Source organism: Candidatus Melainabacteria bacterium (assembly GCA_003963305.1).
GTDB lineage: Bacteria > Cyanobacteriota > Vampirovibrionia > Obscuribacterales > Obscuribacteraceae > PALSA-1081.
In genome coordinates, this window is the sequence record RXJR01000032.1 from 1 (window position 1) to 57,671 (window position 57,671).

Below are 57,671 nucleotides of genomic sequence, written 5' to 3' on the forward strand. Positions count from 1 at the left end.
TGGTCCGGTGCCAGCTGCGCCAACAACTGCTTCGAGCTTCCGGTCGAAGTGGCTGACAGCACTGGTGCTGGTTCGTTCGATTCTGCTGCTACTGGTGCTGCCGACGGTGCTTCCGCCTCAGTCACTACAGCTGGTGCTACTTCTTTGGTTGCAGGAGCTGGTGCAGCTTCTGGAAGAAGGTTAGCCATCGCAGGATGTATGGTCAGGGCGGCTGCAGGCGCTGCACCGATCGATGCAGCATCCTTGGCTTTGCTGCCGAGGAAGAGCATCGCGTGACCCGCAGAGGTCGAAGGAGCAGAGTGAGCAGGTCGCACTGGACCAGTTGACTTCTTGGCCTTCACGCCATTCGCTTGTGGAGCATTGACCCCAGACATCTTCTGCCAGATGCTGGCATCAGGTGCGGAGTGTGCCGCTAGTAAATTTGCCTGCATCAGCGTTAGCGAAACGCTCAAGGACAAGCACAGTTGGGGCTTATTCATTCAACTCTCCCTCTTCTAGCTCTCATTCTTGCCACCATAGTACGTTGAGAGCCACATCCGTGTTAGCCGATCTTACCGGCTCGTCCAGAAGCTTAACATGACTTTCCGCTGTCTGCACGAATCTTTTTTCATTGCCAGACGGCAACTTAAAGTTCCTCATTATTTTTTCAGACACTAATTTTCTCCACTTCTACAAAGGCGCATGGGAAGAGGCATTCAGCCCTGCCACAATACTTACAGAAGCCTTACAAGTCAAACAATTGACAACCGCATTTGGTGCCAGATGAAATTAACAAGCATGTCAAGGGAGTCTTCAAAGTTTCAATTGCGGTTCTCTGGCAGTTATCAGAAGCAATAATCGAGGAATTCTAAATGTCAGGTGCAAATCCGGAAGTCAATTCATCCTTGCACTCTGGGTGCCATTAATAAGAATGGTATATACTCAGTTCTGCTACGACGTAAACACACGTGCGTCAGTGCTGGGCGAATCTAATTGACAAATAAAATCAGTCAAATCTACTTGAGCCAGGGCTCAGCCGAACGGCATCCATTACCAAGCGAGAGACACAAATAGTGGTTGAAAACAGTAACGAGCAAGAGAAAGTTCTTGTTGTTGACGATGAAGCTTCGATCAGAAGAATTCTCGAAACGCGATTGAAGTTGGCTGGCTACAACGTGGCCACCGCAGCTGATGGGCAGGAAGCGCTGGAGCAATTCAACGCATTCCAACCCGATCTGGTAATCCTAGACGTCATGTTGCCCAGAATGGACGGGTACGAGGTCTGCCGAGAGATCAGAAAGACTTCCGATACGCCCATCATCATGCTGACAGCAGTTGCAGACGTATCAAACCGCATTCAAGGGTTGGAAATAGGTGCCGATGACTACGTAGTCAAGCCCTTCAGCCCGAGCGAACTGGAAGCCAGAATCAAAGCAGTCTTGCGACGTACGGTTGAACGACATCAAGAAGCCGGACAAAGTAAAAGTACTAACGTTATTACGATCGGCAATCTGAAAATTGATTTAAATAAGCGGCAAGTAACGCGTAAAAACGAGCGCATTCGCCTGACGGGAATGGAGTTCAGCTTGCTCGAACTGCTTGTCACCAATTCTGGCAAACCTTACTCGCGCGGAGAAATTTTGCAGCAAGTTTGGGCTTACCCGCCGGATCACAGAATCGATACCCGAGTCGTTGATGTTCACATCAGCCGCTTGAGATCGAAGCTGGAAGAGGATTCATCCAACCCAGACTTGATTTTGACTGCCCGTGGCATCGGCTACATGTTCCAGAAAATCAACTAAGAATCAAATGATCTAGTCGGCAGATTATTCGAAAGAAATCTTAATGACGAAATCAAACTGACAGATAACAAAAGGATGCGGTTCAAAACCGCATCCTTTATTTTCAAGAGCGTGATACCAGAGGTGGTTCTACCTAGTAGCGATAGTGCTCCGGCTTGTACGGTCCTTCGACAGGCACGCCAATGTATTTCGCCTGGTCGTCGCTTAGCTTGGTCAGCTCAGCATCGAGTTTGGCAAGTTGCAGCCTGGCCACTCTTTCGTCGAGGTGCTTAGGCAGTACGTAAACGCCAGGTGCGTATTCACCTTGCTTGGTGAACAATTCAATCTGGGCGAGAACCTGGTTGGCAAAACTGCTCGACATAACAAATGAGGGGTGACCAGTTCCGCAGCCGAGGTTCACGAGCCTGCCCTTAGCCAACAAGATGATGCGGCGACCATCCGGGAAGATGATGTGATCGACTTGCGGCTTGATCTCTTCCCATTTGTACTGGGAGAGCGAGGCAACATCTATTTCACTGTCGAAGTGACCGATGTTGCAGACGATGGCATTGTTCTTCATTTTGAACATGTGATCATGCTTGATGACACCAAAGTTGCCGGTGCAGGTAACAAAGATGTCGGCCTTGTCTGCAGCGTAGTCCATGGTGACAACTTTGTAGCCTTCCATGGCGGCTTGCAATGCGCAAATCGGATCGATTTCGGTAACCCAAACATTGGCGCTCAAAGCACGAAGAGCCTGGGCACTGCCTTTGCCTACATCACCATAACCGCAAACGACGGCGATTTTGCCGGCGATCATAACGTCGGTGGCACGCTTGATACCATCGACGAGGCTTTCGCGGCAACCGTACAAGTTGTCGAACTTCGACTTGGTGACGGAATCATTGACATTGAAGCAGGGGAACGGCAGATCGCCTTTCTTCTGCATCTCGTACAAGCGGTGCACGCCTGTTGTGGTTTCTTCGCTCACGCCTTTGATATTGGCGCGAATGCGGCTGTAAAAGGTTGGATCGGTAGCCAATTTCTTCTTGATCGAAGCATAGAGAACTTCCTCTTCTTCGCTCGTGGGCTTGGCCAAAACCGATTGATCTTTTTCAGCTTTGCTGCCGAGAAGAACCAGCAACGTGGCATCGCCACCGTCATCGAGAATCATGTTGGGCGTTCCACCGTCATGCCATTCCATGATGCGGTGCGTGAATTCCCAGTAGTCTTCGAGCGATTCGCCCTTAACTGCAAAAACCGGGGTGCCGCTGTCAGCAATCGCAGCCGCGGCGTGATCTTGTGTCGAAAAGATATTGCAGCTGGCCCAACGCACTTCGGCGCCGAGTTCAACCAGGGTTTGGATGAGCACTGCGGTCTGAATGGTCATGTGCAAAGAACCAGCGATGCGAGCGCCTTTGAGCGGACGGCTGCCGGCATGTTCTTTGCGGATAGACATCAAACCGGGCATCTCTGTCTCAGCGATGGCGATTTCCCGGTGTCCCCATGGCGCCAATTTGATATCGGCGACTGCATAGTCCACTTTAGGTGGATTCTTCACTGTCATTCGTACCTCCTTAGCTCAAACGCAAAATGCGCCCGTGAGCCGAATCCTCACGAGCGCCGTTAACTTGGGATATCTCCCCGCACCGAGCCTGGTCTCAAAGATCGCAGCGCTCCTCAGTGCTGGCAACATTATCTCATGACTAACCAGCCTGGCCAAAACCGGTACAGAAACACTAATAATTTGCTGAAACGCGCACCGGTCGCAATTGCTGAGACACAACAGCAAAGGTTCAAAACAGAGACGATCTTATCTATCCGAGCGGAAAAGCCAGCGGCAAGGGGCAGAAGCATAAGGGACTCCTCTCTCTGCCGAATCATATATAGGAAGCACTTCACCGATTGACTCTGCGCCGGTTGCCAACAGGAATAATTAAGAATTGTGATCTAGTTTCCAGCGCGGATAATTCCTTTGATTTCAAGGGAACATTAGTAGCAGAGAGAGCGACGGTATTGATATGGAAACCCTAAGTCACAAGAAGATTGCTGTTTTAAGTGCCGCTTTGATGGCCAGCATCACGCTTCTGCCGGCTCAATCAAATGTTCTTCACGGCTACCTCGAGCACAAAGCCGAGCAAACTGCACCAGCCGCGACACCAAATCAGGCATCCAGCCCTGCACCAAATCCGGCACCATCTACTGACTCTATATCTGGTGCAGTCGAAGCACTTATACCGGAAAGCTATCCACCCGGTTATCAAGGGTCATGGCATTGCGTCACCACGGTCGTCGACTCCGGAGTGCCAGCCATTCCAACCGGTCAGGTCATGCTCAGCGACGTCACCTTCGCCCGACAGGCTGACGGTCGAATCACAGCCGCGTGGACTCAGCCAGGTTGGACAGAGAGCACGTCGTCGGTGACGGCTTTCAGCAGCACTGAAGCACGGGTAGACAGGACCAACTATTTTGTCTCCAAGGATCTGGACCAGTCCTGGGCTGCACGTTCACGAGATCAGTTCACCCAGAACAGCAGACAATCCATAACGGCCAAAAGCTACGTCGATCAATATATTGATGGGCAATTCGTCGGCCGCTATCGAACCACTTCACTGCTGCAAAAATCACCTGGATCAGATATCGCTTTCGCTCAGTAGGTCCAAGAGACACAGGCAAGATACGGATAGTCGGCTGAGCCTAAATCCGTTCCCCGGTCAGGTAAGGCTTTAGCTAAGGCTGCTATCTGGCGTTAGTTATGTGGTGCCCCAGACCGTGGTGGCTATATGGTGCCCCAGACCGTGGTGGCTATATGGTGCCAAAACCCTGGTGGCTATATGGTGCCAGACCCTGGTGGCTATATGGTGCCAGACCCCGGTGGCTATATGGTGCCAGACCCTGGTGGCTATATGGTGCCAGAACCGTGGTGGCGATATGGTGCCAGACCCCGGTAGCTATATGGTGCCAGATCCGGGTAGCTATATGAAGCCGCAGGTTCCGGCTTAAAGCATTACTGACGGCATCGCGACAGTGCCCACCAAATATATGCCGAACTTTTGAACCGGCAGAATACCTATATATGATGGTGGCAATGTGGTGGCTATATATAGATGGTGGCATTATAGTGGCAGCCGTCAGCAGATATGATCAACACCAGATGTGGTGCCAAGAGATCTATAGCCGAGAAACGACACCATATATAGCGGGCACCGATGGACAGATACGCCATCGGCAAAACAGCCACCGGCGGGGCTAATCGCCACCTGCCGGCATAGCATCTGCGAACCGAAGCAATCCTCAATCAATCATTCATGCAAAACAAACATCCCAGCAGCAAGAGCCACTGGGATGTCGGAATTAGTTTGTGCCGAAAAGGCAGTTTTATTTCTTTCCGGAAACCGGTTGTTTAGCCTCGGTTCTCTTCTGAGCAAATGACTCTGCACCGCGGTAAACCGCACTGCGTCCAAGGTCACGCTCGATGCGAAGCAGCTGATTATACTTGGCTGTGCGTTCGGCACGGCATGGTGCCCCAGTTTTGATCTGTCCGCAGTTGGTAGCAACGGCAAGATCGGCAATGGTGGCGTCCTCGGTTTCACCGGAGCGATGACTCAACATACTTGAATACCCGTTTTCTTTAGCCAGGTTGATAGCTTCAAGCGTTTCGGTCAATGTTCCGATCTGGTTCGGCTTGATCAAAATGGCGTTGGCAACACCACTATCGATACCACGTTGTAATCGAGTCGTATTAGTGACGAATAGATCATCGCCCACCAATTGCACCCGTGAACCTATCGTATCGGTGAGCAGCTTCCAGCCGTCCCAGTCGTCTTCTGCAAGCCCATCCTCTATGCTGATGATTGGGTATTTATCAGTCAATTTCTCATAGTACTTGACCATATCCTTGCTAGATAGAACCAAGTTTTCAGTGGCCAGTTTGTACTTGCCGTCCTCGTAAAATTCGGTCGAGGCAGGGTCGAGAGCCAGCGCTATCTGGCTTCCGGGCTTGAAGCCGGCCTTGTCAATTGCCACCATAATCAACTCCAGCGCTTCCTCATTTGTCTTCAGTGACGGAGCAAAACCACCTTCGTCACCAACCCCGGTGCTCAAACCTTTCTTATGCAGCACTGCCTTTAGTGCATGATAGACTTCCGCTCCCCAGCGCAAAGCATCAGCAAATGTGGGTGCACCTACAGGAGCAATCATAAATTCCTGGAAGTCAACACCGTCAGCAGCGTGCTTGCCACCGTTGAGGATATTCATCATAGGCACCGGCAATACGCAGGCTGATACTCCGCCTACATAGCGGAATAGTGGCATTCCCAGGTAGTTAGCTGCAGCTTTGGCAACTGCCAGACTGACACCAAGGGTGGCATTAGCTCCAAGATGAGCTTTATTTTCAGTACCATCGATTCTTTGCAATTCGCTGTCGATAAGCGACTGTTCAACGGCATTTAAACCAATCAGACCTTTTGCAATCACCTCATGGATATGATTGACTGCCACCAAAACACCTTTGCCACCATAGCGATTTGGATCATTGTCGCGCAACTCAACGGCCTCAAAACTACCCGTCGATGCACCAGACGGAACCGCGGCTCGACCCGCAGCCCCATTGGCTAAAACGACCGTCACTTCGACTGTCGGATTGCCTCGCGAATCCAGTATTTCCATCGCCGATATTTCTTCAATATGAGTCATCGCATCAAAATCTCCTATCGTGTTGAGCAATTATTTTCACCAGAAAAATCATTTCTGATGGTGCAACATTTAGTTGTTCAAGTATAATCCTTTTCACTGGGGTTCTTAATTTCCGGTTGGCGCAGGGAATATCCAGTAACTTGGTGTGGTATCAGTGACATTTCATTCAAAACCTAGAAGTGGTGGTCCAGCATGGGCAAATTCCATGGCGGAGGTTTCCAGGCTATCCAGGAATACTTCCAGCAGAAGAGTTGCCGATTTTGCGATAATCCGTTTTCTTCCGAAGGCATTCAACTGCTTAGAGAAGAGCCCGGTGTTCTTGTGGTGCGTGTAACTTGCAGTTCTTGCGGACATCCGCTGGGTGTGGCAATAGTGGGAACTAACAATCGCGGTCAAAAAGAAAGACCCAATTGTCCTGCTGATTGGACTAAGAAAGACATCGAACGTCTTTCCAAAAATCCTGCTATTACCTACGATGACGTTTTGAACGCACATGAGTTCTTTACCAAATTGGGCTCCGATTGGGCCCAGCACATCCCCCGGCTGCGCAGAGCTGCACAAAGTCAATAAGTCTAGCAGGCCAAGCCGCCCAGACTGAAAATCTGCCAAAATAAAGGCATGCAGCGTAACGAAGTATGCCTTGTCACCAGACAAGCCAAAGAGAATCCTCTCTTTGGCGTCTCTTGGTATTTTCCCAACACATACGCCGTGGGCATGTCAGGGCTTGGCTATCAGCTAGTCTGGTCACTCATAGACAAGGACCCAGAAGTCGTTGTCAATCGGGGATTTTCCGACATGGAGGAGTCTGGAGCCGCCTCGAATGAACTCTTTGGCTTCACTGTATCGTGGGAACTTGACTTCATCAACATACTTGCCATCCTCGAAAAACATGGAATCGCCTATTGTTCGACAGACCGCAGCGATGATTCACCTCTTGTCTTCGGTGGCGGCCCGGTACTGAGTGCCAATCCCGAGCCATTTGCTGATTTTTTCGACGTCGTATTGCTGGGCGACGCTGAAGCTATCGTTCCGAACTTCATCAACGCCTGGAAAACCGCCAGAGAGCTTCCAGGCAGGCAAGCCAAACTGCAACAACTTGCCACCATACCTGGGGTCTATGTTCCATCACTCTACAGTCATACATATTCGTCGAACGACGGGCCCATTGAAAGCATACAAACACTATCGGTGGTGCCGACGAAAATCACCAAGCAACTATATGTGCCACCACCAGACTACATGGCACATACCCAAATCCTCAGCCCAGACACGGCGTGGGGAGACACTTTCCTCGCAGAAATCGTGCGCTCGTGTCCTCAAGAATGCAGGTTTTGCCTGGCTAGCTTTTTAACAAGACCGTTTCGTCCTATAAATGTCGATACGATAATGAACAAGATCGATATAGGACTGCAGCATACAAACAAAATTGGTCTGCTCGGCCCGAGTGTCACTGAACATCCGCATTTCGACGAGTTAGCAGCCAGACTTTCTCAGCGTGACAACATTCAAATATCAGTCGCTTCAATACGCGCTGATACCATCAGCGATACTGTCTTGCAAATGCTGCGGAAGCTCAATCAGAAATCCGTGACAATCGCAATTGAATCCGGCTCGGAACGATTGCGAGCGATCATGAAAAAGAATCTGAGCGAAGAGGAAATTTGCCACGCGGTAGACCTGATTGAAGCCAGCGGTCTGGAAAGCGTCAAATTTTACGGCATTGTTGGTCTGCCGCACGAGACGCAAGACGACTTGAACGAAACAGTCAGGTTGATGCAGTCCCTCAAAAAGAAACATCGCCGGCTCCGCTTCGTATTTGGTGTCAGCTCTTTCGTGCCTAAAGCGCAGACTCCCTATCAATGGAACGGTCGCAGCAAAGATTGCAAAGCTCGCCTCGAGTACATTCGCAAGCATCTGGCTAAAGTGGGAATCGAAGTGCGCCCGGAGAGCCATAACTGGAGCGATATCCAGGCCGTCATCTCTCGCGGTGACAGGCGATTGACCGAGCCCTTGATTGAGGTTGCCAAAGAAGGTGGCAGCCTGGGAGCATGGAAAAAAATCTTTCGGCAGCAAAAAGAATTTCCGATGCTTGACTTTTATGCCTTCAGACAAATTCCAGAAACAGAAATTTTGCCCTGGGAGCATCTGACGGAAAACACCAGAACGGAATACCTGCAAAAACATCAAGTCGCAGCAGCCCAACTTGCTCTAACGCTAAATCCATAAACCTCGCCTGGTTCTGGCTAGGCCTGCGCGCAATTAGACAAAATCAAAAACAAGCGAATTAAAAAGCACTGCCTGCGTTGAAAAGCCTATAAACTAGGGACAAGATCCACCGTTAAGTTTGCACGGAGATCCTCTACAGGAGTTGTTTATGGACAAGTCTGACCAAACCATCGACGTTGTAAAGCCAATTCGCGACGACCTGATGTCGGGTGCCGCTGAGCTAGCTTTGCGGGCAATCACGATTTTCCAGGCAGAATTAACCGGACCGGCGGCAGACTCGCCAGCCAGGCTCAAGCAGCGCTTGACCGACACGGCTCGAGCTCTGATTGACGCTCAGCCCGCTATGGCGCCAGTGTTCCACCTGTGCAATACGGTTCTTCAGGCAGTCAAACAATCCGATTCAGTTGATGCAATCAGACAAGACTGTCAGGTCGCCCTCGACAAGTTCGAAAAGACCCTCTGTGACAGCGCTGCGGTCATTGCCGAAGAGGTTTTCGACCTGATTCCTCCCGGCGAACTCATCTTTGCCTACTCGTTCAGCTCGACAGTTGTCAGCGCTCTTTTGCATGCCCGCGCCAAGGGACGCTACTTCCGCGTCGCCTGCACCGAGGCTCGACCGAGCATGGAAGGCAGAAAGTTTGCCTCAGTTCTGGCATCAGGCGGTATCGAGGTGATCCACACCTTTGACAACGCTATGGGCCTGGTCCTCCCCAACTGCAGCACCGCCTTCATGGGCTGTGATTGTGTAGGTAGCCCGGGAGTCGTCAACAAAGTCGGCTCATGGGTTCTGGCAGTGGCCTGCCGAGAACTGGGTATTCCTCTTTACGCACTCTCCGGCACGGAAAAAATCGTCAATGACGATCGCCTCTTCGAGTTCGAGAAGCACGAGCGACCATCTGACGAAGTCTGGGACTTTACAACCAAAGGAATTCGCGTCCTCAACCATCAGTTCGACCTGGTTCCATTTAATCTTTTAAGCGGGCTGGTCACTGAGCGCGGTATCCTTAAAGAGCCAGACATCGAGCAATATGTATCAAAGCTCGAGGTTCACGAGGCGCTGAGACTACAACCGGCAACCTTCTAAAAAATCTCGGATTGACGAAAGTTTGACTCAAGTCACCAAAATCCTAGCCGCAACAACGATTTCACTCACGTTGACGCTGCTGCAAAGCAGTACGGCCGAAGCGCGGTTAGGCGAGCCATTTGCTACCTTCAAAGTTAAAGCTGCAAAAGGATTTAAGTTCAAAAGCGAATCAAAAAGAGACAACCGCACCTACTACATGTATTCCATGTCGCTGGACGCCCCTACAATGCAAGCTGCGCCTGGTTTTGCGGGCGGACTGACCGTAACGGTTGTGAACGGGCATGTCACCGGACAATCAATGGTCATGCGCTTCGGCGACAACTACGAAGCAGGCAAAGCGCTGGCAGTGGCTCACGCTCTCGATTTCGTCTACGAATCACTGGGAAAACCCAGCCCAAAATCGAAAGATTCGACCGAAAGAGAGTTCCAGCAATATACAAATGCTATCGATTTGGTCATGGCCGGAAATCCCCAGAACTTGCGTTATCCTGGATTCAATGGTGTCATTACATTGTCACTGTCGTCTGACCAGGGAGTGATTATCGCGGCCACCCCTGATGCCGCCCCCCCGCCTGGCGGACCCGAGCCAGTCAACAAGGCCAACAAGTAATGGTTGATCACGAAACTCGAAAACAGCAATCTCTATCGAAGTTCTGCATCAAGTGCGGCGACAAGTTTGCCAGCGGCATGACAAAGTGCCCGAAAGACGGCGGCGAGCTGATGGAATTGCGTCAGGACATGATCGGCACGACATTTGCCAAGAAATACCAGATTACTTCCATCCTGGGCGAAGGCGGCATGAGCGTCGTCTATAAAGCCAAACACAAATATATGGAACGCGTCGTCGCCGTAAAGGTGTTGCACAAACATCTAATTGCAGATGCAGTAGCGCTGCAGCGCTTTCAGCAAGAGTCGCAGGCAGCAAGTTCACTTTCACATCCCAACATCGTCACCGTTTATGACTTCGGGATCGAAGAAGGTCAGGCGTTCTTCGTTATGGACTGCCTGGAAGGTCCGACTCTGCAGGATGTACTTGAAAAACAAGAACGCATCGCCCCCAAAGAAGCAATCAGTATTTTGGTGCAACTTTGCGATGGGCTCGAACATGCACATCGCAAAGGTATCGTGCATCGTGACTTGAAGCCCAGCAACCTTGTATTGATGCCGCAAGACGACGGCAGTCAGTTGCTGAAAATAGTTGATTTTGGAATCGCGAAATTGATGCCGAGTGAAGACGGCAAAACCAGACAAGCGCTCACTCAAACCGGCGAAGTATTTGGCAGCCCACTTTTCATGAGCCCGGAACAATGCATGGGACGAGCTCCAGACCTGCGTTCCGATATCTACTCGGTCGGCTGTTTGATGTACGAAGCGCTGACCGGAGTGCCACCACTTATGGGTGACACATCCTTCGAAACGATGACCAAACATGTCAACGAGATGCCCCTCGCCTTCAAACAAGTCAATCCCGAATCGAATATCCCACCGGCTCTCGAAGCCGTTGTCTTCCGCTGTCTGCAAAAAGATCCAGAAGATCGCTACCAGAGCGCCGCTGAAATCATCAACGATCTTCCTGCTACGGAAAGACCGGCGATTCGCAACATTACAATTCATCCGCTGGCTCACATGAAGCCGGCGCAAAAGAAACCGACATTCGTCTTTCCAACTACTATCGTGCTGGCCCTGACGATTACAGCAGTTTCGTCGTACTATCTATTTTTCTGGAAAGGCCCGCTGTCAGACAGCGGCACACCTTATCACAAGTTCCGCTGGAATGTTTACATGACCCTGGCAGACACGGCAGCGCGCTCTGATCACAATCAAGATGCGGCCAAATATCTGCTTGAAGCTGAGCGAGAAACTAAGTTTCTCAGCGATCGCCAGGAGAAGTATTTAAAGACACTGTCGCAACAAGCGGAAATCTATGGACGCCTGGCTGACACTGAAAAAGTTCAGCTGGTGACGCAAAAAATTGCAGAAGTGAAGAAAGAACGAGCACTCGGTGACTTCGAAAGGCTTCTGAAAATTTTGACTTCAGCCAAAACAGCATCGGCGATGAACAAAAATATGAATGATGCTGTGGTCAATTACAACAATGTCAAAGAATTAGCAGCAACATTGCACGAAGACGGAATGTTCTCGCAAGAAGAAGATTTGCTGACCGCTGCAACTGAAGTCTACAAGCGAGCTTTACCACCCAATGATGCGCAGCTGGGAGACATAATCAGCGCCCTGGCAAGGTGCTATGAATCAGAGCAGAAAATGGATCTGGCAGGCTCATGTTTCAGAGAAGCGAACGACATCTATAAAAAATCAGCACCAGGTTCAGTCAAATCGACAAAAGGTTTGCTCGAACTGGGTATTTTCGAAAAAGATCAAAGCAACTTCGACACGTCCAAACAATATCTTTCTACGGCTCTCGATCAAGCTCGAAAACTGCCTGATAAACAGCTTCTTACTCAATGTTTAAATGCCTACGGTGACTGGTTCAGACAGCAAAACAACAGCAAGGAAGCCAAAGCTTTATTTGATGAAGCGAAAGCAGTAGCCAGAAAGTAATTCACACCCGAAGGCAGAGTCAAAGCAGTTCGGCAGTTAGTGGTGACCTGGTGCAGTAAATGGATGAGCCTCAATCGCTAGAAAGAGAGAGAGAGCCGGACGACCTGCAATCTGGTCGCGTTTTTGGCCCCGAGCAAATAGTCAAAATGAATGAGCACTTGCTTGACTCTGCAATCACGCTCTACTTGAAAGACGGCTATGACAAAAGACTTTTACCAATCAAAGCAAAGCATCACCGCAACTGGTGGGAAGTAGACAGCAAAACCCGCATGCACGCCCGTTTTTGTTTGCCACTGACGATGGCGAGCGGACTGGGCTTCTACATTCTGTCGCCGGCTACATTCACAGTTGAATGGGATGGTGACAATCGCCATGACGCGAAAGTGGAAATCCTCGATGCCGCATCTCACGCAGTGGTAGACAATCACAGTGCCTACGGCAGCTTTACTGTGCAAAGTTCCTTTATTGCTCGCACCAAAAATATTGGCGATTTCGTTTATATCAAAGGCATCGCCAATTCAGCAAGATTACCTTACAGTGTCCTGGAAGCGATGATTGAATCATGGTGGACCCCTTCCGAATTCGGAATAGTCTGTCTGGTCAATCAGCCTGGCAAATTCAAAATCAACAAAGGCGAACCTCTGGCTCAGATGATTGTCGTAAACCAGACGCACGCTATGTACAACCTGGCAGTGACCGACGGATACCCGCCAATCTATCCAGAGTGGAAAGTCAAGCAAGCCAATCCCGAGAAAAATCTGGACTATTTCAGAGGGCTCTTGCCAGACGGAACACCCGTCTGCCCTCACTTCAAATCATGGTCGGAAGCAGTTGCACTCGACCAACCAGACGAAAATGTAAGTGTCGATGACTTCATAAATTCCGCCGTCGAAGCGCAAGAGAACGACAGTTACGAGGAAGCTCAAAGACATCTGGAACGGGCAATATACCTGGCGGAAGCAAGGAATCAAGTCAGTGAAAGACTGATTGACGTAATGCGCATCTTCGCCCTGAACAGACTGGAAATTTTTCAGTACGAATTGAGTCTCAAGTTTCTCCTCAAATGCGTCACACTGAACCAGCACTATTTCGACTCAAAGCTGGCATCAACCGCTCTTCTATACAATCATCTGGCCTATGTTTATTCGATGCTCGATGATGCAGTGGCCGCTTCCACACATTACGAAAATGCTTTACGTGTCAAACGAGAGAACAAAACAGACGCGCTGGATCTGGCAGCCACACTGGTAGATTTTGGAGCTCTATGCAACTACAAAGACGACTATGAGCGAGCCGCAGAATTATTCGATGAAGCAAAAGAACTACTGAAGAAACTGCCACCTGAAGACTCTCGAAACTTGTTTTTGAAAAACGCCACAGCCATCTTACTGACCAATCAAAAGAAATTCGAAGAAGCAGCCAAACTCTACGAAGAGCTGCTAGAGACGCGGTCCAGGCACTTTGGAGCAGAATCAGCTGAATTGGCCTCGACACTGAACGACTACGCCTTTCACTTCAAGTTGAGAGGACAACTGGAAAAAGCTGAGGAGCTATTCAAAAAATGCATTGCCATGCGCAGCAAATTACTCGGACCGGATCACCTGCAATTGTCTGAAGCACATGCTCATCTGCACTGGGTTTACAGAGACCGCGATGACTTAAAGAGTGCCACCGGAGAACTCAAGCAAGCAATTGAAATACGCTTGAAGACACTGCCACCAAACGACCAGGTCATCAAGGAATATTATCAATTGCTGGCTGACCTGTATTTTCGACAGGGCGAAAAAGAACTCGGCAACGAAGCTCTCATCAACGCGAAGCGTTAACCCGCTACTGGTCGGTTACGGATAAAGTCCGCGCAATCTGCGCGCTTCCATGACCCGTTCGAGAGCCAGTCGCATCGCGGCTGTTCTCAGAGTAGATTTGTGAGTGGCCGCGCTTTCGAATACACGCTCGCATGATTTTTCAATCAACTGATCGAGCTTGTCGTAAACTTCAGCTTCGGTCCACAACAAACGAATCAACCCCTGCACCCATTCGAAATAACCGACGGTCACACCGGCAGCGTTTGCCAGCATATCCGGAACGAGTGTAATACCGCGAGATTCGAGAATGTCTTCAGCTTCAGGTGTTGTCGGTGAATTGGCGCCTTCAACAACGATTTTGCAACGCAGCTTCGATGCATTGCCCTTGTGAATTTGATTAGCAACCGCGCAAGGTGCAAGAATGTCGCATTCTAATTCGAGCAACTCTTCATTGGTGACACTGGAAGCATCAGGGAAACCGTGCATCGAGCCTTTCTTGGCCACATACTCGTTTACCTTTTTGATATTCAATCCGTCTTTATTGTACAAACCACCTTCGACGTCAGACACACCGACGATAGTGAAGCCGGCCTTATCGAGAATAGTGGCGACTTCAGAACCAACAGCGCCAAGACCCTGCACGACAACCGTAGGAGACTTGCTGCTCAACTTAAGGTGCTTGACGATGTGTTTAGTACACATTGCCACACCATATCCAGTGGCTTCATATTGACTGAGAGATCCGCCGATAGACTTTGGTTTGCCTGTGACAATCGAAGGAATGGTGTATCCCTTGTTGACGCTGTAGGTATCCATCATCCAGGCCATCGTCTGTTCATTTGTATTCAAGTCGGGTCCGGCGATGTCCTGGTCCGGTCCGATCACATCGATAATTTCTGAAGTGTAGCGGCGTGTAATGCGCTCCAGCTCACCCTGACTGTGCAGGCTGGGGTCGATCTTGATGCCGCCCTGAGCGCCGCCAAACGGCAGATTCATCAAGGCGCACTTCCAGGTCATCACCATAGCCATGGCAGTTACTTCGCCGAGCGTCACATCGGTATGATAACGAACGCCGCCTTTACCGGGTCCTAAAGCCAAATCGTGATGCACTCTATAACCGATATAGGTGCGGACGGTGCCATCGTCCATGCGAGCAGGAATGATCACTGAAAGAGAACGCTTCGGATGCTTGAGTGGTTCCACCACGTTATCATCCAATTTCATGATGCGAGCGACCTTCATCAGTCGCTGCTGAGCCATGAGGAAATCGGGGGTCTCCCATTCATTTAGCAAAATCTTCTTCGACCCCTTGTTTTCTGATGCCGTAGTCATCGTTATTCAACCTCTACTGATTGCTCGCTGCGACTTTTGCGAATTCGGTGATTCGCCCTACAAATAAACTGCGTATATTATAGGCGGGAGAGTACCTTCGATCGTATATACTCCGCCTTTTTCCTCACTTCTTCGATTAACTCGTCGGCTTGTTTGCGAGTAGAAGCGCAGAAATCGGCGGCTTCAGCGGTAGATGAAAGTCCACCAATGTTGATCAGGACATTGAAGAAAGCCCCCTCGGCTGCTGCCAGAGCAGTCAGAGCGGCCACACCGGAATCACTCAATGAATTAGGATTGCCCTTCTCGACAACCGTATCGGCAAACTCCAATAAAGGAACGGTTTTTCGGAGCACATTGAGAGGAACCGTGGTCGCCAATTTGTTTGCTTCCAGTATCGCGGCGTCACGAGCTTTTGCCTCTTCCGGCGAAGCTTTAGGCAACCGACGAGCATCAATGATTTTATTGAATGCTTGCATATCCTCATCGATGGCCAGCATGAATTCGTGCTTGAGCCGCTGAGACTGCTCAGCCAGATCGTTCATCAATCCTTTGTGGCTTTCAAAACCCTTCTTTTCGAAAGTCAAATTAGCAACCATTGATGATAATGAAGCAGAGAGAGAGCCACATAAAGCAGCAACGCTCCCGCCACCCGGCGCAGCCGACTCCGATGCCAGCTCATCGAGAAAATCGGTGACCTTTTGCTCACTTAAAAGCTTTGCCGGTTTATCGACGCGAAACTCAATTATCTTTTGCTGGGGATCGAAAGGCGCCAGATCAGCAAGCCCCAGTGATTGAATAGCAACGCTGAGAAGTTCCTTGCGAGAAACGCCAGTCGACCGTCCCTGCTTTTGCAAGTAATGACGCCCGGCGTTCAACATCGGTTCGAGAGGCACAAGCCCAACTATTTCGCTGCCGGTGACACGAATTCCTAACTTCTCAGCCTCCTTACAACAGGCATCGAACGCATCTTCCAGGGATGTCTGGTGATAATCAACCAGATTGATCGAAACTTGAGCCCGCTCGTACTCATCCACATACCAGCCCACAGCTCGGCACGCTTTCAAAAGTCCGGGCACTTTCACAGGCGAGCCGTCGGCATTGCGCTCGGTTTCGCCCTTGGCGTTTTTCTTGGTGCGGCCAGCCTCACGGATATTGAGGGCAATTTCGTTGGCAAGCTTTTTAGATCTGGTATTGAGATTGACATTGTAAGCAATCAGAAACGGTCTTGCACCAATTACGGTGGCACCACTGGTTGCGTTAAAACTCTCAGGACCGAAATCAGGGCGGAAGTCAGCACCTGTCATCTTTGCTGCCAGTCCCTCGTACTCGCCCTTGCGAATGTCAGCTAAACTGCGGCGGTCCTCGCGCTTAGCAGCTTCGGCGTACAGATAAATGGGAATCTTCAGCTCATCACCGACTCGCTTTCCGAGTTGCTCTGCTAAAGCGGCGCACTCTTCCATAGTGATGCCGCTTACAGGTATGAACGGACACACGTCAGTGGCGCCCATGCGTGGATGCTCCCCAGTGTGTCGTCGCATGTCGATTAAGGTGGAAGCCGCAGCAATCGACTGAAAAGCAGCTTCAACAGCAGCTTCCGGATCACCGACAAATGTGATTACTGTGCGATTGGTGCTCCATCCCGGATCGACGTCGAGCAAATTGACTCCACTGACAGAGCGAATAGCATCAGCAATCGCATTGATCACCTTTTCATTTCGCCCTTCGCTAAAATTCGGAACGCATTCAACCAGGCGCATTGCAACCCCGCTTCGCATCTCAATGTCGGTAAGAAGCAAATAGTACAGCAAGGGAAAGGATAAGTGGTTAATATCGATTCAAAAAATTTGCTGCAAATTAGAGCCGTCCGAACCGCTCCATTTGATTGAATACAAGTTTTTTGACAAGGCTATTGCGATTGACTGAACTGAACCAGTATTCCACCCAGGACGACAAGCACGACTCCTGCAAAGCGAATGCCGTTGAACTTTTCTTTCAGAAAGAACAGAGCAAACAGATACATCAAAAGCGGATAGCAACCTGTAATCACAACCACATACGAAGCAGTGGAAAGCGACATGGCTTTCAAATAGCAGAGATAACCAACCGCCAGGCAAGCTGCTGAAAAACCGGCGAACATCCAGGTGCGCCTGGACTTGAGCGAGACAGGAGCCCGCGTCAATTTCAAAACTGTTGCGAAAACAAGCAAAGTGAGAGCATCGAACAAACTGCGCGCGAAAAATACAACCAGAGGATCCGCCAGTTCAACAGCTTTCTTGTCGAACAATCCATGCAATCCCCAGCCAGTGGTAGCAAAAATAATACACAGCAAGACGATGATGCGGTCTTTCCTGGTCTGAGACTTGTGTGATTTGGCTGATTGCCCGACTGCAGCTACTCCGACTCCAATCAGAGCACCGCCTATCAAGCGGTTCAAAACGAGTGGTTCACCAAGAAATGCAAATGCCAGAAATTGCATAATCAATGGATAACTGGCAGTTATACCAAGCACGTAGCTTGCTTCCGCCCGACTCATGGCAAATAAGTAAGCAAACATCGACATAGACGAAGTGAAAGAACCCAGCCCCGACCAGAAGGCAACTGGTGCGGTTAAATGCCAGCCGGGCATTGTCGCGTTCAAATACAGAAAAACAGACGGAATCTCGGGCAGCGCGAGCAGATAAAGAATCAGCAAAACATCGCGGTCGCTAGAGGTCTCGAGCGCTTTCTTGTCAAAGATTCCCCAGGCGCCCCAGCAGACAATTGTTGCTGCGACAACCAAATTCAAAATCATGCGCCTTTATCCGCCGCCAGCTGGCCGTCTGCCGAATAGTATTATGGAAATGATTGGATTTCCAGCGACACTTGCAGGGCTGCTGTATAAACGTAATAGAGAGTTGCAGGAAGCAGCGATGAAGGAACCGAAACCGACAGCCTCAAAACAAAAATCCAAGCAAAAGTTGGTCGAAGATCCAACTCCTTTGAGCGCTGCCGAAAAACTGGCGCTGCTCAGTGCTGAGGTAGAGCAGGAAGCTGCCGCAGTAGAGAAATCCAGAAGCATCGCGCCCGTCACTGGCAGTAGCAGTGGCCTTACTCAGACAAGCGCAGCCAGCGACAGGCAGGAAATTACAGAGTCGGAGAAATCAAACGCCTGGGCATTTTGGTTAATCACAATTCTCAGCTTGTTTCTCTATAATGCACCGATTGTCGGTCTGCTGCTCTCGCCGATCAGCACGTTTGCAACCATGGTGCATGAGATGTCTCACGCGCTCGTGTGTATTTTCACAGGCGGTTACGTCAGCGGAATGACGATTGTTTCCGATGGCAGTGGGCATGGCGGGCTCACATTCTGCCGAGGCGGACTGCCATTCTTCTATACACAAGCAGGTTATTTGGGAACTGCGGTGTTCGGTTGCTTGCTTATATTCCTCGGGCAATTCAAAAAGATATCCAAGGGAATTTTGATGTTCATGGGCGGAACAATAGGTTTAGCGAGCATTTTTCTCGTCGGACTAAATGTTCTGAATACTGGCTGGCAGGGCTTCTTGAGCATGATAGCCGGGCTCATGTTGTCTGGGTTCCTGGTCTGGGCGGGAGTAAAATGGCGTTCACATTATGCCAACTTGCTGCTCCTGTTTCTGGCAGTGCAAACGGCGCTCAATAGCGTTACAAGCATCGTTTATCTGGCCCAGGTTTCTCTGGGATTGACACCATTTGCATCGTTCTCAGACGCCACCAGCATGCAAGACATGACCGGGCTCCCTGCTGGTTTCTGGAGCATCATCTGGGTACTGATGTCAGTAGCGATGCTCGGTGCAACACTCTACTACACGTATGGTCGCAACCTGATCAAGAAGTCGCAATAAATTCGTACAATAGCGGCACTTGAAGGAACGACTGAGTAGGAATTATCTTGTCATTGAAGCTCTCTGCTGCGCTTGAACAGCGCCTACGCCTCACTAATACAGCGATATCAAACCGCCTGATATTGCCCATAATGGCACTCGCAATAGCTGGTTCACTACTGCTTCCCACAGTTGCTTCAGCGGAGACCGCGCCTGAATCAACGGCTTCAGCATCAACTTCAATTGCATCAACTAGCCAAACAGCATCCACCACAGAAACAACAACAACAACAACAACAACAACAACAGCAGCAACAACAACAAGAGAATCAAACCAGACGAGACGTCCTAAAATCGGACTCGCTCTCGGCGGAGGCGGGGCTCGGGGAGCGGCACACGTCGGTGTGTTGCGTATCCTTGAGCGCGAAGGCATTCATGTCGATATGATCGCCGGCACCAGTGTTGGTGCCATCGTCGGTGGTATGTATTGCGCGGGACTTTCAGTTGACGAGATCGAAAAGCAATTCACCAGACCTCACCTGATGCGAAGTTACATGACCGCACCGATCTGGATGAGCGTGGTAGCCCAACCAATTTTCCTCATCCCGCGCATAGTTGGCTGGCGTCCCTATGATGGTTTCTACTTCGGCAACAAATTTCGCAACTATTATCGTCGTTGCCTGCCCAAAGATCGCCACAACATAGAGGATCTGAACATTCCATTCAGAGCCATGACCACCAATCTTGTCGACGGACAGCAGTTTGTCGTCGACCACGGAGACCTGCCCCGAGCAATCCAGGCCAGTTCGGCAATCCCCGTGCTCCGAAGAGCAGTCGGACTGAGTGAAGATCAAGTTTTAGTGGACGGTGCCGTGCTGGTCAACGTGCCCGTGGACGAAGTAAGAAAAATGGGCGCGGACATTGTTATTGCAGTCTCGGTCAGCGAACACCTCGAAACTGTGCCCGGAAAGAATTTCAAAAAAATCGGCAGTGTAGGACGCCGCCTGGAGCAGATATTTTTGTCGCACACAGACACTGCTCAGATGGCGCACTCAGACTTGATCATTCATCCACGCACGGACAACATCGGCATCCTTTCAACTGACGCCAGAGACGCCAAACGAGGCATCAAAGCAGGAGAAGAGGCAGCCACTGAAACGATTCCGGCAATCAGGCAGAAGATAGAATCTTTCAAAGGCAACAACCCTTGAAAAACCACCATGATGGCGACCCGGATAACTAAAAAAATTCGGAGAGGGAGGGATTCGAACCCTCGATACAGCTTTTGACCGTATAACTTCTTAGCAGGAAGCCGCTTTCGACCACTCAGCCACCTCTCCATGAGGCAAGTTTGCAATATATCATAACTGACCCACAGCTTGCATGACTACAGGATCTTCAAAACTACAAGACTGATCAGATAGTATGCGACGGCGCCGCCAAAAAGCATGCTGTCGCCGCGATCGAGAAATCCGCCATGCCCGGGCAGTGTGTTACCGGAGTCCTTAACACCAGCGTCACGCTTGAGCATCGATTCGCATAAATCGCCGAGCTGAGCCGCTATCGAGATTGCCGCTCCCATCAAGGCGGCAAGCCAGAAACTGTGCTGGAACGGAACGGTGTTGGTAAAGATGACGTTGTCAGCGAGATGCACAACGATAACAGACCATACTATTGAAGCAAGAAAGCCACCCACTGCGCCTTCTACCGTCTTCTTAGGGCTTATTAGCGGATAAAGCAGATGTTTGCCCCACTTCTTACCGATAAAGTAGGCAAAAACGTCGGTTGCCCAGACTATGAAGAGTGTCGCCCAGACATAGGCTAATCCCGGTTGTTGCAAAGGATTGGCAATCGGCTCGACATTGGGCGGATACAAATTTCTCAGCAAAACCAGATGGCTGGGCAGAAAGCCGACGTAGATGAACCCCAGAATCGTTGTAGCAATGTCGGCAATCGTGGCCGGCGGCAGGTTACGCCGAAAAAGAAGACGAAAGAAGGAGGCGCAAATTCCAATTGTCAACAAAATTGGAAAGTGAGCCAGTGCTGACTGCGTCGTCGTGTATTGCGCCGGAATGCCAGGAATACAGGGAATGGCAGCGACGGCGAAAAAAGCCACGATCATCCCAAGAATAATTCTTGGTGAGGGGTTCATGCCCTTGGCTCGAGCCATGGCAATAAATTCGGTACCACCTTGATAACAAGCACCGCCAAGTATGAGCGGCATGACAAGTCCGCCAAACAAAATGCTGGCTATGGCTGCGAAAAATAGGAGGAAGCCCCAGAGGATACGCATGGACTGTGGTTAACCAACTCCTGATACTTCTTCCGCCTTTGCTTCCTTCTTAGCCATCAGTCTTGCCGCTGCCAGTGCCGTCAGAGGTATCGTACAAACGAGACCGAGACTGCCGCTCAAAGCCGAAGCAATTTCTGTTGCCACCAGGTCGAGGTTGAGCAATTTGATGCTTGGCACTTGAGCTGCCAATAGCAAGAGGGGCAAAGCGCTTCCGGTATAAGCCAGAATCAAAGTATTCGTCATTGTACCCATGATGTCCCGCCCAACGTTCATGCCAGATTCATAAAGTTGACCTGCTGTAAGATTGTTATCGGTCTTGGCTACTTCTTGCACAGCTGATGCGACCGATATTCCCACATCCATGATCACGCCCAGTGCGCCAATCAGCATGCCGGCGGCAAGCAATCCACTGTAGAACGCCGGTGGCTGGCTCAACACCGAGCCTCGCAAGATTTGCGCCTCTTCGCTGGACAGCCCGGTCAGGGGCGCCAGAACAATGACAATTTGAGCGGCGATGCCGGCGATGAAGACACCGCCCACGGTGCCCATAATGGAAGCGGCGGCTTTCTTGGAAAACCCTGCCACCAGAAGCATGCTTGATGTGGTTGCGCAAAGACAGATAAAGACGGCGGTGAGTAGCGGATTTATGCCGGCCATGCTGGCCGGCAAAAGCACAAACGAGATCAGCAAAACACTGATTAAAAGCCCCGCCAGTGATTTCAAACCGTTCTTGCCGCCAAATATCAAAAACGCTATCAAGAAAACAACGAGCAGCCAGGAAAGAACAGGCGCACGGTGATAGTCAGCAATGTTGAATTCCGGCTTGCCGCCTGATTCGGTCACCATGGACAGTACCACTTCCTGTCCCGGCTTGACGTTGATATTGAATACGGGATTGTCGGTGATTTCGTTGGTGATTACAGTGTCTGAACCTTTCAGCGGACCTTCGAGAATCTCTACGTGCACGAGCTGTTGATTACTGACCATGCCCGTGCTCTGCATCAACTGGCTATTCAGCTTGGGTTGAGTAACCGTCAAAACTTTGCCGACGACAAACTGTTCGTCGACTTTGACAAGCTTGTCTCCACCGGCAGAATCCGTGCTGCTTCTCACCACTTCTCTTCTAGCGGCTCAACCGCCAAATCAAGATTCAACTGCATGTTCGGTGCCTTGCGCTTCAGATGTTGGTACGCTTTGGCAGTCGCCACGCGTCCGCGCGGCGTGCGATGAATGAATCCATTTTGAATCAAGAAGGGCTCGTAGACATCTTCCAGGGTGTCCCTGTCTTCGCCCAGCGTGGCCGCAATAGTTTCCACACCCACCGGTCCGCCGCTGTAGTTATCAATTAAAATTTCGAGAAAACGCCTGTCTGTATTGTCCAGACCAGAAGTGTCAACTTGATAAGACTCGAGCGCTGCCTTAGCCACCGCTTCGTCAATGACTTCCTTGCCCTGAAATTGTCCATAGTCGCGAACCAGCCTGACAAGCCGATTGGCGATACGAGGTGTGCCTCTTGCTCTCGATGCAATCACCTGAACAGCCTTATCTTCGGCTGAGACGTTGAGAATCTTGGCGGTGCGAGCGACAATCGAGCAAAGCTCTTCGTGATTGTAGAACTCCAGCCTGCAGACAAATCCAAATCGATCTCTCAGGGCATTGGAAATCATTCCAGCCTTAGTTGTCGCGCCCACGAGAGTGAAACGCGGCAAAGGCAGACGCATCGTACGAGTCGCCTGCCCCTTGCCAGACGTCAAATCGATGACAAAGTCTTCAATGGCCGGGTACAACAACTCCTCGGCGACTCGACTGAGTCTGTGTATTTCGTCTATAAACAAAACATCGTGCTTTTCCAGTTGATGAACAAGACCAATAATGTCACGCGGACGCTCAAGGCTCGGACCCGATGCCATGTGGATATTAGCGTTCATCTCATTGGCGATGACCTTGGCCAGAGTCGTCTTACCCAACCCGGGTGGTCCGTAGAAAAGCACATGGTCGAGCGCTTCCCCCCGACCTTTGGCAGCAACGATGGACATTTGCATCATCGACTTGATACGAGACTGCCCGATGTATTCCGCCAGCGATTGAGGGCGCAGCACATTGTCAGAGCGATTATCCGCAGGCGTTTCCTGTGCAGAGAGCACAAGCGAGCGCTTGCGGGCCTTTGATTCGCTCGCTGACATGGTCTGCTCGTCAGACCGAAGAGACTCCGCGTCAATCTTCGCCTTCGACTCCTTATCAGGGCCAGGCTGGGAGTTATCTGGTGATTTGCCTTGGTAGCTGGGAATAATTGTCATCGTTAGCAATTATCGCAAACGCTTGTACTGTATGAACTCGGCATATGAAAGCCGTTCATGAAAAGAACTCAAGGTGAAATGCACGCTAAGATCACATCAAACCATGAGACCACGGCACTGACGAACGGCTCTAAACATGAAAGACTATGAGCAAATGACAAAGCCGCAAGGAACGTATGTCCAGCCAAAATCCTGAACCAGCCAATCGGTCTCAGAATCAAGCGAATCAGAGCAACGAGCAAGCGATCGCGCACGAACCGCATCATGATCTCTTTCCGTCCGAACGCTCCTTTTTCAACTGGTTGACCGTTTGCGCCATCGGATTTGCGTCACTCGTATTCGCCTTGAGCGCCCATCACATATACAACAATCAGTTTCACGTTGGTGATATCGCCGATCACGACCTGCTCGCTACCCACGCCAGTCTGATAGTGGACGAGGCGGCGACCAGAAAGGCTAGAGACGATGCCAGGCGAGCCGTCATGCCCATTTTCAAAGCCAATAAGAACGAAGACCAGAAGACACAACAAGAAATTAGCGATCTCTTAAACGCAATAAATAAGATTCATACAGCAGGGCTGCATTCTCTGCCGCCTAAAACGATTGAATTTCTGCCCGAGTATCAGGCCCTGCTCAATGAGCCCGATTCAACATTCCCGGAACACGCCAGATCGGCAGCTCATCGCTTCAATACAAGCGAAGCGGAGCTGACAGCCCAGAGAAACGTCCTCAAAAATCTCATCGCAGCAGACAACACAATTCAGCCTTTCCTCGTAACTGTGGCGCTGGCAGTGCCGGAAGCTGATGTGATCAGGTACAAGACCACAGTTCAAAATGCAGGTGCTCGAATTTTGCGCACCTTGCATCGTTTACCCGAGGAACCGAGCAGCTGGACTGAAACCGCGATGGAGTTTCTGCCCGAGAACTGGTCTCAACCACTAAAACTGGCAACCGCGCAGTTAATTTGCTCCAGACTGCGTCCGAACATGGAAGTAGACCTGGAGGCAACAGAGAGCAAAGCTGCTGCCAACGCTGCGGCCGTAAAACCAATCATGAAGCAGATTACAGTCGGCGAATTGATTGCCAAAAAAAATACGACAATCACTCCTGAAACAGCAGAGCTCTTGCAAGTCATGGGCATTAGTGAGAACAACCGCTGGCCTTTCGTGCTTGGTCTGGGGCTTTCACTGGCGGCTGCGGTTTCCCTTGTCGCCCTCTTTCTATTTGCACTGGAGCAGAAGCATCTCTTCTCGACAGCTTCGGTCGGCATGATGTACACGGTCTCGGTCATCGTTTTTGCACTGTCGGCTATCTTAGGGAAAAGCTATCCGCAGATAGTGCCGCTACCCGCAGCAGCCCTCATTCTGACAATATTTCTCGGGCAGCGAGTGGCGGCCGCCGTGACCGTGACCCTGGCTATCTTTCTTGGAGTGGACGGGCTAATTGATATAAGCAACCTGGTTGCCCTTGGCACCGCAGCCGGTGCGGCGATCGGTTTCTATTCCAAGAAAAGACATGCTCTCATGTCGACTGGGTTGATCATGGCACTGGCTCAGGGACTCGGCTTCGTTATGGCCTCTGTAGCTCAGAGCAACACCTCGCCGACATTCTTAGTAAAGGGTCTGACCTACGACTTTTTTGGCGGCATCATTCTGGCAATTGTCTCAATTGGCTCACTGCCATTTTTAGAAAGCATTTTTGGAATGCTCACCCCGTTCCGCCTTGCCGAATTAACAGATGCAGACCAGCCGCTGCTGCGTAAACTGGAAGAGAACGCACCTGGTACATATCAACACAGCCTGGCTGTGGCCAACCTGGCAGAAGCGGGAGCGCGAGACATCGGAGCCGATGTGAACCTGGTGCGTGCCGGTGCTTTCTACCATGATGTCGGAAAAATGGTGCGCCCCAAGTACTTCATCGAGAATCAGTTAGGAGACAAGAATCCGCACGATTCGATGTCGCCGGAAGACAGCCGAGAGCGAGTGCTCGCCCATGTTACCGACGGTCTGGCGCTGGCACAAGAATATGGACTCCCCAAAGCGGTGCAAGATTTCATCCCCATGCACCAGGGCACTTCACTGATGGCATATTTCTATCACAAGGCTTGTCTGCGTGATGGAGCGGAAAATGTCGACGCCAACTTCTATCGCTACCCGGGTCCAAAACCGCAATCTAAAGAAACTTCCATCGTCATGCTGGCAGACGTATCAGAGGCTGTAACGCACAGCATGAAAGACCCCTCGCAAGAAGAAGTGGAAGAGGCAATGACTAAAGTCTTCCAGAACCGATGGGATGACGGTCAATTCAACGAGTCAACACTCACTTATGCCGAATTGCAAAAGGTGAAAAAAGCATTTGTGCATGTCTGGCGCACTCTGCATCACGAGCGGCTCAAGTATCCAAGCACTACGACGGGGCGCATGGCCGTACCACCAGATGCGGTGTCAGCCGCGGCTGCCTCTGCCGCCGCCGGCTCATCATCATCAACACCAGAAGCGGTGCCAGTCGGCACAGCCCAGTCTTCCGGCACGGTCGTCAGCACCAACCTTACTGAGAAGGAAAGCGAGAGCCAGCCACCTGATCAGTGCTGCTGAACTTCTACGACTTCCGGTACGCGCAGACGAGTTCTCTGCGTCCAACCCAGTTGAAAAATTGCTTCGTCAACTGTCAAGTTGGCCCGCATTGAAAAATCAAGCGCCATGATCGCTTTCTGAAAAGTAATTACCTTCTCATCGATCAGGTAAACACACCGCAGCGCGCCGTAAACGGCTCTTTCATCGGCGAGATTATGCTTCAAAATCATTTTGCAAACATCTGAGGCTTGATTGTAATTGAGATCCAGTCGTTCCTGAATTTCACCCGGCACATTGACGAGAGTGACTTGTCCTGAAGATGTGAGAATTTCCATCAGATCAACCGCTTTATTTTTCCGCTGCCGAAATACAGCCACCTCCGCTACAGTTTTATATAGCGGCGAACCATCCTTACGCACCAGCATAAGTGCTTCGGCGGCGTAAGGCTCAGCAAGGGTGCTGTTATCGAGCATTTCTTGAAGCTCGACAGCAGCATTCACGACTGACGGAGGAGCGATTTGAGTCTCGATAAATACCTGACCTGAGAATGCACCGATGCTCAACGAGCGATTCAAGGCATCTAACAAAGCCTGCTCACTAATGATTTTGGCTTCCATGAAAAGTTCGCCGATCTTGAGCGTAGGCTTCATAGGCAGGCGCACAAAGCCCCGATTGATTTCAGCTTTTTCGAGCAGTCTCTCGCGATCTGCAGCAGCCCGCATTCCGCCAATTGCGTGTTCGCGATTGATCATGCCGCGACGAATCAGCTGCTGTGCAAGCAATGCCGTATTGATCAACTGCTGAGAGACGAAGCCTCGAAAACAGAAGATATGACCAAGAGGCAATCCGGTTCGCACGTTTGTCTGCAGTGCTTCTTCCAGCTCTTTGTTGGTAACTATGTTGGCAGAGACAAGCAATTGTCCAAGTTTATTAGTTGCCTGATCTTCCGGTTGTACGAAACCTGATGACTGCAAAGCTTCAGCGAGCGGAATCTTCTCTTTATGGGCGATCTGCAATACAGCAAGACCAACCTCCAGAGGCAATAATCGATCGTTGACCAGTGACTGCACTTCCAGGGCCGTGCGCAGTTGAGCCTCAGTCAGGTATCCCGACATGACAAGCACTTTGCCAATCGGCAGACCTCTTTGCTCGAAGTTGTGAAGAGCGTTTCGTATATAGTCAGACGTCAATATTCCAGACTGCAACAAAAGATCGCCGATGCGAATTTGTGCTTGCTCATCTGCCATATCTAAGTGACCTTCCGCAGTAAAAAACTAAAAAACTTTTGTGCGCCCTCTTCGGCAACGATGTGCGCAAACTTATTTAGGATATCAGTTTGTTGCTTCACTGGCGAAAGAAAGAAATAGCCGTAGTTCCATACTGACGACGGTCGTACATGTTTAGAGAGCGCTCAGACTGGTTGAATTTGAAGTCTCGATTGTGCTCGATTGCCAACACGCCGTCGGACTTCAAAAGAGCACATTTTTCCACCATCTCGACGACCCCATTGGGATAATTCGTCTTATAGGGCGGATCCGCAAAAATGATGTCAAACTTCAAAGGCGGAAGAGTGGTAAGTACATGCCTGTAATCACCGCAAATCACGTCAGCCTCGTAGCCGAGACTCTTCAGGCAATCCTCAAGGGCTCTTACCATACGCCTTTCCGACTCAATCGATGTGAGCGATTTTGCACCGCGGCTCAGTGCTTCCAGACCCATCAAACCACTGCCGGCAAAGATATCTAAGAAGTCGCAATCGCTAACTTTGGTTTGCAAAATGTTAAAGAAGGCTTGCCTGATTTTGGAAGCGGTCGGCCTGACAGCCAGGCCTTCGGGGCTCGGCACGATTCGCCCCCTCGCTTCTCCTCCTGTTATGCGCATGTATCCGGCAAGCTCCTTTTCGACAGTTTAAGCAATATCGGCGAAATCGTCCGCACACGGGCAGCCATGGTAACATGTGACTTCTATACTCAGCTAAACAAGCACCGTAGCTTGTGGCGAGCACTCTCATCGGTAAAAGAAGTGGCAACAGGACGCAGAATAGCGCGAGAACTAGCGGTAATTGTCATGCCGCAACTGCCTAAAGAGCGCGAAAAACTAGAGAAACAAGAGTTAGACTTAATCGTCTCAAAGTCAGTCAGGATGCTTTGCGACTACGCCAAGCAAAACTTAGCCGATGCCAACGCAATTTTACTTAACTGCGCCCAAACGCTTGCTGACATAGAGTTCGACCACCCTCGCAACAAAGATCAAATCGACAACCTTCGCCCCGTTCCCGTCACCACAGGACAACTCAAGGAAGCAGTAGAGAAGCTGGATCGCGCTCTCAACTTTGCTGCAGAAGCGTTGGACATCCCTGACATAGCACTGCTGGAAGGCACTACACCTCTGGTCGTCGAGTGTAAGAACTGCGGGCACGCCATACAAAGTCACATTCCCAAAAACGACAAAAGCGACATTCGAGACTTTCTTGTCCTGCTCATCAATGTCTACATCGAACACCGCAAGGAAATCGACGAATTCATAAAATTCGCCAAAGCAAAATGGAATGTCGACAGAATGGTCAGCATCGACCGAGACATTTTGCGATTGGCATGCGCAGAAGCCTTTTTCATCGATGAAGTACCAGTCAACGTCGCCATCAGCGAAGCCGTAGAGCTGGCGCACCGCTTTGCAGACGAAAAAGCTGCCAAATTTATCAATGGCGTACTTTCGGATCTCTCCGAGGAAGCGAAACACTTCCGCAATAAAGGTGAATTCAGAGAGCGCACGTTAGAAGAAACTGCCGATGATGAGAGCCTGAGCAAGCTGTAGAACACCATGAGCAACGAATCAAACGAGCAAGGTCAAACACCCGAACCTGCCAAAAACTGGTGGGGCACAACCCTGGGCAAGCTCAAGACTGCGCTGGTAAGAACCAAATCTGCCGTTGTCGACTCCGTCGTAGACAGAACCGCCGAAGGTGAAACCGCTGTTCAAGAACTAGCTGGTATCAATACTGGTGCCAGTCAACCACAAACAGTAGCACCGCCCCCGCCACCAGCGCCGCCCCGACCGATCGATGAAGATTATCTGGAAGACATCGAGGAGAAGCTGATTCGCGCCGATCTTGGCTTGCCGACCGTCGAACTTCTCTGCTCCCACCTGCGCAAGGAAGCGAAAGCAAAAAATTGGAACAGCCGTGATGTGGAGTCATTTCTCAAAACTGAGTTCACGGCCATGCTTGAAGATATTCCGTCCTACAAACTGAACTACACTCCCGGCACGCTCAATATCTACATGGTAGTGGGCGTCAACGGCACAGGCAAAACGACCAGCATTGGCAAGCTCGCCTGGCGCTTGAAGCAAGAAGGCAAGAAAGTTCTCATGGCTGCCGCTGACACATTCAGAGCCGCAGCGGAGACACAACTGGAAATCTGGGCCGGACGTGCAGGCGTCGATATCGTGCGGCTGCAGGATGGCTCAGACCCGGGCGCCGTTGTCTTTCAAGCCATCCAGAGAGCCAAGGCGGAAAATTATGACGCCCTGGTTATCGATACCGCCGGGCGGTTGCACAACAAAGCCAACCTTATGTCTGAGCTGAAAAAAGTACGCGGCGTCGTCGAAAAACATGCCGGCGATAAACCGCTCGAATCGCTTCTCGTCCTCGATGCCTCAATTGGTCAAAATGGTTTGCAGCAGGCAAAAGTATTCACTGAGGTCTGTCCTCTCACCGGTGTGATTTTGACGAAACTGGATGGCAGCGCCAAAGGTGGTGTCGTATTCAGTGTTTCTCGCGAGTTGAAAATTCCCGTCAAGCTGATCGGCTTAGGGGAGCAAATGGACGATTTGCGCGATTTCGAACCAGACATGTTTATAGAAGCGCTCTTCGCCTGAAATAACGTAGTTGCACTTTCAGCGCTTTGCTTAACAAGTCAACCGATTGATCAGTAAGGCAAGCCAGCCTTGCGCAAGTCGTCGCGTTTGACGAAATTAGTGGAGAGCTGATTCTGCCACCAGATATGACCCATCTGGTTGATTTTTACTTCGCCTTTAGGCACCGGCGTACCATCATAAAAACGACCGCCAAGCTGGGCTAATTTATCGCCCCATACCATCGGACCTTTATAGGTGCCGGTCGTGTCGTAATATCCACCGGTCGCGCACTGCCCCCATCGATACGGAGCATCATCAGGGTTTGTCCATTTTGGCTTTTGATGCTGTTGGGCCTGGAGAGCATAAGGATTGAAAGCCGCTCCACCGCGCATCATCGGATTTCCGTCAAGCCGCCCCTGCAAAGGAACACCACCAAACATATTGGCGGAGGCATTTAACGGCGGTCTCTGAGGTGCAACTGTAATGACAGGTTTTGGTGCAGATTGAGGAGTAATTTGCGGAGCAGTTTTGGCGGTCTTGACTGCCGGCGCAGCTGTTTCGTGACGTGCGTGTACGCTGACGCTGCCGGACAGTGGAGCCCGCTTCGGCACAGGTCGCGTATCGAGCCGCGGCGTATCTGCCCTCAAGGTCTCCTCCGCAGAGGCTGTGCTCTGAAAGGCAGCATCCTGAAGCGCTGATATAGCCAGCGCAGCTAATAAAACTCGACCCGTCCTCATAAATTCTCCCAACTCTGCGGTCGTGGCGAGGCTTCTCACAACAGACGACCGGTATGCATCTACGTGCATTATCTCCTACTCCACATGACATTGCACGAAAAGCTTAAAACCAATAAATAAATGCAAACTGCTGCAAGTGAACGGTCAGGATACTAATGAAAGAGCGGGCAAATAATCAATGTTTGAAGCCAGAGCGGCCAGGTCAGAGTGACCGTGACTGCTAACTGCCCCTGTTTTTTGACCGGAGGTTCCGCCCAGTCCGCCCAGATCACCCAGCGGAAAAGCGAGACCAGCGTCTTCGAACTGCTGTACTTCTGCCAGGTTTTCGGGAGTGTTTGGCACAATCAAACCATCTGCGTTTCTGATGAATTTCGGCTGTCCACTCTCGTCTAACCCGTAAGTTTTATTGATGTCGAGCTGATCTAACTTCTTAATGACCTCATACAGATCAGGATTACAAGCAAGCAATTCAGCACGAGTCTCCTCACCACCACGAAACTTAGCAGTGGCTTCCGCTCCTGCTTCTGCCGGATTAGGGAAATAACCGGTTGCCGGTTTAACCAGGGCTATATCAGCGGCTTCTTCGTTGGTAATGATTTGCGGATTTGCAGATGGATTACCATCTGCGTCTAACGGATTACCGTCTTTGTCGGTTCTCGCCCAACCACTGCTTCCGACACCACCTTCATTCGGAATCGATTTAAAATAGCGACCATCTTTAGTAACTAAAAGCCAGGTATCGCCCGCTTTTACATAACCAAGCTGAGCGGCGTAGCTCGTCTCGTAAGTTTTATCGTCACCGTACAATCGAAACTGTCCATTGTGCGCCAGCTCATGCATAAATACCCGCATCACCTGATCGGGAGTACTTATACCGCCGTTGGGCTCGATCACGACTCTTGAACCGTCGGCGAATCCGCCTTTGTTGGGATTCTTGCCCTGCCTGGCAGTAAAATCGATTTCCACAGGCTTTCCGTCAGCCCTCACCACATCTGGTGCAGAACGCTGCACGGAGGACTCCACTCCATACATCTGACCAAGATTAGGTGTTTTCAGAGGCACCTGTTCTCCATCTACATCAGTCATTTCTCCATCGCGACCAATTTTCACATTGTATTGTTTTTCAACTTCTTCCAGCTTCTGGTCTCTCATCTCAAGCAACTTAGCACTATCTGCAGTGGCATCACCGCTGCCTGTGAAAAGCTGGATCGTTTCACCATTGACCTCTACACTGTAGTGATAGACGAACTTCCCATCTTCGACTGAGCGCGAGACATTGACCCCGTTTTCGGCGGCGACGCTTGTAAGCGCAGGGTCAATTGGTGTTTGCTCCAAGACCTCAGGTGAAAAATCCACCCCTCTCTCAACGCGATTACCTGTCGAATCGACATAGCTATAGGAACCGTCAGGGTTTACGGTCACTTCCGGCATGTAGTAAGCTTCCGGCTGCCCGGTTGGATAAACGAGCAGAGCCTGGTGTTGTCCGTCGATATTGGTAATTAATTCTGTCATTCCTGTGGCAGTGTCTTTTCTTACAATCGTAGTCAGATTTCCTGCCGGGTCGAAACTCTGTTCGTAAGTGCCGTAGCTGGTAGTTTCGGTAATGTGCGTCGCACCGTATCCTTCCACTACCACGTGCGCGTTGCCGGCATCATAAGTGATACCACCATCAAGATTGACAGTCAGCCCTGAAATCGACACAACGTCCAATCTCTGCCCACAACGGTCATACGTCGACATTTGCCATTCGCCTGAAAATCTGCTCCTGGAAAAATTGTCGACAGTGCCGTCAGGATTGATGCGCGTAGCCCAGGCGATTGCACCGCTCTCATCATATTGATAGTGCGCTTTCGTTACCGGACCATCGTCACCATGTTGAGCGGTGACATCAACTGAACCATTTTGATGGCGGATTTGTGTAACACTGCCGTCTACTACGGTAACGTCGCCCTGAGGTGAAACCTTGACTGAATCGATATTTTCGTTGACCTGTGATTCCCCGCCTGGAGTCTGAACCGTCTCGGACCAGTTCCCACCGTCTCTTTTGTACGTTATGGTTGTACCGTCACTAAAGGTTACGGTCACTTTGCATGGATATGGATCTTCACCGTGATAGTCAACAGTCGTGCTGGAACCATCCGCGCTTTTGATATCCCGAATTCGTCCAAATCTATCGCTCGTGATCGGCTGATTGGCATCGCTTGCCTCTGCCCCGCCATCACTACCGGTGCCTGGTTTTACTCCAACCGGATCGTCCGTAATGACGAGACCAGGCAATAACCCCCGTTCATGCAGTGCATTGGAAACGGCACTGTCTAATTTAACAGTTCTGCCATTAGCCGGGTCGCGTTTTTCAGCATCGTAGAGTTCATCGAGTATACGCTTACCTGAGCGTTCAACTCCACTAGTTCCTCCTTTGCGTGCATCATCGAGGCTGGTGGAGATAGGCAAATCGTTGGCAGGCATGATCGTTCCTCCGATTCATGTCGAAAAAATCGTTTCTGTTCTGGTTGATGGAGAGGACAGATATAGTAAGCAAATCTATGCTAGCTGCAGATTTTCCCAAATTTGTGGCAACAGACTGGAGCCCCGCCGGCAGGAGCCAGCAGGGCGTTCATGTTCGAATGTCGCTATTGCGGAAGCGCCGATGTTTAGATTTTAGTGAGCGGCTTGATGCACTCAATCGCATCGGGATTTTCAACGGATGATAAATCGCCGACCGGCTCACCCAGATACCGACGTCGAATCGTGGCACGTACTATCTTGCCGGAACGAGTCTTGGGCAACGATTGCACGAAGTGCACCACTTCCGGACGAAGCACTGCACCGAGTCGCTCTCCGACCATGTAGCGCAATTCTTTCTCAAGCTCAGCCGACTCTTCGAAGTTGGGATTGAGCACCACGAAACAAACAAGGGCGTCACCCTTAATTTCATGAGGTACACCGATGACAGCAGCTTCTGCCACTTTCGCGTGTTCAACAAGCACAGACTCGACTTCGCCCGGTCCAACTCGCTTGCCAGCCACTTTGACCGTATCATCAGAACGTCCATAGAGGAAAAATGCTCCATCCGGATCGACTTTGGCCCAATCGCCGTGGTACCAGACACCGGGAAACTTGCTGAAGTAAGTCTCAATATAGCGGTCCGGATCTTTCAAAAAGCCTTTGGTCATCGATGGTGCCGGCTTCTTGCAGACGAGATGGCCGATCGCGTTTTTGATGCTGTTTCCTGATTCATCAAAAACATCTACGTCCATCGCCAGTGCCGCAGCACCGAGCGAACAAGCTTTAATGGGCATGACCGGCAGCGGTGTCAACAAGCAGCCAACCAGCTCAGTACCGCCCGAAATATTCATGACCGGGCAACGTTTGCCGCCGACATTGTTGAAGTACCACATGTAGCTGTCTTCATCCCAGGCCTCGCCTGTCGAGCCGAGCATCCTCAAGGTGCTCAAGTCGTGCTTCTGAATCCACTCGTCTCCAAACGTGCGCAGACTGCGGATGGCTGTAGGGCTGATTCCCAGAGTGGTGACTTTATGCTTCTCGATTATTTGCCACAAAATATCCGGAGTCGGATGCGTCGGGGCGCCTTCAAAAATGACAATCGTTCCACCATAGAAGGTGACACCAATCATCTCCCATGGACCCATCATCCAACCAATATCAGAGACCCAGAAGAAGACATCTTCAGGTCGAACGTCATAGGTAAATCCTAACTCCTTGCCTATTTGCGCAAGCGCACCAGCGTGAGTATGAACACAACCTTTCGGCTTGCCGGTCGTGCCTGAGGTGTACAGGTACATAGATGGATGCTCAGCGGGCAAATCCAATTTTGTAGGAGCCGGGGTCGCTTTACCGACGATATCGCTGAACCAGATGTCTCGACCTTCCACCCATTTGATCTCATTGCCGATGTGCTTGAGCACGACGACATGCTTCAAACCAGGCAGCTTCTCGGCGGCCTCGTCAACATCGTTTTTGATCGGAATGAATTTCCCTTTGCGCTTGCCGAAGTCAGCGGTAAAAAGCACTTTCGCTTCAGAATCTTCAAGACGAGCAGCGAGAGCTTGCGCTCCATAGCCACTGAAAACAGGCACAGCAACAGCGCCAGCCTTAAGACAACCAAAGAGAACTGCCACCACTTCCGGTACCATCGGCATATAAATACCGACCGCATCACCGGCTTTCACATCCAATTTCGCCAGAGCGGCAGCCACCCGGCCGGACATGTCATTGAGTTCGCCATAGGTGAGCTTCTCAGTGCCGCCGTCATCACCCTGCCAGATCAAAGCGATGTGATCTTTTCCAACACTGGTTCTGCATCCGGCTTTTTTGCCAGCCTCCAGATGCCAGTCAAGGCAATTGGCAGCAATGTTCATCTCTCCGCCGACAAACCACTTCGTCCAGGGGAAACCGCCCGACTGATCCATGAGCTTGTCGTAAGGCTTAGACCATTGAAAACCCAGATAGTCTGTGGCCGCTTTCCAGAACCATTCAGTGTCTTGAGACGATTTCTTGACAAGCTCCTGCCAATCCTTCAAGCCCTGCTTTTTGATGAAGTCAGCGACGCGGCTGTTCAGGTATTCGCCTTTGGGTTGCCAAATAACATCGGTCATGGTTGCACTCATGTGGTTCGCTTCCAAGTGTAGTTCGGGAATGACGATGTGGATCTTACAAGAAGTGGGGGCAGAACGGATATACCGCAGATAATCTACGGGACCAAAATTCGCTCTCGGTCGTCACTATAAAGAGAACTATTGTGGAGTCTGACCAAGTTGAAGTTCAGCCCGCCGACATTTAAACGTCTAGCAATTACTGCAGCCGCTCTGGCGACTGTCACAGGTTGGAGTTCTTTAAGACCAGCGACAGCGGCGGTCGTCCGCACAGATAACGGAATGCTGGCCCAGAAACTCGGCATTCCTTTATACGAATGGCAGGATGATGCCAATCCGGAACCAAAGCTGATTTTCCTGGCAGTACATGGGTTCACCCAGCAGGGGCTGTGCTTTGAAGCTCTGGCAAAAGAACTGGCGGCACGCGGCTATCTCGTAGTCGCACCAGACTTGCGCGGGCACGGACGTTGGATTGGTAGCACAGGCAGCACAAACAACGACTTCACTGTCAGCTGCGAAGATGAAAGCCGTTTGCTGGCGCAACTGAGAAAAAGCCACCCGGGCGCGAAGATATTTGGATTGGGAGAAAGCGCAGGCTGTGCCGTTCTTTTGAAGGCAGTGTGCAATGAACCGAAAGCCGTAAAGGGTTTGATCCTCTGTGCCGCCGGCGTAGAGCCGCACATACACAAACCAGGCGGTATGGGTCCGAAATTCCTCATGGGCATGGCGAAACTTGTGGAACCGGTGGATTTAACCGATTACTATGCAAAATACGTTTCGGATGACAAAAGAACAGCCGACGAAATGGTTCACGATCCACTCAACAAGAGCCATCAGTCAGCCTTGAGCTTGATTGGCACAATGAATTTCATCAGTCAGATGCCTGTGCTCGCCAGTCAGTTACCACGCTCTATTCCTGTGCTTTTACTGCAGGGCAGCGACGACCAGATAGTCAATGCATCTTCAGCCAGTCGCGTTTACGATGGCTTCAAGACATCAGACAAGTCACTGCAAGAAATCGCAGGCTGCGGTCACATTCTTTTGGGAACATCATTTATCAAACCAGTGGTTCTAAACGACACGTTTGATTGGTTGGAAAAACATGGAGGACTACCGGCTGTCATCCAGCCTCAGACCAGCACAATCTCCAGTGCAACCGGACCCTCCAATTCAAAATCATTCACACAAAAAATGAAGAGCAAGTTTCGCATATAACTACCGCTATTTGACGAGAAGTGGACTGTAGTCGACCTGGCCCAGGTCGAGTTTAACTGTGCCCAAGCCATCGCCGCATTCCACGCAAAAGCCATAGCTGAGCGGATTCTGGCAATTGCACTGGGTGCTCCAACTTAATGATTCCGGCAGGAAATCAGGAGGGGGAGCTGCCGCAGGAACCGTTGCATACTGCAGACTGGCCCGGCGCAACACCGCTGCTCTAGCCGACCTCGTTGCTTGTCTGTGAGCACTAAAGCGGCTGATACCGTACTCAATCAATAGAGCAAAAGCGCCGGCGACATAGATATGACTCTTCGGAACCACTATGTCGAACCCTTCAGCAACGAGAACGGCACCGACCAGCGCAATGAAGCAAAAGGCAAGCGCTCGAATGCGTTTCCGTTCTTCCAGGAACTTACCGACTGCAGTTGTGCAAAACATCATCACAACAACAGAAACCACGATGGCAAGCATAATAGCCCGCATGTCGTTGACCATTCCGACTGCTGTGATCACCGAATCTAGAGAGAAGACGATATCTAAAATAACAATTTGAATGATGCAACTGACAATACCAGCCTTTTCAGGCGGCACGGCAGCGTGAGCCGCTTCATGCGACTTCTGCGTTTCAGCCACAGACAGCTCCAGGCAACTCTTAATGACGAGAAACAATCCACCGCCAATCAAGACAAGGTCACGCGCTGAAATTTCGTTTCCCAGCACCACCAGTAGTGACCGGGAGATGCCGATGAACCAGAAGAGCGCGGCAAGCAGAACGAATCTTAGCAACACTGCCAGTGACATGCCGGCAATGCGTGCCTTCTTTTGATATTTGACTGGTAATTTCGAGATCGTCAGCGAATGAAAAATGACATTATCGATACCGAGAACAATTTCTAAACCGGTCAAAGTTAGGAACGTAGCCCAAAATTCTGTTCTTAATATCCAGTCCATCTATAAGTCTCCAGTTGCCTGTTTGAGCAGCGCAATTCAAAGGCCGGTCGGCTCGGACTCCGAGCCAACGTTGAAAGAGGTAATGAATCAAGCGCGTTATACCAATATGCTCCTGACAGAAGAAGAGTTGTCAGAAGTTAACAAAGTTGCAATTTTGTCGATTGGAAAACCCGAATCTCAAGTTCTACCAGCTACTCGAACTCGGCTCTCAAAGTCTTGGCTCTCAGTTCGATAGCATCGGCCCTGGCATCTTGCCTGGTATCTCGCAAAAATTTGCCGAACGAGTCCAGAGCAGCCAGCATGTAGCGCGGGCTTGGATTTCCTTCCTCTAGTTCTATCACGGTCTCAAAACCTTTCTGCGCCTCATCATTCTTGCCCTCTTTAGCCTGCAAAACGGTTACAGCGAGTAAATCCTCGGCATATCGAGCATCCTTCTTTCCGTTCAGCTCGAGCGTCAAAGCCATTTTGCTCCTGGCACTTTTTTCTGCTTCTGCATAATTGCCTTCATCTGTATACGCCCGCGTCAATCCCTCATACGAAATTTTGCCCCGGTCGGCATCACCGCGGTTTTTGAGCTGCAAAACATTGATCGCATCACCAAACATTTTCTCAGCACTGGCATATTGTTTAAGCCGGAGATAGCAGAAGCCGGACAGGTTGAGATTGTCAGCCAATTCCAGTCGATGGTCATCGCCCCGCAAAAGAGTCCTGGCTTGTTCCAACTTGCCAATCGCCTTGCCGAATTCCTTCTGCTGCTCAAAAATTCTTGCCAGCCCGCGCATACTCTCGGCCTGCTGCAACGGTTTCCTGGCGCGCTCAACACCGGAGCTGTAAATCTTCTCTGCTTTAGCTAGATTGCCTGATTGAAAAGCCTCATTGCCGGCCTCGTTCAATTCTTTCCACGACATGCTCTGGGTGTCATCAACAGAGGGCAGCGCCTTCAACTCGGCAATCTGCTCTTTGATTTTCTCCGCATCGCTGGTGCGACCAGTCAACCTGTACAGTTTTTCTTTGCCCGCAAGAATCTGTTCTTTCAATACATCAGGCCCGAGTACAGATTCCTCCACAGATAAAGCCTCGTCATATAGCCGCTCCGCCTCATCCAGGCGCAGCGCATCACAAGCAATATTGGCTAAATGCAAGGCACTCCTCGACAAGCCGATAGCAAAATCACGATTGTTGACGGAATTGTTGCGCCAGTTCCAGAGCTGTTTGTAGATGTTATAGGTATTCCCGTAGGCGCGTTTTGCATCCTCAATGTTGTTTTCAGCAATGTAGACATCGCCTAACGCATCATACGTTTGTGCCAGACGAACGTCATTTTTGGGAAATGCTTTCGCACTTTCGACGGCATTGCGAAAGTTGCTCTCCGCCCCGGCATAATTCTTCGATTGCATAGCAGAAAAGCCGCTATCAAAGTTTTCCTTCCATGTCTTCTCGTCGGCACGCTCGGCTCTGGCGCAACCGTATACGGTGGCCGACACGCATGCAAGCAGAAGCACTCGGGTGCGATTATTCATTTGCTCAGCCTTTGGTAGGCACCGTGAATATAGTCTCAATACCTAGCATAATGCAGCTGGCTAAATTTGCGGCAAGTATAGTCAGCCAGACCTTTTTTGCGGTGTGTCGCTCGAGCAACATCAAAAATGCGCCCTCGACCATAATTGAATAAGTGCCAAACAGAGTTAACCCCCAGATACCAGAACCAGTTATATATGGACCCAGTCCGAGCAAAAGTCCCGTAAAAGAAGCAAAATTGACGAGCAACGAGTCCAGCAGAGAAAGGCGCAAGCTACCCCACTTCAGCCGCCACAAGACCACTGCTTCAATCAGCATAATGGGAACGAACTGGTAAATGTAGAATCCGAGCATGATGAAGGGATACAAAAAATAGCTTAGTGCTGCCAGCTAATCATACCGGTTTGAAAACAAAGCCGCTCGTTGCTTGCCTTACAGGCGAATTTAAGATCTGAGCATGCCGCCAGAAAGCCAGAGAATAAACAGCATATACGCAACGAATATCATCAAGTAGCAATTCTTCAACTCGAAGACGCTGAGACGGGAACGATTCGAATTAATCAAATGTAGGAATCGCCAAACTAGCTTGACACAGGTGTTTTCAAAGCTGGATCATGCCCTCATGTCCAGCATGCTTATCGGAATCGCCTGTCTTTTTGTCTTTCTCTGCATGGCTATGCTCATGTACAGCAGACGCATCAGTGCTTTGCTGGCGCTGCCGATCATGGCGATATTGATTGCCGTCATAGCGGGTATCCCAGGGCAGGATATCCTCACAGAAGTGCTCAGCAAAGGCGCCGTTAAGCTAAACAACACCTACACGACCACCATGTTCGGTGCCATTCTGGCTGAATTGCTCAACAAGCAGGGTATTGCCAAGGCAATAATTCGCTGGGTGGCCGAATTCGCCGGCGACAATCCCTTCTGGCTGGCGCTAGTTCTCACGGCCGTGACGACGCTGCTCTTTTCGACACTCGGTGGTCTGGGAGCTGTGATCATGGTAGGAACAATCGTTCTGCCTGTGATGCTCTCGCTGGGAATTTCAAGCGTCACAGCCGGCTCGCTCTTTCTCTTTGGCATCAGTCTTGGTGGCATGTTCAATATTGCCGGCTGGGCCTTATACATGGACGTCCTCCACCTCACCCAGGCAGAAATCATCCAGTTCGTCGTGCCATTCTCAATGATCTTCAGCTCGATTGTAGTGGCCTTTCTTTTAATCGAATTGCGCAACAAGAAGAACTTGAAATATGGAGCAATCTGCTTGCTTGTGATTGGTGCGGCCTTTTATGCACTGCAACAATTACCGAAAGATTCAGCTGTCAAAGCCGTCAAGGTTGCCGAACCGAATTCGCTCGTAGCGGCTGGATCAATGCTGATCATACTGGGACTTTACGCAGTTTTCCGGCAGAAGCAGAATATACATACAAATCCAACATTGTCGATGCTGACGCCCATCCTGCCACTAGTGCTGGTGCTCATCTTCAATTGGGACTTTATCCCGGCTTTCATATTCGGTATCACGTACTGCACCCTGATCACCTGGAAACGCAACTCGATTAACGTGCTGACCCGATCGATCATCGACGGAATCACTGCAGTGATACCAGCGGTCGTCTTAATGATGGGCATCGGCATGCTGATCAACAGCGTCAGTCATAAAGCAGTGACTGAGGCAATCAAGCCACTTTTAGAAGCGGCTATTCCCACCCATCCGCTTCCCTACGTAATCGTCTTCACAATCATCGCTCCACTGGCGCTCTATAGAGGTCCCCTCAGTCTGTGGGGCATGGGCAGCGGGCTTGTCACGATTGTCAGGCAACTAAATACACTGACTTCAGCAGCGATTATGTCAATGCTTCTTTCCGTCGGTCAGTTGCAGGGAATTTGCGATCCGACCAATACTGCAAATATTTGGATTGCCACTTATTTGAACACAGACACGCAAGTGCTTTTGAAACGCACTGTGCCTTACGCCTGGACAGCCACGGTCTTTGGTCTGCTGCTTTCAGTCTCGCTGGGATATGTGAAATGAGCGGCGATAATTCAATCAGGAAAGTAAGAATAGGCATCGACGTTGGTGGCACCTTCACGCACGCTGTGGCGCTCGACGCTGAGACCCTGGAAGTGCTGGGAAGGTCAAAAGTACCGACAACTCATAGAGCCAGCGAAGGCGTGGCTAAAGGGATTATCGACTCACTGACTAAGCTGCTTGCCGGTGCGGGCATTAAACCGCAAGACGTGACATTCATCGCCCACAGTACGACTCAGGCCACCAATGCTCTCCTGGAAGGCGACGTGGCGCCCGTTGGAATTTTATGCCTGGGAGCCACATCTAATAACTGGATCGCCAGAGCCTCAACAAAGCTAGGAAGAATCAGGCTGGCACCAGAAAAATATCTGCTCACCTACTACAAATTTCTGGACAAAAACGATGCCGGCGATAAAGCAAAGCTGGAAGAAGCGCTAAAAGCCCTGGTTGAGATGGGCGCAAAAGCAATCGCCGTGACACAAGCATTTTCTGTAGACGACCCTGGACCAGAGCTTGCAGCGCTAGAAGTGGCGCGCTCGATGGGACTTCTTGCCACCTCCGGTGCGGAAGTGAGCCAGTTGTACGGATTGAAAGTGCGTACCCGCACTGCCGTAATCAATGCAGCCATGCTGCCAAAGATGATCGAGAGCGCCGACATGACGGAAAAAAGTGTACGGGGCGCAGGCATAAAAGCTCCGGTGATGATAATGCGCTCAGACGGTGGCGTCATGGACATCGATGCGATGCGGAAACGTCCGATTCTGACGATGCTGTCAGGACCAGCCGCAGGCGTGGCAGCGGCGATGATGTTTCTGCGCATCTCAGACGGCATTTTCTTGGAAGTGGGCGGCACGAGCACTGACATTTCAGCTATCAGCAATGGCAAGGCACAAATTCGCTCCGGTGAAGTCGGCGAACACAAGGTCTACATGCGCACACTGGATGTGCGTACTGTTGGCGTGGCTGGTGGCTCCATGCCGAGAATCGACGCAACCAGGATAGTTGACGTCGGTCCTCGCAGTGCCCATATTGCCGGCGTGGGCTACGTGTCGTTCTCTGAGCACTTGCTCAATCCGACCATCAAAACCATAAGACCAAAACCAGACGATCCCGATGATTACATGGTCATCGCAGAAGGCGACAGCGACCCATCCATGTGCCTGACTCCCACTTGTGCCTCTAACCTTCTGGGTCTGGTTCCAGAGGGAGACTGTGCCAGAGGCGACAGGGAGAAGATCAGCCTGGCCTTCGAAACCCTCTCCAAACGGCTAAACCAGCCAAGCGAAAAACTGGCTGAAGAGATGCTCAAACTGGCAGCAGACAAGTGTATTCCAGTCGTCAAACAACTAATCAAAGATCACAAACTCGACCCGGACCTTGTCACACTTGTTGGTGGCGGGGGCGGTGCAGCGGCAATAGTTCCTTTCGTAGCCAAACAGATGAACATGCCTCATTCGCTGGCCTCATACGCCGACGTGATTTCAGCAATAGGCGTTGCCCTGGCGTTAATACGCGAAACGGTAGAGCGACAGGTGGTGAACCCGACTAACGAAGATATTCTCAAAATCAGAGAAGAAGCACAGGCGGCTGTGCAAAAAATGGGTGCAGATCCCGCCTCGATCGAAATACACGTTGAAATTGACAGCCGCACCAATGTCATCCGCGCCACCGCATTTGGTGCAACCTCGATGACAGAGAGCAAAGACGCGCGCAAAGCCCTGTCCGATTCCGAAAAAACCGAGTTGATTGCGCAGTCGATGCGAACCAAGCCCGAACTCGTCAAACTGACAGCCGAGACTAAATTTTTCCAAATCTATACTGCCCCCTGGACTCAAAGCCATTTCGGCGGATTGATCAACAACAAGATGCAGGCAGTCAGGGTCATGGATACTGCCGGCAGCATTAGATTGCAAATACAAAACGGGGTCGTAAGCGCCACCACATCCGACCTGGCAGAAGCAAGTATTTCCACAATAGCCGAAGAGCACTCAGTCTGGGGTGACGCCGGCAAAGTCATTCCTGACATTATGATTCTTGCCGGACCGAAAATTATCGACCTCTCCGGACTGCTGAGCGTCGAACACGTCAACACTCTGGCAAAAGCGGAATTGAATGAATTGCCGCGCAACACGCCGGTCGTAGTGTTGGGCAAGCTGGGCTGACAATGAACGAAAAGGAGCGAATGGAGGAGTTCCTCACAGGCGTTGGTCAATTCAATCGCCGGGAATTTTTCGAATGTCATGAAACTCTTGAACATTTGTGGACAAACGACCGTTCGCCTGAACGAGAATTGATCCAGGGCATAATTCAAATAGCTGTCGGTTATTACCATTACTTACGCAGTAATCGCGTTGGTGCATTAAAACTCTTGACGCGTGGATTGGCTCGAGTGAAAAAGTTTCAGGACAAAACGATGCGATTGAATATCCGTCAGTTCGCCCTGGATGTCGAGTCGAATATCCACTCCATAGAGACTTCTCAAGTGGATACATTTCCACCCATAACTATCCCCATAATTGAGGTTTTACAGGATTGACAAGTTGTTGAAACCCCGGCAAGCATTTATTATCCTTTGCATGGGGCGCCGGGCGGCTGAGTTATCCTAAGATAGTCAGGTCGCAAACCTGTACATTTGCATGACGCCCAAGATCACAGGGAAATCCTTACCAGACCGTGAAAGCCAACCACAACATCTTGGTAGTTGACGACGAACCAGCACACACCATGCTGATTTCAGAGCTATTGAGGCGGGCTGGCTACACTGTAGCGTCGGCTAATGACCCTTTCAAAGCTCTGGCAGCCTGCAAAGTGCGGACCCCCGATGTGGTCATTCTCGATCTGCACATGCCGCTTATGGGCGGAATGGATGTTTTCGATAGATTGCGTGCAGAGCAAAAGACAAGCAATATTCCAATTATCTTTCTTGGCAATCGTGAACAGCCGGTGCCGACCTTTAAGGTGGACGAGCCCAACAGCGAAGACATCCTGTTCAAACCTTTTGCTCCAAATGAGTTGCTTTCACGCGTGCGCTCTCTTTTGAAGGTGAAAGCACTGCGCGATGAGTTGAAGAAAAAAGAAGAGCAGATAAGCGAACTGACCTTAACCGATCCCCTCACCTCACTGAAGTCGCCCCGTTACCTGGATGAGTTTCTCAAGACCAGCTTGAAGCAGTCGCGCCGCTACAATGTGCCAATAAGCGTCGTGGTTCTGGAGGTCGACCAACATAAGGAACTTATCCGCGCCGTTGGACAGTCAGGTGCAGAAAAGGTAGTGACTCAACTGGCGCAGATTGTCGACTCTCAAATGCGCGATTCGGACATTGTCGTACGCACAGGCGAATTCGAACTTACTGTTGTGCTTACAGCCACAGATGTCAACGGGGCAATCGAGGTTTCAGAGCGCTTACGCACCGACGTAGCACAGAAGCCGTTTACAGCTGACGAAATAGAGTTCTCAATCACTGTCAGCCTCGGTATCTGCCAGTTCAACAACAACATGGACGACGAAGGCAAAGTCTTGCTCTCCCATGCTCGAGCCGCGGTCTCACACGGACACATGAACGGCGGCAACATCAGCCTGAAAGCAGAATAGCCATTCACGACGAGCCAAGTCTCGTGGGGTATAAGAAAGTTACCCGAGAGAAGATTCAGCTTGGCAGACACAGATCTCACAATTCCCCTCAAACATCCACAGCTCAGGACCTTAAACAGCCTGGCGGCATCGGTGGACAGGGTCTACTTCGGCGTGACGGCATTGGTCGGCCTGGCCGTCATCTACTTCCTTGCCGCGCCGTGGGGTCCTGCATACGCAGTCGCCAATCCTTCCATAGGGATGACAGCATTCTTCCTGCTGCTTGGCTGTCTTATAGCCGGAGCCATAGTCAAACTGGTCAAAGCCACTTGCTCGGATGATTTACTGATCAACCGGGATGGACTGTATCTGCCTATCATGGTTGCCTTTCTCAACAAAGCGAAAGTCTGGCAGAGTTGGATCGGCGTAACAATGGCAACCATCACCAGAGGTGAGGGCGATAACCGCAGCCTTCTTTTGCAAACCAAGTCAGGAGCTTCCATCGACATCCCGCTTGCAGGCATGGAACCGCAGGCAATCGAGCAGTTATTGCTCTCCATCGAACTGTGGGGAAGCGGCTGCACGCGCGACCAGTCAGTCTTTGACTACCAGGCCGAGTTGCACAATCAAAGCAAAGGGCTGAGCCAGCTCAGTTACACCGACATGTGGAATGAAGAACTGGGGCGCCGTTTTTCATCAACGACTTTTGTACCACTCGAACCGGAAAGCAAATTACAGAACGGACGACTGAAAGTATTACGACAACTGGCTTTTGGCGGTCTTTCTGCCATCTATTTAGTGCAAGACGGACAGAAAGAGATGTGCGTTCTCAAAGAAGCCGTTGTGCCTGAATCTATGGAAGTTTCCAACCGCGAAGCAGCTGAGAAATCGTTGCGCAGAGAAGCTACGATTCTTTCCCAACTGAGACACCCACACATCATCTCGGTGCTGGACAATTTCAACGAAGCGGGGCACCACTACTTACTCTTACAACACGTAGTCGGGCAAGATCTTCGTCAACTGGTGCGTCAAAACGGTCCGCAACCAGAAGCAAAAGTCCTCGATTGGGCCGTGCAAATTCTGTCGGCGCTCGAATATCTGCACACTTACGAGCCGCCCATCATCCACCGAGACCTGACGCCTGAGAACATTGTCTTGCGCAATGACGGCACAATCGTAATCATCGATTTTGGTGCTTCCAACCAGTTCCTTGGCACCATGACCGGTACCATTATCGGCAAACAGGCATACATGGCACCTGAGCAATTGCAAGGAAAAGCGACGACACAGAGTGATATTTATGCATTTGGAGGCACATTGCATTTCCTCCTCACAGGAAAAGACCCCATCCCCTTGAGCGAGTCACATCCCGCACAACAGGTAGCAGTGTCAAACGAACTGGACGCGCTGGTCGGAAGATGCACCGCACTGGATCTTGAAACTCGATACCGGTCCGCCGTGAAAATCAAAACCGACCTGGTAGAACTTTATTCACAACATACAATCGGCAAACTATTTAGCGACACCTGAATCTATGGAAAATTCGAAGAACAAACCGCATCTAGAGCGGCAACAAACCGATATCGAATTGAAAGTCGCAGCTGACGATCAAGACAAATCAGACTCGAACAACCAGGAAAACACGCCCGCAGAAACCAATCCAACAACCGCAGAAACTGACCAGACAACCGCAGAAACCGATCAGACAACCGCAGGCCCTGACCCTACAAAGGCAGAAACCGAACAGGCAGCCAGCTCTAGTCAATCGACGACATTACCGAGCGAGAATACATCTGATTCACGAGATCTGCGAGTAACCGTTCTGGCAGAGCGCAAAGCCAGGGAGCAAGCTTTTTTAGCAGAGTACAAACAAAAGCAAATGCGCACCCGCGTCAAGTTCGGCATCTTCACCTCGATATTTCTGGGAATATTTGGCACCAGCATTTACTACGTTTGCAGCCAGAATGCCAAGGCCGCTGCGGCGCTGGCACAGTTTCAACCGATTCCGATTTTCGCCTGTCTTGGAGAACGAGACATGGCTTACTTCACAATGAGCGGGTTCACGAGCAACACAGGCAGCACTAAGGCAGATCCAAAACTGATCGAAGAGCGCATCAAAATCTTGAACCGCTCAATAACACAAGAAGAGCAGGCGGGACGCTCAGCCATCTTCACGAGATTAGGGGCAGAGCAAATGCTGGTGCGCCAGGGGCAGCGCGACGCCGGCTTCAAATTCGCCGACCCGCTCATCGCAGCCCATCCTGAACTACCCAGCAACTGGCTCTGGAGAGCGAAAGTCGATTTCGATCATCTGGATTTTGCAAATGCAGTCAAAGATTACGACCAGGCGTTAAAGCTTATCGAGAGCGCTCCTTCAAACGTAGGCGAGTCATTCCATGAGGAATTTATCAAAGCCATCTGGGCGGCTATCGATGCAGGAGAATTCGACAGCGCCAGACGATTCCTCGCACTGACGGAGAAACATGGGTTAGACGACTACGACGTCAAAGGTCTTAGAAGTCAGATTCTTCTGTCGCAATCAGAAGCGCTGGCTGTGCCTGAATTGCGCAAGACGGACCTCTGGAATAACGAGATTGCCAACTACAATCTTCAGCTTCTAGACGAGGCATACAATACGGCTTCAGAAATGGATTTCACCACATCTTATGAAGCGTCCACGATTGTCACCGACATCAGTAAACGTGATCTGCTCTTCGAAACCAATTTACGCGCCGGTCAGCACCGCAAAGCCATTGAGACCAATGCAGAATCGTTGATGAAAACCTATCAAATACGGCGCGCCGCCATGATGCTGCTCTGGCAAGGTGAGCCGCAACGAGCTTTAGATGCGCTTGCACCACTGAGAAAACGAAGCGCATACAGCGGCAAAAACCTGGAAATACTCGCAGCACAAGCGCTCCTCAAGCTGCATCGCCCAACTGAGGCGCTGCAGATAGCAGAGAAAATGCTCAGCACCTATGACTCACCGGACGGACTTTATACAGGCAAGCTCTACTTGCCGTATCGCACTATCAAGGCGCAAGCACTGCGCGATGCAGGTCAATATCGCCAGGCGATAGCAGAAAGCGACGCCATCATTGCTATCAATCCAAAACTGATAGCACCACGCTTAGTGAAAATCGAATCGCTGAAAAAGCTCGGCGATGCAAGCGCCGCAGCTAATGAGCGAGACCAGACCATAGCCCAACTGAACAGCCTGCTCAAAAACAATAAACAGAACGACTACAAACAGAACAACACGGAAAAACAGAAATAATACAGACAACGACTGAATGAGATGACAGAAAAGCAAACCAAGCTTCAAGATACGACACCAGATGTGGTGCTAAAGGCTTCTGCCGAAGAGACAGAAGCCAAACCCGGTACTGCCAGAGCTGCTTTGACTGTCTCTGCAAGCAAACATTCACCCGACTCGCTTTACGACGAAGATCCCTCCAACATGGTCAGGCAAGCGCGAAAAGTTCGCCCATCGCCAGCCCTGGTCAGCCTGGCTGAAATTTTCGATGTGGGCGTAATCGGAGCCTTCGGAGCTACCGTTGCAGCCCTGTCGGTAGCTATTATTGCCGCACTTCTGCCAGGCACAGACAAAAGCTTCGCCGCTATCGCAGGATGCGCCTTCGCTTCCGGACTGGCCGGTTTCTCGATCTTCATGATTTCGGCGCTGATTCCGATCTTCTATCCGCTCGCAGCACTCGCACTGCAAATCGCCAGCGGCACTTTCGTCGGTACGATTGTTCTCGACGCGATCTGCGCCTGGCTGGGAGCCGATCCTGCCAGTGTTCCGTTAGTAAGCACACTGGGCTCGACGTGGTTGACGATTGTGTTTTCGTTACTTCCAATTTTCGCCTGCCCTCTCTATTTTGCAATTTCACTCAGCTCAAAATGGCAGACGTCTCTAGGATGGTCCATAGTCGGTTTGATGGTTTGCGATGAAAACGGCATGCGTCCATCGTTTTCCAAAGCTTGGAATCGAACCTTCTTGCGCTTGTGGTGGCCGATTATGTTTCCCGGCAAACTCAGCTACTCAGGACTGATTGATGACTGGGTGGAGGAACACAGCAAAACAGTGCTTGTTCTGAAACCGCAAAATCTGAAAGCGGAGCTTATCAAAGCCAAGGATCAGGTACAGAAATCAACCGACAAAGTGACTGTGATTGCTCGCAGCGCAGTCATCGGCGCAGGAGCACGGCAGCTTATGGGGCAACGACTGCAAGGAGCTGCGCTGTCTGCGCAAGCGGTCAAGAAAATGCTGAAACCAGACTGGCAGGCTATTGTTCTGCGCGCTGAATCATATTTCGTGATCATGCTCGGGCTGCTCTTCCTGGGGCGCTGCAATGCTGCCTTCTGGACGCAGGTTTACTATCACGGTTTCCCGATTACCAGCCACGCAGTCGGCAGCTCGCTTTACTCCTTCTTGAACGAACATCCTCAGACGGCGCAGTTCATCCCCATGGGCATAGCGGCGTTCTATCTCTCCCTCCTGATACTGGCACGCCGATCGATTCCGCAAATACTGGAAATGACATCGAAAGGCTTTACCCTCAAATCCTCTTCTTTCAAAAAGCGAGGGCTGCAAAAGTGGGAAGATGTCTCGTCGATACATCTAGAGCAGGGCACAGGCAAAGATCCGGAAGAAAAATGGATGGTTTTTGTAATGAACAATGCCGCGCCTATCAAAGTGCGGCTCGACATTATTCGTTCGATCAGCTCTAAAGAGGAAATTCTCAGAGCGCTGGAAAGATGGGCTCCCCATGCGGCAAAAGATTCCGAACTGCTGAGCAGCTTACAGCCGCCGAGCGACTACAGTTATACCGACATTTGGCTGGAAGCACTGACCGGGCCACCCAAACGGGACAAACTGAAACCGCTTGTAAGCGGTGCCGTCCTGAAAGACAATCAATACAAAGTTACCGACGTCATCGCCGTTGGCGGTCAGGGGTCAGTTTATCTGGCAAATGATTGCGTTTCAAATGAGGATGTCGTCTTAAAAGAGTTTGTTCTGCCGGTCTACGTAGACCTGACGGTGAGAAGAAAAGCAATTGAACGCTTCGAAAAAGAGTCCAGGCTGCTCAAACAACTCGAACATCCCCGAATCGTTAAACTGCTCGACTACTTCGTTGAAGACTATCGAGCCTACATGGTGCTGGAACATTTGAACGGCAAAAATTTGCACCAGATTGTCAAAGAATCAGGCAAAGTGAACGAAAAAGAAGCACTCTCACTGGCACTGCAAATGTGCGAGATTCTCAAGTATCTGCACAGTCAGGAACCACCAGTGGTGCACAGAGATTTCACGCCGGAGAATCTCATACTGGGAACCGACGGAACACTAAGATTGATCGATTTTAACGTTGCCCAGACTCTCGATCAGGCGGCCACCACAACAGGAACAGTGGTGGGCAAACCATCGTATCTGGCGCCCGAGCAATTTCGAGGCGAGCCGATGCCGTCAAGTGATATTTATTCGATGGGTGCAACCCTGGCTTATATTCTCACAGGGGAAGACCCGACCCCAATTTCACAATCACACCCGGCTCAGGTCAACCCAGCCGTCAGCGCTGGGCTGGATCAGGTTGTAGCAACCTGTACAAACTACGACAGCGGTTTGCGATATCAATCTATTGAAGATATCGAAAATGCGTTGCGGTCCTGCTAAAATCAAAACTTATCGGGGCGTAGCGCAGCTTGGTAGCGTGTCCGTTTCGGGTGCGGAAGGCCGGAGGTTCAAATCCTCTCGCCCCGAGAATTTTTATAAATGAGTAGGATATGCGCTATCCTGCGGGTTCGAGAGCGACCAGATGCTGGCTTATCTGCACGGAACAATCGCGCTGAAAGAGATGACAACAGGTCAGGCAGACCGGTTGGTGCTGGATGTAAGTGGGGTCGGGTTCGAACTGACCGTATCGCGGCGCACGCTGATGATGCTTGGTTTGCCGGGCGATGAAGCAACTGTGCACACAGCTTTGACGATTCGCGAGACAGAGTGGAACCTGTTTGGCTTCGCAACTCAAGACGAACGCGCTATCTTTGGGCTGCTGCAGTCAGTCAGCGGCATCGGACCCAAACTGGCTCTGGCACTGGTGGGCACACTTGGTCCACAACAGCTGGCAGAAGCAATTCTTGCAGGCGACCAGAAAATGATCAGCCAGGCTCCGGGAGTGGGTGCCAAAGTAGCCCAGCGTATTATTCTGGAGTTGAAAGCTAAAATCGAAGACTGGACCAGACAACGCGGATTGTCTACAGACATGCCGGATGGTTGGAGTTCAATAGCGGAAGAAGTGCGCAATATATTGGAAGGACTGGGTTACACCGGCACCGAAATCAATATGGCTCTGAAGAAAGCTCGTGAAGAAAAACTAGACGAAGATGTCGAGTCGTTGGTTCGTTTCAGCTTGAAAGTGCTGGGTGCAGCATCCATCTCCTAGGCGAATGCGCTCAGCAGAGGCTCTCTAGTGAACAATTCTGTGCCTGCCACTGTCAAACCAAACAAGAAAAACATGCTCGCGTTTCGCGGTGCAATGCTTGGATTCGTCGTTGGCACCGGCATCTCGATTGTACCCGTCTGCGGCATCCGCCGCACCATGGCTCTGATCGCGAGCGAGCCGGCCCAGGCGATTTTTTTTGTTGAATGGATTCTTGCCTGCGCCATTACAGGCGGTGCACTGCTACCCAAATTCATCCAGGCGCATGAGCCGGCAGTCAAAGAAACTCAGCCTGTAAATCTTGCCCAGGCACTGTTCAAGAGACTGCTGATGCCACTGGGCTCCCTTATTTTCTTGCTTCTGTATTTTGCAGCAAGCGCTCTCTGTCAGCGGCTGAACATGGGCGTCGTTCACGGCGGCACTCTCACCACGCAGATATTACAGTACACAGGTCTGGCGCTCACCACCTTCGGTCTTGCTACACATAGCTATGCGCTGTTAGCACCGGCACGTTCAATAGTTGTCTCCGAAAATGAAACAACTTGCAGTCAAACCGCTGTTTTAAGCCTCAGACATCCATGCTTTTTCGCAGCCCTGGTGACGCTCACAGGACTGCCTCTGGTGATGGGCACATGGTATCCACTCTTTGCTATTCCAGGAATCTTTATTGTGTTCAAGTGGATTGCAACCGAACAAGAAAGGAACTTGCGTGAGAGATTGGGAGCGAATTATGAAGAGTTCCAGGCAAAAACCAAAATGTTACTGCCATACTTATATTGAAGAACGGTTTCGCCTGACGACCAACTGAAGCCGTAAAGAACAGTGAAAGCAATGCCAGACTCACCACAACACGTTCCCAACCAGATTCTACTGATGATCAAGTCCGCCACAAGCGACCAGGAGGCCGCAGCGGCTATTGCAAAATGCGGCGGTGTAATTATCAAACAAAACTCGAACGGAAGACTGAGAAGCGTCCTGATAGAAGCGAAAGATGTTGAAAGCACTATCGAACAGCTGAAGCTATCAAACTGTTTTGATGCAATTCAACCGAACTACATAAGCAAAATACCGGAATAAGTCAGTTGGTGAAGTAAAAGAGCGACGATTCCCGGCCTGAAGGTTGAGATTGCAGAAAAATGTGCATCGTCGAGCGAATACCGGTTTCTGGCTGTATTTCGTAAGGAAAGAAGTTGAACTGACCGAGATCGCTGCGCACCAGATCAAAAATGTCCGACGGCACGTAAACAGTGCTCACCATCGCCTGCTTTAAACCAGTATCAAGCATAAGGCGAACGATGGCGTTAGCGACAGCGCAGTGACTGTTTCCCATATTGGAGTTGGGTCTGAAATAGATAACGCCCTGCTGACCGGAGTCAATGTCGAGCGTGTGCACCTTGCGACACCCGATTGGTCTGCATTCGTGATACCACAGCTCTTCGTAGGCGACGGCGGCATAAGACGACCGCTCGCGCCCCAGGCGCGGTGTGAGGCGATACGCAACTTTTACTTTACTGACTGGATGCAGTCCAGAACTCGGGAAACTAAGAAAGTTTTTCATCTCAGTGGTATCAGCCATGATGACCCAGTCGAAACGCTTATTCATCGTGTCATCGGAAAAGTCATCAACATCCTCACTATCCTGTGCAGCAGTCAAACCACCAGGCAGTGAAAGCAAGAGAATGAATGCGAATAAAAGCGGAAAGAACCTGACCGCTCTATTCATTGATGAAGTAACCTTTGGTGATCGGATTGCGCCCGAGGTTCTCCCACGGTGAAGTGGCAGAAATTCTAAACGGAACAGGCTCAGTGAGCCCGATAGCACTGACGCCCATGTAACGCAGCAAGATAGCAGGGGAGATTTGACAATCGACTGAGAGCTCGAGAATGTACTCGCAAGGATTTTTGGGTCCCTCAGGCAGCCATGCTTTCGGTATCTTTCTCGGCTCGGTGATTACAATCCGCTCGTTGGGAGTATTATTCTGAGTTATAACCAACCTCAAAACAATGTTCTTTGGCTGCACTCCACCCAGCCTGATCAGTCTGGTCTCAAGTGAAGGGTCGGCGTCCATGACGGCGAAAGATTGACTGAGACTTTCACACAGCGACAACTTCCGGGCATAGGTACCGATTAGTTCCTGAGCCAGGAAGTATCGAACCGGCATGATGCCCAGGTCGAGCAACGGAATAAAGAACAAAAATACAAGCAAAATCAGCGCGGCAGCAAATTCTGTGATTTGCTGACCTTTGTTACGTCGAATTTTTACGCGTATCATGCGGCGCCGTGCTTTGATAGAATCTGCATCAGAATAACATGTGACGTCACCCACGCCCACGGTCTCCTTAATGACAGCTCGTTCAACCAGGCTATCTCCGCGCTTTGTAAGAAATCAGCAGGGCAGCATGCTGACCATGACGACGATGGTCATTGGTCTTGTGCTCCTGGCTTGCTTGATTGGCTTTGGATTCTACTTGTTGCTGGCCCAGCAGAAAAAAGGCCAGCATGAGGCTGACAACTTAACCCTGGCGGTTGCAGAGTCGCTTAATAAAGATGACAAAATCGGGCAGATGAACAACGTCGTCGCCAGGTGCAGAGAGCTTGTCTTCGTATCCAGGCAAAACGCTAATGCGGCGTCGGAGGAACGAAACCAGATCCTCGCACCTCTGGCTAACCAGCTTCTGGATGAGTCAAGAAGCAGCGCCCAGTTCGTCGAAGCCGAGCGAAAGAACGAAATCGCCTACATTACGAAGAAAGCTCGCGAATCAGTCGAACGCTACAACTTGAACACCCACACAGAATCTACGTTCACTTTGCCCTGGTTTAAAACTTATGACCCACACGTGCAAGACGTCTACCTGGGCTACATCGATAAAGTTCAGTCGAACGTAACCAACACTGATGTCATCCCTGAGCTGCGTGAGCACGACGAGAAACAGAAATACTTCGAAAAGGGCAGTCAACTTTATCGCGGAAATATTGACGCTAAGCTGCCTTCACCTGACAGTGACCTGATCTTCAAAATTTCATCGCTTCCGGCAGACGTAGAAAAATCTGTTTCGCCACCAAGGCTTACAAATCCGGAAGTATTCGTAAAACTGGCACCACTGTTTCTTGACGCCAAGTATACAGACCAGCGTAAAGCAGACCAGATACCCTCCGCTGTGGAGATTTTCGCGAACATGGATGTATCGATGAAAACCGGAAATCAGCAGGTTCGAATCGGCTCCACAGCTACCACAAATGGTGGACAGCCAATCCCGTAAGGCTCCACCCTCGAAAGAACGAGTCGTCGAAAAGTTCTGCAGACAGCGAAAGTGGAGCACCTGGAAAAGTGCTCCAACCTCACAAGGCACCAAATATGGTGCAAAAACGAGCTCGAACCGGACGTTCTCAACCCAGATTCCAAAAGCTCATCTGTGAAAGCGGGCGGCAATTATGACGAATTGTCAACAGGTGGATATTGAATCTACCGGGTCACCCCCAGTGTGCCAGTGTACAAGCTCTGCAGGCACGAGGTATACTCGCAAAAGCTTTGGTGTTCGAGGATTGGCAATGAAAAACTTTGGTCGCGATCAGATCAGTCGTTTCGCTCTCACAGTAGCGATGGTACCCGGGATCACTCTGTGCGTCGTCTCAATGGCGAAGGCACAGTCAACTAAACCGAATACTCCCGAATCCGTACCGAATCAGATCCTCGTAATGGTTCATCCTGGCTCAGACAAAGATGAAGTCAGCAATGCACTGAAGGAATTGAACGGTAAAGTTGTGCGGACGATGACCAACGGCAAGCTTGTTTGCAACGTCATCGAAGTGCCAGCCGGTAAAACAGACGAAAGCATTCAAAAACTGACCAAAGAGAAGAAGCTGTTTGATGCTGTGCAGCGCAACGTGATCAGTAGACTGCAGAACCATCAGCACTTCCCACCACCGCCACCTCCACCTCCACCTCCGCCTCCACCACCTCCTCCTCCTCCACCGCCACCACCTCCACCTCCACCTCCACCTCCACCACCTCCTCCACCTCCGCCACCCCCTCCTCCGCCACCACCACCGGGGAATTTCCCTAATGGCGCGCCGAACGACCCAGGCTACAGCTCGCAGTATCATCACGGCGTGATGAACGTACCGACTGGCTGGGCGAATGGAGGCTCCGGTCAGGGCGTCACAGTGGGAGTGATCGACAGCGGTGTGATCGGCTCTGAAATTGACCTGTCCGGAAAAGTAGATGCAGGCTTCAACGAAAGAAAGGGTTCCGGTCCTGGAAACACAGACCAGACACCAGGTCCGAACGCGTTCTACCACGGCACATTCGTCTCGACATGCTCGATGGGTAACACCAACAACGGCATCCTCGGCGCATCGCCGGCGTATCAAGCCAACATCATTCCGGTGAATGTGTTCGATAATCAGAGCTCAACGACCGATGCCGACATCATCAACGCTCTCTTCTATCTGGAAGGGCGCAACGTCAAGCTGATTAACTTGAGCGTAAATGCCAGCGTGCCATACACGTTTGCAAACTCGAGAATCCATCCAGCTTTGACCACTGCACTGGCTGACTTCTACAACAACCACAACGGCTTGCTCTTCAATGCGGCAGGAAACGATGGCAGAAGCGATTCAAGCCCACGGACCAACAACCTGATCGTTATCTCGTCGGTCACAAGTACGTCTACGCTTTCTTCGTTCTCCAACTATGGAGGTCCGGTCTGGTTTGCAGCACCCGGTACCAGCATAGTCTCGGGTGACGGCACGAACAAATTGAGCACCGCCAGCGGAACGTCATTCGCATCACCACTTGCGATGAGCGTTGCTGCCCAGATCTGGGGACTGCGCCCCAATCTGACAAACGCCCAGGTGCTCAGCATCATGCAGTCGACGGCTACAAAACCGGCAGGTTATACACAAGCTAAATTCGGTTACGGCATCGTCAATTCCGGCGCTGCTGTGCAAAAGGCACTTACCTTTTAAAAACCTAATTTACATTTTCAGATGACAAGGGGTGCATCCACTTGGGAAGCCCCTACAATAGGCTCAACGGTGCGAAGCAAAGTTGCGAATGCATCGGAAGTCTTATCGCCGCGAGCGATACACTGAACAACCATGCGCGTGAGCAGCACGCCAGCAAAGGAGATACAGCGATGATGAATGAACTACCATTAACAAAGGATGAGCGTCTTTGTCTCCAAGCATGGTTCAGACAGGCAATAGTGCAACTAGAGCGTGAAGAAGTCACAGCCAGACTTCTAAAAGAACACGCCGCCGAAGCAGCTTGCGAAGACGGTCACAGATCACCGGTCATCCGTCGTCGCAGCCGTCGCAGCACCTTCTCGCACGTCAGCCAGTTCGCAAAAGCTAGATAATTAAAGGCACTCAGACCGAATTATCGGCGAATCATCATATGAACGGCAGTTCCCAACGAACTGCCGTTTTTCTTTGCCCCAGTTCGACATTGACCCAGGACGAAGAATAAACCGGGCGAATATATCAAATAGATATAGAAAAATATTGTTCCAGGAATTTGAACTATATCTGACGAAATGACGTCTTCTCTTATGTAGAATGACTGAGTGGGACATCGCCCAATCCGACTTCGCACGCCAAGCCGCCTGCGTAAGCGTCAGACCACACTTAACAATCAGGCTTGCGCCAAGCCAATCAGCAGGACGCGAGCAGGTAAGGCACTCGCGTCCACACAAAACACTCCGGAGACACCGCATGCCGCCACGCCCATACGTACCGCTGCATCTGCACACCGAGTACAGCCTGCTCGACGGAGCGACTCGTATCAAAGAGCTGGTCAAAAAAGCTAAGGCAGAAAACATGCCGGCAGTCGCTGTCACCGATCATGGTGTCATGTATGGTGCCATCGAACTAACCAAAACATGTCAGGAATTGGGCGGCGTCAAGCCTATCATCGGGTGCGAAGGCTATATCATCGATGGCGACATCAAAGACAAATCCGTTCGTCCGCCACTTTATCACCTCATTCTCCTGAGCAAAAACAAGACCGGCTACAAAAATCTGGTCAAGCTAAACTCGCGCGCACACACCGAGGGCTACTATTACAAGCCTCGCATGAACAAAGAGATGCTCGCAGAGCACAGCGAAGGTCTGATTATTCTTTCAGGCTGTCTGGGCGCTGAGCTCAGTCAACATCTGCTCAAAGATGAATACGACAAAGCCCTCGCAGCCGCTAAGTGGTACAAGGAGGTCTTTAAAGACGACTATTACATCGAAATTCAGGACCACGGCTATCCCGAAGATCGAAAA

At 50.8% G+C, this 57,671-nt stretch carries 47 protein-coding genes, 2 tRNA genes and 1 riboswitch (1 of these 50 running past the window's edge); of the genes, 29 read left to right on the forward strand and 20 right to left on the reverse strand.

What is annotated here, in order from left to right:
* Positions 1-479: hypothetical protein (locus tag EKK48_27850; GenBank protein ID RTL35513.1), on the reverse strand; the 479-nt coding region annotated here is incomplete at its 3' end.
* Between the two features lie 570 nt (positions 480-1,049).
* Here EKK48_27850 and EKK48_27855 point away from each other — a divergent pair.
* Positions 1,050-1,781 carry a response regulator transcription factor gene (locus tag EKK48_27855; GenBank protein ID RTL35514.1) on the forward strand — a complete coding sequence of 244 codons (732 nt, stop codon included), beginning with the start codon at positions 1,050-1,052 and terminating at the stop codon, positions 1,779-1,781.
* A 133-nt stretch (positions 1,782-1,914) separates the two neighbouring features.
* Here EKK48_27855 and EKK48_27860 read toward each other — a convergent pair whose 3' ends face one another.
* Positions 1,915-3,327: an adenosylhomocysteinase gene (locus tag EKK48_27860; GenBank protein RTL35515.1), complete on the reverse strand. Its 1,413-nt coding sequence runs from the start codon at positions 3,325-3,327 to the stop codon at positions 1,915-1,917.
* Between the two features lie 44 nt (positions 3,328-3,371).
* Positions 3,372-3,448, reverse strand: a riboswitch (S-adenosyl-L-homocysteine riboswitch).
* A gap of 333 nt (positions 3,449-3,781) precedes the next feature.
* On the opposite strand from EKK48_27860, the gene EKK48_27865 reads away from it, so the two are divergent.
* Entirely contained in the window at positions 3,782-4,417 is a 636-nt protein-coding gene (locus EKK48_27865) for a hypothetical protein (GenBank protein ID RTL35516.1), read from the forward strand.
* A 721-nt stretch (positions 4,418-5,138) separates the two neighbouring features.
* Here the strand turns inward: EKK48_27865 and EKK48_27870 are convergent.
* Positions 5,139-6,455 (reverse strand): phosphopyruvate hydratase, encoded by a 1,317-nt coding sequence (locus EKK48_27870; protein ID RTL35517.1) that lies wholly within the window; start codon positions 6,453-6,455, stop codon positions 5,139-5,141.
* A 192-nt stretch (positions 6,456-6,647) separates the two neighbouring features.
* Between EKK48_27870 and EKK48_27875 the strand changes: the two genes are divergently transcribed.
* The 6 genes from EKK48_27875 (at position 6,648) to EKK48_27900 (ending at position 14,150) form a co-directional block, all read left to right on the forward strand.
* Positions 6,648-7,025 (forward strand): hypothetical protein, encoded by a 378-nt coding sequence (locus EKK48_27875; GenBank protein ID RTL35518.1) that lies wholly within the window; start codon positions 6,648-6,650, stop codon positions 7,023-7,025.
* A gap of 48 nt (positions 7,026-7,073) precedes the next feature.
* Positions 7,074-8,681, forward strand: a complete 1,608-nt coding sequence (locus EKK48_27880) for a radical SAM protein (GenBank protein ID RTL35519.1) — start codon at positions 7,074-7,076, stop codon at positions 8,679-8,681.
* Between the two features lie 148 nt (positions 8,682-8,829).
* The gene (locus EKK48_27885; protein RTL35520.1) at positions 8,830-9,765 is read left to right on the forward strand and encodes a hypothetical protein; all 936 of its coding nucleotides are present in this window, start codon (positions 8,830-8,832) and stop codon (positions 9,763-9,765) included.
* A gap of 22 nt (positions 9,766-9,787) precedes the next feature.
* Complete coding sequence (locus EKK48_27890) at positions 9,788-10,375, forward strand: hypothetical protein (protein RTL35521.1); 588 nt, start codon at positions 9,788-9,790, stop codon at positions 10,373-10,375.
* Positions 10,375-12,324 carry a serine/threonine protein kinase gene (locus EKK48_27895; protein RTL35522.1) on the forward strand — a complete coding sequence of 650 codons (1,950 nt, stop codon included), beginning with the start codon at positions 10,375-10,377 and terminating at the stop codon, positions 12,322-12,324. The genes EKK48_27890 and EKK48_27895 overlap by 1 nt, the downstream gene beginning before the upstream one ends.
* A gap of 59 nt (positions 12,325-12,383) precedes the next feature.
* Positions 12,384-14,150 carry a tetratricopeptide repeat protein gene (locus EKK48_27900; protein RTL35523.1) on the forward strand — a complete coding sequence of 589 codons (1,767 nt, stop codon included), beginning with the start codon at positions 12,384-12,386 and terminating at the stop codon, positions 14,148-14,150.
* 15 nt (positions 14,151-14,165) lie between these two features.
* Here EKK48_27900 and EKK48_27905 read toward each other — a convergent pair whose 3' ends face one another.
* The 3 genes from EKK48_27905 to EKK48_27915 all read right to left on the reverse strand — a co-directional run bounded on the left by EKK48_27905 (position 14,166) and on the right by EKK48_27915 (position 18,252).
* A complete protein-coding gene (locus EKK48_27905) occupies positions 14,166-15,422 on the reverse strand; it encodes a Glu/Leu/Phe/Val dehydrogenase (GenBank protein ID RTL35764.1) in 1,257 nt (418 codons plus the stop codon).
* 116 nt (positions 15,423-15,538) lie between these two features.
* Positions 15,539-17,218 carry a glutamate formimidoyltransferase gene (gene ftcD, locus EKK48_27910; GenBank protein ID RTL35524.1) on the reverse strand — a complete coding sequence of 560 codons (1,680 nt, stop codon included), beginning with the start codon at positions 17,216-17,218 and terminating at the stop codon, positions 15,539-15,541.
* 149 nt (positions 17,219-17,367) lie between these two features.
* A complete protein-coding gene (locus EKK48_27915) occupies positions 17,368-18,252 on the reverse strand; it encodes a hypothetical protein (GenBank protein RTL35525.1) in 885 nt (294 codons plus the stop codon).
* Between EKK48_27915 and EKK48_27920 the strand changes: the two genes are divergently transcribed.
* Positions 18,251-19,324, forward strand: coding sequence for a M50 family peptidase (locus EKK48_27920; GenBank protein ID RTL35526.1), 1,074 nt, complete (start codon positions 18,251-18,253; stop codon positions 19,322-19,324). The genes EKK48_27915 and EKK48_27920 overlap by 2 nt on opposite strands.
* A 47-nt stretch (positions 19,325-19,371) precedes the next feature.
* Positions 19,372-20,514 (forward strand): hypothetical protein, encoded by a 1,143-nt coding sequence (locus tag EKK48_27925; protein ID RTL35527.1) that lies wholly within the window; start codon positions 19,372-19,374, stop codon positions 20,512-20,514.
* A gap of 39 nt (positions 20,515-20,553) precedes the next feature.
* On the opposite strand, the gene EKK48_27930 is transcribed toward EKK48_27925, so the two are convergent.
* From EKK48_27930 to ruvB, 4 genes are all read right to left on the reverse strand, one after another.
* Positions 20,554-20,643: transfer RNA gene (locus EKK48_27930), tRNA-Ser, on the reverse strand.
* 47 nt (positions 20,644-20,690) lie between these two features.
* Entirely contained in the window at positions 20,691-21,596 is a 906-nt protein-coding gene (locus tag EKK48_27935) for a phosphatidate cytidylyltransferase (protein ID RTL35528.1), read from the reverse strand.
* A gap of 9 nt (positions 21,597-21,605) precedes the next feature.
* Complete coding sequence (locus EKK48_27940) at positions 21,606-22,709, reverse strand: YibE/F family protein (protein RTL35529.1); 1,104 nt, start codon at positions 22,707-22,709, stop codon at positions 21,606-21,608.
* A complete protein-coding gene (ruvB, locus tag EKK48_27945) occupies positions 22,706-23,779 on the reverse strand; it encodes a Holliday junction branch migration DNA helicase RuvB (GenBank protein RTL35530.1) in 1,074 nt (357 codons plus the stop codon). Before ruvB ends, EKK48_27940 begins: the two co-directional genes overlap by 4 nt.
* A 290-nt stretch (positions 23,780-24,069) precedes the next feature.
* Between ruvB and EKK48_27950 the strand changes: the two genes are divergently transcribed.
* Complete coding sequence (locus EKK48_27950) at positions 24,070-26,487, forward strand: HDIG domain-containing protein (GenBank protein RTL35531.1); 2,418 nt, start codon at positions 24,070-24,072, stop codon at positions 26,485-26,487.
* Here the strand turns inward: EKK48_27950 and EKK48_27955 are convergent.
* Together EKK48_27955 and rsmD are read right to left on the reverse strand one after the other, a co-directional pair.
* Complete coding sequence (locus EKK48_27955) at positions 26,475-27,713, reverse strand: hypothetical protein (protein RTL35532.1); 1,239 nt, start codon at positions 27,711-27,713, stop codon at positions 26,475-26,477. The two genes, EKK48_27950 and EKK48_27955, sit on opposite strands and share 13 nt — an antisense overlap.
* A gap of 97 nt (positions 27,714-27,810) precedes the next feature.
* Positions 27,811-28,347: a 16S rRNA (guanine(966)-N(2))-methyltransferase RsmD gene (gene rsmD, locus EKK48_27960; GenBank protein ID RTL35533.1), complete on the reverse strand. Its 537-nt coding sequence runs from the start codon at positions 28,345-28,347 to the stop codon at positions 27,811-27,813.
* 66 nt (positions 28,348-28,413) lie between these two features.
* Between rsmD and nusB the strand changes: the two genes are divergently transcribed.
* Both nusB and ftsY read left to right on the forward strand, forming a co-directional pair.
* Positions 28,414-29,280, forward strand: a complete 867-nt coding sequence (nusB, locus tag EKK48_27965; protein ID RTL35534.1) for a transcription antitermination factor NusB — start codon at positions 28,414-28,416, stop codon at positions 29,278-29,280.
* 6 nt (positions 29,281-29,286) lie between these two features.
* On the forward strand, positions 29,287-30,342 hold the full coding sequence (gene ftsY, locus EKK48_27970) for a signal recognition particle-docking protein FtsY (GenBank protein RTL35535.1): 1,056 nt from the start codon (positions 29,287-29,289) through the stop codon (positions 30,340-30,342).
* 50 nt (positions 30,343-30,392) lie between these two features.
* Here ftsY and EKK48_27975 read toward each other — a convergent pair whose 3' ends face one another.
* The 3 genes from EKK48_27975 to EKK48_27985 form a co-directional block, all read right to left on the reverse strand.
* Positions 30,393-31,127: a hypothetical protein gene (locus tag EKK48_27975; protein ID RTL35536.1), complete on the reverse strand. Its 735-nt coding sequence runs from the start codon at positions 31,125-31,127 to the stop codon at positions 30,393-30,395.
* 75 nt (positions 31,128-31,202) lie between these two features.
* Positions 31,203-33,524: a hypothetical protein gene (locus tag EKK48_27980; GenBank protein RTL35537.1), complete on the reverse strand. Its 2,322-nt coding sequence runs from the start codon at positions 33,522-33,524 to the stop codon at positions 31,203-31,205.
* A 185-nt stretch (positions 33,525-33,709) separates the two neighbouring features.
* A complete protein-coding gene (locus EKK48_27985) occupies positions 33,710-35,674 on the reverse strand; it encodes an AMP-dependent synthetase (GenBank protein ID RTL35538.1) in 1,965 nt (654 codons plus the stop codon).
* Positions 35,675-35,815: 141 nt separating this feature from the next.
* Here EKK48_27985 and EKK48_27990 point away from each other — a divergent pair, with 141 nt between their 5' ends.
* A complete protein-coding gene (locus EKK48_27990; protein RTL35539.1) occupies positions 35,816-36,886 on the forward strand; it encodes an alpha/beta fold hydrolase in 1,071 nt (356 codons plus the stop codon).
* 6 nt (positions 36,887-36,892) lie between these two features.
* Here EKK48_27990 and EKK48_27995 read toward each other — a convergent pair whose 3' ends face one another.
* The 3 genes from EKK48_27995 to EKK48_28005 form a co-directional block, all read right to left on the reverse strand.
* On the reverse strand, positions 36,893-37,840 hold the full coding sequence (locus tag EKK48_27995; GenBank protein RTL35540.1) for a TerC family protein: 948 nt from the start codon (positions 37,838-37,840) through the stop codon (positions 36,893-36,895).
* Between the two features lie 191 nt (positions 37,841-38,031).
* Complete coding sequence (locus EKK48_28000; GenBank protein RTL35541.1) at positions 38,032-39,360, reverse strand: tetratricopeptide repeat protein; 1,329 nt, start codon at positions 39,358-39,360, stop codon at positions 38,032-38,034.
* Positions 39,361-39,364: 4 nt separating this feature from the next.
* Complete coding sequence (locus EKK48_28005) at positions 39,365-39,727, reverse strand: hypothetical protein (GenBank protein RTL35542.1); 363 nt, start codon at positions 39,725-39,727, stop codon at positions 39,365-39,367.
* A gap of 253 nt (positions 39,728-39,980) precedes the next feature.
* Here EKK48_28005 and EKK48_28010 point away from each other — a divergent pair, with 253 nt between their 5' ends.
* The 11 genes from EKK48_28010 (at position 39,981) to EKK48_28060 (ending at position 52,477) form a co-directional block, all read left to right on the forward strand.
* Positions 39,981-41,390, forward strand: coding sequence for a citrate transporter (locus EKK48_28010; protein RTL35543.1), 1,410 nt, complete (start codon positions 39,981-39,983; stop codon positions 41,388-41,390).
* A gap of 14 nt (positions 41,391-41,404) precedes the next feature.
* The gene (locus EKK48_28015) at positions 41,405-43,549 is read left to right on the forward strand and encodes a hydantoinase/oxoprolinase family protein (GenBank protein RTL35765.1); all 2,145 of its coding nucleotides are present in this window, start codon (positions 41,405-41,407) and stop codon (positions 43,547-43,549) included.
* Positions 43,550-43,551: 2 nt separating this feature from the next.
* Positions 43,552-43,923, forward strand: a complete 372-nt coding sequence (locus EKK48_28020; GenBank protein RTL35544.1) for a DUF309 domain-containing protein — start codon at positions 43,552-43,554, stop codon at positions 43,921-43,923.
* A gap of 137 nt (positions 43,924-44,060) precedes the next feature.
* Complete coding sequence (locus tag EKK48_28025) at positions 44,061-44,978, forward strand: diguanylate cyclase (protein ID RTL35545.1); 918 nt, start codon at positions 44,061-44,063, stop codon at positions 44,976-44,978.
* 60 nt (positions 44,979-45,038) lie between these two features.
* Positions 45,039-46,487: a serine/threonine protein kinase gene (locus EKK48_28030; GenBank protein RTL35546.1), complete on the forward strand. Its 1,449-nt coding sequence runs from the start codon at positions 45,039-45,041 to the stop codon at positions 46,485-46,487.
* Between the two features lie 4 nt (positions 46,488-46,491).
* Positions 46,492-48,234 carry a hypothetical protein gene (locus EKK48_28035; GenBank protein RTL35547.1) on the forward strand — a complete coding sequence of 581 codons (1,743 nt, stop codon included), beginning with the start codon at positions 46,492-46,494 and terminating at the stop codon, positions 48,232-48,234.
* A 21-nt stretch (positions 48,235-48,255) separates the two neighbouring features.
* On the forward strand, positions 48,256-50,634 hold the full coding sequence (locus EKK48_28040) for a serine/threonine protein kinase (protein RTL35548.1): 2,379 nt from the start codon (positions 48,256-48,258) through the stop codon (positions 50,632-50,634).
* A 13-nt stretch (positions 50,635-50,647) separates the two neighbouring features.
* Positions 50,648-50,721, forward strand: a tRNA-Pro gene (locus EKK48_28045).
* Between the two features lie 55 nt (positions 50,722-50,776).
* Complete coding sequence (ruvA, locus tag EKK48_28050; GenBank protein ID RTL35549.1) at positions 50,777-51,403, forward strand: Holliday junction branch migration protein RuvA; 627 nt, start codon at positions 50,777-50,779, stop codon at positions 51,401-51,403.
* A 27-nt stretch (positions 51,404-51,430) separates the two neighbouring features.
* Positions 51,431-52,180: a hypothetical protein gene (locus tag EKK48_28055; protein ID RTL35550.1), complete on the forward strand. Its 750-nt coding sequence runs from the start codon at positions 51,431-51,433 to the stop codon at positions 52,178-52,180.
* Positions 52,181-52,231: 51 nt separating this feature from the next.
* The gene (locus EKK48_28060) at positions 52,232-52,477 is read left to right on the forward strand and encodes a hypothetical protein (protein RTL35551.1); all 246 of its coding nucleotides are present in this window, start codon (positions 52,232-52,234) and stop codon (positions 52,475-52,477) included.
* 1 nt (position 52,478) lies between these two features.
* Here the strand turns inward: EKK48_28060 and EKK48_28065 are convergent, their stop codons facing one another.
* Positions 52,479-53,123 (reverse strand): hypothetical protein, encoded by a 645-nt coding sequence (locus EKK48_28065; GenBank protein RTL35552.1) that lies wholly within the window; start codon positions 53,121-53,123, stop codon positions 52,479-52,481.
* Positions 53,116-53,727, reverse strand: coding sequence for a hypothetical protein (locus EKK48_28070; GenBank protein ID RTL35553.1), 612 nt, complete (start codon positions 53,725-53,727; stop codon positions 53,116-53,118). Before EKK48_28070 ends, EKK48_28065 begins: the two co-directional genes overlap by 8 nt.
* Before the next feature lie 16 nt (positions 53,728-53,743).
* Here EKK48_28070 and EKK48_28075 point away from each other — a divergent pair, with 16 nt between their 5' ends.
* The 4 genes from EKK48_28075 to EKK48_28090 all read left to right on the forward strand — a co-directional run.
* Positions 53,744-54,661 carry a hypothetical protein gene (locus tag EKK48_28075; GenBank protein RTL35554.1) on the forward strand — a complete coding sequence of 306 codons (918 nt, stop codon included), beginning with the start codon at positions 53,744-53,746 and terminating at the stop codon, positions 54,659-54,661.
* Positions 54,662-54,833: 172 nt separating this feature from the next.
* On the forward strand, positions 54,834-56,369 hold the full coding sequence (locus EKK48_28080; protein RTL35555.1) for a hypothetical protein: 1,536 nt from the start codon (positions 54,834-54,836) through the stop codon (positions 56,367-56,369).
* A gap of 170 nt (positions 56,370-56,539) precedes the next feature.
* A complete protein-coding gene (locus EKK48_28085) occupies positions 56,540-56,761 on the forward strand; it encodes a hypothetical protein (protein RTL35556.1) in 222 nt (73 codons plus the stop codon).
* A 199-nt stretch (positions 56,762-56,960) separates the two neighbouring features.
* Positions 56,961-57,671, forward strand: the 5' portion of a protein-coding gene (locus EKK48_28090; protein RTL35557.1) for a DNA polymerase III subunit alpha. The gene runs 2,895 nt beyond the window's last position; only the first 711 of its 3,606 coding nucleotides appear in the window; it begins with the start codon at positions 56,961-56,963; its stop codon lies off the right edge, out of view.

Coding starts and splice junctions, on each gene's coding strand:
- EKK48_27860 (RTL35515.1), bottom strand. CDS start 3,327: ATGACAGTGAAGAATCCACCTAAAGTGGACTATGCAGTCGCCGATATC.
- EKK48_27865 (RTL35516.1), top strand. CDS start 3,782: ATGGAAACCCTAAGTCACAAGAAGATTGCTGTTTTAAGTGCCGCTTTG.
- EKK48_27870 (RTL35517.1), bottom strand. CDS start 6,455: ATGACTCATATTGAAGAAATATCGGCGATGGAAATACTGGATTCGCGA.
- EKK48_27875 (RTL35518.1), top strand. CDS start 6,648: ATGGGCAAATTCCATGGCGGAGGTTTCCAGGCTATCCAGGAATACTTC.
- EKK48_27880 (RTL35519.1), top strand. CDS start 7,074: ATGCAGCGTAACGAAGTATGCCTTGTCACCAGACAAGCCAAAGAGAAT.
- EKK48_27885 (RTL35520.1), top strand. CDS start 8,830: ATGGACAAGTCTGACCAAACCATCGACGTTGTAAAGCCAATTCGCGAC.
- EKK48_27895 (RTL35522.1), top strand. CDS start 10,375: ATGGTTGATCACGAAACTCGAAAACAGCAATCTCTATCGAAGTTCTGC.
- EKK48_27900 (RTL35523.1), top strand. CDS start 12,384: ATGGATGAGCCTCAATCGCTAGAAAGAGAGAGAGAGCCGGACGACCTG.
- ftcD (RTL35524.1), bottom strand. CDS start 17,218: ATGCGCCTGGTTGAATGCGTTCCGAATTTTAGCGAAGGGCGAAATGAA.
- EKK48_27920 (RTL35526.1), top strand. CDS start 18,251: ATGCGCCTTTATCCGCCGCCAGCTGGCCGTCTGCCGAATAGTATTATG.
- EKK48_27915 (RTL35525.1), bottom strand. CDS start 18,252: ATGATTTTGAATTTGGTTGTCGCAGCAACAATTGTCTGCTGGGGCGCC.
- EKK48_27935 (RTL35528.1), bottom strand. CDS start 21,596: ATGCGTATCCTCTGGGGCTTCCTCCTATTTTTCGCAGCCATAGCCAGC.
- ruvB (RTL35530.1), bottom strand. CDS start 23,779: ATGTCAGCGAGCGAATCAAAGGCCCGCAAGCGCTCGCTTGTGCTCTCT.
- EKK48_27950 (RTL35531.1), top strand. CDS start 24,070: ATGTCCAGCCAAAATCCTGAACCAGCCAATCGGTCTCAGAATCAAGCG.
- EKK48_27955 (RTL35532.1), bottom strand. CDS start 27,713: ATGGCAGATGAGCAAGCACAAATTCGCATCGGCGATCTTTTGTTGCAG.
- rsmD (RTL35533.1), bottom strand. CDS start 28,347: ATGCGCATAACAGGAGGAGAAGCGAGGGGGCGAATCGTGCCGAGCCCC.
- nusB (RTL35534.1), top strand. CDS start 28,414: ATGGTAACATGTGACTTCTATACTCAGCTAAACAAGCACCGTAGCTTG.
- ftsY (RTL35535.1), top strand. CDS start 29,287: ATGAGCAACGAATCAAACGAGCAAGGTCAAACACCCGAACCTGCCAAA.
- EKK48_27975 (RTL35536.1), bottom strand. CDS start 31,127: ATGCACGTAGATGCATACCGGTCGTCTGTTGTGAGAAGCCTCGCCACG.
- EKK48_27980 (RTL35537.1), bottom strand. CDS start 33,524: ATGCCTGCCAACGATTTGCCTATCTCCACCAGCCTCGATGATGCACGC.
- EKK48_27985 (RTL35538.1), bottom strand. CDS start 35,674: ATGACCGATGTTATTTGGCAACCCAAAGGCGAATACCTGAACAGCCGC.
- EKK48_27995 (RTL35540.1), bottom strand. CDS start 37,840: ATGGACTGGATATTAAGAACAGAATTTTGGGCTACGTTCCTAACTTTG.
- EKK48_28000 (RTL35541.1), bottom strand. CDS start 39,360: ATGAATAATCGCACCCGAGTGCTTCTGCTTGCATGCGTGTCGGCCACC.
- EKK48_28010 (RTL35543.1), top strand. CDS start 39,981: ATGTCCAGCATGCTTATCGGAATCGCCTGTCTTTTTGTCTTTCTCTGC.
- EKK48_28020 (RTL35544.1), top strand. CDS start 43,552: ATGAACGAAAAGGAGCGAATGGAGGAGTTCCTCACAGGCGTTGGTCAA.
- EKK48_28035 (RTL35547.1), top strand. CDS start 46,492: ATGGAAAATTCGAAGAACAAACCGCATCTAGAGCGGCAACAAACCGAT.
- EKK48_28040 (RTL35548.1), top strand. CDS start 48,256: ATGACAGAAAAGCAAACCAAGCTTCAAGATACGACACCAGATGTGGTG.
- ruvA (RTL35549.1), top strand. CDS start 50,777: ATGCTGGCTTATCTGCACGGAACAATCGCGCTGAAAGAGATGACAACA.
- EKK48_28060 (RTL35551.1), top strand. CDS start 52,232: ATGCCAGACTCACCACAACACGTTCCCAACCAGATTCTACTGATGATC.
- EKK48_28065 (RTL35552.1), bottom strand. CDS start 53,123: ATGAATAGAGCGGTCAGGTTCTTTCCGCTTTTATTCGCATTCATTCTC.
- EKK48_28075 (RTL35554.1), top strand. CDS start 53,744: ATGACAGCTCGTTCAACCAGGCTATCTCCGCGCTTTGTAAGAAATCAG.
- EKK48_28080 (RTL35555.1), top strand. CDS start 54,834: ATGACGAATTGTCAACAGGTGGATATTGAATCTACCGGGTCACCCCCA.
- EKK48_28085 (RTL35556.1), top strand. CDS start 56,540: ATGATGAATGAACTACCATTAACAAAGGATGAGCGTCTTTGTCTCCAA.